Below are 54983 nucleotides of genomic sequence, written 5' to 3' on the forward strand. Positions count from 1 at the left end.
CGGAATCACAAATCCATTTTGCAAGGAATCCCCAGCCGAAGACTTATTTTCCGGCAAAATCGGCAGCTTCGACTGCCCCAAATTCCCACTGCAAATCAGCGACTTGGCAATTCTTCACGGCCGACCAATTACAGACGGAATTTCCGTTACCCCACCATCCTTGCCGGCGGCCGATCCTTGGCGAGCTTCTTGAACTTTCTCATCACCATGTCGCGCTTCAGCTTGGAGATGTGGTCGATGAACAGCACGCCGTTCAGATGATCGATCTCGTGCTGGAGGCAGGTGGCCAGCACGCCGTCGGCCTCGATCTCCTGCGGCTTGCTGTCGAGGTCTATATACTTCACGCGCACCCTCGCCGGCCGCTCGACCTCGGCATAGTAGTCGGGGATCGAAAGGCATCCCTCTTCGTACAGCGAGCGATCGTCGGACTTGGCGACAATCTCCGGATTTACGAAAACCAGGGGCTCCTTCGGCTCGCCTTCCTTGGCGAGGTCGATGACGAGCATGCGGATCGGCTCGCCGACCTGGATCGCAGCAAGGCCGATACCGGGGGCGTCGTACATCGTCTCCAGCATGTCGCCGGCGAATTTGCGAAGCTCGTCGTCGACCCGCTCGACGGGTTGAGACACCAGGCGCAGCTTCGGATCGGGAAGGATGATGAGGGGCTTGATCGACATGGCCTTGAGGTAATTGCTGTTTCCAAAAGCGTCAACCGGCACAGTTGCCGCTTGTTCACGTTTTGATCTGTTTTGCTGAAGCGAATCGGCTATGTTCTCGTCCATGCAAGACGTGACGAGCATCCTGTCGCAACCTGTCGCCCGGCTCGGCGCCACAAGCATAACGCTGGGCCACGCTCTGGCGTTCGCGCTGCTGCTGTTGCTAGGCTTGCTCATTGCCCTCGTCATGGCATTGTGGCGCGCATCGCGGGCACGGGTCGCTGCCGCGGCAGAAGCGGCCGAGCATGCACGCGAAGCCGAGGCGCGGATTGCCGGCATCGTCCAATCACAAGCAGAGATGCAAGGCCGTATGGCAGCGATCGCAGAAGTGTTCGGCAACCGGCAGGCCGAGCTGACGCGCTCGATCGGCGAACGGCTCGACGCGATGACCGGCCGCATCGGCCAGACGATCGGCGAGCAGACCCGCTCGACGCATGAGAGCCTCGCCAAGCTTCAGGAGCGGCTCGCAGTCATCGACACCGCGCAGGGCAACATCCAGTCCCTTGCAGGCCAGGTTGTGCAGTTGCAGGCGATCCTATCCAACAAGCAGACGCGCGGCGCCTTCGGCCAGTCAAGAATGGAGGCGATCGTGGCGGACGGTCTGCCGCATGGCGCCTATGAATTCCAGGCCACGCTTTCCAACAATAGCCGGCCCGACTGCATCATCAGGATGCCGAATGGCGCACCCTCGCTTGCCATCGACGCCAAATTCCCGCTGGAATCCTGGAATGCCATTCGCGCCGCCGAGGGCCCCGATGCTCAGCGCCTCTCCGCCCAGTCATTCAGGCGTGACGTCGAGGTCCATATCCGCGACATCGCCGAGAAGTATCTGATCCCGGGCGAAACGCAGGACACGGCCTTCATGTTCGTGCCGTCGGAATCGGTTTTCGCGGAGATCCACGAGAATTTCGAGCAGCTGGTGCAAAAGGCGCACCGGGCTCGCATCGTCATCGTTTCACCCTCGCTCCTGATGCTCTCGATCCAGGTTGTGCAGGCGATCCTCAGGGATGCCCGCATGCGCGAGCAGGCGCATCTCATCCAGGGTGAGGTCGCGCGGCTGATGCAGGATCTCACCCGGCTCGACGACAGAGTGCGCAAGCTTCAGGCGCATTTCCTGCAGGCCAACAAGGACATCGACGAGATCCTGGTTTCGTCCGGCAAGGTCAGCCGACGCGGCGCCAAGATCGAGGCGCTCGAGTTGGGTGCCTCGTCGGAGGATGGCGCCGTGGAGGACAATCCGGCTGAGACCGACGACAGAAGCCTCCGGTCGGCAAACTCGAAGACCGGTCAGCTCAGATTGCGCATCGTCGAGGGCGACGAAGCGTGAGCCGCCTGGCTTTGGGAAGTGCCGGTGACAGTTTACTTGTTTCGGCCTGTAGCTCCACCGCATAGGGCAGTTCGCTTACTGCCGAAATAAGTAAACCGTCCCCGGCACTTGTCTGCGGCCGTCCCACCGTTGAGCCGCATTCTTCTGCGTCTGCAGGCTACTCCCCAAGCAAGGTGTGCGTCAGCGGATGATCAGGATCGGCGAGCCCGTCTACTATGTTGAAGTGGTGACGATCGGCTTCCTCGACAGCTGCTGTCGCCGCACCTAGACCAGTCCAGATATTGGCAAGGAGCGCGTTCTGGCGGATGAACTCGCCGCGCTCGGCAGCGCCCACCCAGCAGGTCAGCCGGGCTCCTTCGAGCGGGCGCAGCAGCGCCGGGCTCTCAGCGGCAGCTTCCGCCTCATCGAGCCTCAGGTCGGCATTCATCGCGAGCCGCATCATCGGGCGCAGGTCATGGAGACCGGAGATAGAGACCGTATTACGGATACGCGAGCGGACGTCTTCGGCAAGCGGTGAGGTCTCCGATATCATCCTTGTCGCCAGGTGTCCGCCGGCTGAATGTCCGGTCAGCACGATCGGACCTTCGCTCATTGCCGCCGCCTTGGAGATCGCGGCGCCGACCTCCCTGGTTATGCTGGAAATGCTGTTTTCAGGGCAGAGCGTGTAGGACGGCATGGCGACGGCGTAGCCATGCTCGACGGCGCCATTTGCCAAGTGCGACCAGTACGACTTGTCGAAACGCACCCAGTAGCCGCCATGAACATAGACGACGAGGCCTTTCGGCGCTTGCTCGGGAAGGAACAGGTCGAAGCGGTTGCGCGGGCGCTCGCCATAGACGAGGTCGAGCTGAGCGCGGCCGCTGCTGGCCATGCTTTCGCGATAAGCCTTCGCCGGCTCGAGCCAGGCATTCGGCCAAGTCTCGCCCTTCGGAATATTGACGCCGTTGGCATAGGCGTTTTCCCAATCCGAAATCCGGCGATGATACATTGCAATCCTTCCCCTGCTTTCGGCTCGAGCTTGCATGAGGAAGGCAGCTGCAAGCAAGTGTGCCGACTGCTTGGCATCCAGCTGCAAAAGGCGGCAATTCGCAATGGATGCCGTCTGCAGCGGCGTGCGATCAATTGGATGGCCGCGCTGCTCCAGCCGTTTTATCTAGCATCGGATTCGTCCGAAAACCGCTAGCCACTTTTCGGTCAGCTGTGCGAATCAGCTCTTGCTGTTTGAGAATTATGTGATTCACTCAATGGTCGTGAGGAGGAGCGAATCATGGCCAAAGGTCAGATGAAGAGCATGAAGGAAGCTCGCAAGCCGAAGAAGGACGCAGCAAAGAAGCCGGCTGCAGCGGCCAAGGCTGCGCCGGTGGCAAAGTCCAACGCGAAAGCCAAGTAGCTTCCAGTCAGCGCCCGGTCGTCAGAACCCGCTTTTCGGAGCGGGGCGGTCGGGCATTGTTGTCTTCAAGCCGGCCGCCAGACATAAGTCGCGCTATCCGAACCTGCCCTTGCTCCGCGCCTTGCGCGCCGCATAGCGGGCATCACGCTTGGCCTTCTTCGCTGCCTCGTCGGCAAGCTCCCGAGTGATCCGCTCCAGCTCTTCCTGTTCGCGAATCTTGGCTTCTGCGCGCGCGCGCTCTTCGGCCACGGCGCGCTCCGCTGCCTCGCGAGCCTCGCGTTCTGCCCGTTCGGCAGCTTCGCGGGCGAGCTTTTCTTGACGCAGCCTTTCTTTCTCGGCCTCGCGCTTGGCGCGCGCATCGAGGATGGCCTTACGCTCTGCCTGGCGTGCCAGGACAGCCGGATCATCAGCAGCAGGTCTTGACTTGAATTTATCGAGAAGCGCTTTCTTGGCCTCGACCGCTGCAGTGCGGCGCTCGGCGAAGCTCTTTTCCCTATACATTAAACGAACGAATCCCTAATCAGTCACATCGCGCCGCTTACATACGCAGCATGAGCCGAAGTTCAAGCCGTTCTGGCGCGTACCAGCCTTGAAAAATTAGCATGCCAGAAGGCGGCGGCCCTGATCGTCGCCATTTCATGATGCATTGTTCACCGCACGGCGACTGGCGCGACTTGCTGCAACCCATTAGCTGTTCCGCACAATTCCATTTCGACAGGGAAGAACTCGATGGAGCTTGGCCTCTATACATTCGCGGATGTCGGCCTGGAGAAGGGCCACATCGCTCCTCACGAAAGATTGCGCAATCTGATCGAGGAGATCGAGCTTGCCGACCGGGTCGGGCTCGATGTGTTCGGTCTCGGCGAGCATCACCGCCCTGACTATGCGGCCTCCGCGCCCGCAGTCATCCTTGCCGCGGCGGCGGAGCGGACAAAGCGCATCCGTCTCACCAGTGCCGTCTCGGTGCTGTCCTCCGACGACCCGGTGCGCGTCTTCCAGCAGTTCTCGACTCTCGACCTCATCTCCGGTGGACGTGCCGAAATCATGGCGGGGCGGGGCTCCTTCATCGAATCCTTCCCGCTGTTCGGCTACGATCTCGGGGATTACGATGCGCTGTTCGCCGAAAAACTCGATCTGCTGCTCAAGATCAACGAGAGCGAGCGAGTCACGTGGTCGGGCACGCTGCGTGCGCCGATCAACGATCGCGGCGTCTACCCGCGACCGTATCAGCAGAAGCTGCCGATCTGGATCGCAGTCGGCGGCACGCCCCAGTCGGTCGTACGCGCTGCCACGCTCGGCCTGCCGCTGGCGCTCGCCATCATCGGCGGCGAACCGGCCCGCTTCGCGCCCTTCTTCGAGCTCTATCGCGAGGCTGCGCGCCGCGCCGGCCACGATCCCGAGAAGCTGGCCACCAGCCTGAACGTTCACGGCTTCATTGCGGAGACGACCGAAAGGGCAGCCGATGATTTCTACGGACCGCAGGCCGAGGTGATGAACCGTATAGGCCGCGAGCGCGGCTGGGGGCCGACCAACCGTGCCCAATTCGACCAAGCGCGCGGGCCACGCGGCGCGCTCTTCGTCGGCGATCCCGACGTGGTGGCAGAGAAGATCATTGCCCAGCACAGGATCTTCGGCAACGACCGATTCCTGCTGCAGATGGCGATCGGCGAGATGCAGCACGACAAGATCCTGAAGGCGATCGAGCTCTACGGCACCAAGGTCGCGCCGATCGTGCGACGCGAAACTGCAAAGAAGGAACCAGCCTGAGCGGGCGCAGGGAGGGTTTCATGAGCTTGTCCGCGAACGGCAGCTTTTGAAGGGCAGCCTTGCCCTTCTGCGAAAAAAGCAACGTGTCCATGGCTGCCGGCCTCGTTTGCGGCACGCGGTTCGGCGCCCTATATCCGGGCGGCGAATGCCGGGGGCCGCCCATGTCCGATATTGATCTCGTCGCGCACGAGACGCTTTTCGAGGTGAAGCAATGACAGCGGTCCTTTCCGTTCTCGATCTCTCGCCGGTGCCGGAAGGCAGCGCCGTTTCGCAATCGCTCAGGAACACGCTCGACCTGGCGCGCCATGCCGAGCGGCTTGGCTACGCCCGCTACTGGCTCGCCGAGCACCACAACATGCCCGGCATCGCCAGCGCGGCCACCTCGGTCGTGATCGGCCATGTGGCCGCCGGAACTTCGACGATCCGCGTCGGCGCGGGCGGCATCATGCTGCCCAACCATTCGCCGCTGGTGATCGCAGAGCAGTTCGGCACGCTCGCCGCGCTTCATCCCGGCCGCATCGACCTCGGGCTGGGCCGCGCGCCCGGCACCGACATGCTGACTGCGAGAGCGCTGAGGCGCAACCTCGATTCCGGCGCGGACAGCTTCCCCCAGGACGTCGTGGAGCTGCTCGGCTATTTCAAACCGGCACTGGAAGGCCAACGCGTACGCGCAGTGCCCGGCGAGGGCGAGGATGTGAAGGTCTGGATCCTTGGCTCCAGCACCTATGGGGCACAGCTCGCGGCAATTCTCGGCCTGCCCTATGCCTTCGCCTCGCATTTTGCGCCCGGCGAGCTCGATCACGCGCTGGCCGTCTATCGCGAGCGCTTCCAGCCATCCGAATATCTGGACAAGCCTTACGCCATGCTCGGCATCAACATCGTCGCAGCCCCGAGCGACGAGGAGGCGCGGCTGCTGTTCTCATCACTGCAGCAAGCCTTCGTAAACCTGCGCACCGGCCGGCCGGGACGGTTGCCCCCGCCGCTCGAAGGCTACGAGGAGACGCTCGACCCGGCAGCGCGTGCGATGCTCGCCCACAGCCTTTCGACGGCGGTTATCGGCTCGCCGGAAACGGTAAAGCGCGGCATCGAAGCTTTCCTGAAGCGCACCGGCGCCGACGAGCTGATCGTGACCGCGCAGATCTTCGACCACAATGCGCGCGTTCGCTCCTTCGAGATCCTGGCGCAAGTTCATCGGGAGCTGTTGCAGGCGGCGTAGGCGCCGGGGAGGTGCGGCGACAATTTACGTTTTGCCGCCTCGTGTGTGCTCTCCGTCTTGGCCGCCTTTCTGCGGCAAAAAGCAAACTGCCTGCAACGCTTGCCGTTCAGCGCACCGCTGAGACCAGCTCCGCGTCGGGGAAGCAGGTGGGCGCACGGCCGTTCCTGGCCTGCCAATCGCCGATCGAACGGCGCGTCTTGAAACCGGGCAGGCCGTCGGCGCTGCCGACGTCATAGCCTTTCTTCTCGAGCGCGTGCTGCAGCCCGGCGATATCGGAGCGGTAGAGCCCGTCGACCTTGCCCCATTTGCCGGCAAAGCTTCTGTCGCCCCGCACGATGCGGTCGGCGCCGTGGCCGATGAAGAGGGCGTAGAGGTCGCTTGTATTGTACTGTTTGAGGACGTAGAAATTCGGCGTCACGATGAAGGCCGGGCCGTTGCGACCGGCCGGCATCAGCAGATAGCCTTCGGCGCGAAGTTCACTCGATGGGAAGTCTTTGCCATCGACGCGCCTGATTCCCATCGCCACCCATTCGGAGATCCGCTTGCCCTGGTCGGGCCCTTCGAGAGCGCAGGAGATGCCGTCGGGCGCGTTGACCTCGAAGCCCCAGCCGCGGCCCTTCACCCAACCATAGTCGACAAGATAGTTGGCGATCGAAGCCATGGCGTCGGCGTCCGAATTCCAGATATCGGGATGGCCATCGCCGTCGAAATCGACCGCATGCTTGAGGTAGGAGGACGGCAGAAACTGCGGCTGGCCCATGGCGCCCGCCCAAGACGATTTCATCTGATCGCGGCGGACGAGCCCGCGCTCGACGATCTCGAGCGCCGCGAGCAACTCGTCGCGGAACATGTCCTTGCGCCTCGACATGAAGGCTTTCGTGCCCAGCACCTCAAAGGCGTCATAGGAGCCCTGCGCCTTTCCGAATCCGGACTCGCGCCCCCAGATGGCAAGCACCACCCCGCCCGGCACCCCGAACCTCTTCTCGATCGCGGCGAGGATCTTGCCGTATCTCGCCGCCTGCGCACGGCCGCCCGAAGTGACCGCACTCACCTTGTTTTCCGCGAAATAGTCGCCGGGCGCACCGAATTCCGCCTGGTGCTGCTTCTGCGGTGTCCTGGGTTTCTCGCCCGGCATGACGAGGTCGGGGAGCTTCAGATTCGGCGTTATCTTGGCAAAGGCCGCGTCGAAGGTTGCCTTGGAGATGCCGCGGGATTTGGCTTCGGGCCAGAGGTCGGATTGCAACCAGGCGCGGAAGAGGTCGTCGACCTTGGCGGCGGAGGCGGGCGGCGCGAAGGTGAGAAAGAGCGCGGCGAAGATCAGCCATATCTGGGTGAGCCGGCGGGACAGCGCCCCCCTCTGTCCTGCCGGACATCTTCCCCGCAAGGGGGGAGATTGGACGGCCGATTTGGTTTCGCCAGTCGCCATCGTCGGCGATTGGCGAAATCCTCGATGACGGCCAATCTCCCCCCTTGCGGGGGAGATGTCCGGCAGGACAGAGGGGGGCAACGTAGGGCGCATCGTTCCGTGTAGCTGGCTAATCCGCGGATTTGCCTTCACAGCGCAGAATTGCGTCAAAACGCGGTCCGAGATTTCAGCGCGGCGGCGAGCGTGCCCTCGTCGAGATAGTCGAGCTCGCCGCCGACGGGCACGCCATGCGCGAGCCGGGTCACCTTCACGTCGAAACCGGAGAGCTGGTCGGTGAGGTAATGCGCGGTCGTCTGCCCCTCGACCGTGGCGTTGACCGCCAGGATCACCTCCTTAACGCCGCCTTCGGCGATGCGGGTAATCAGTCCTTTGATGTTCAACTGATCGGGGCCAATGCCATCGAGCGGGGAGAGCGTGCCGCCGAGGACGTGATAGCGTGCATTCATTGCGCTGGCCCGTTCCAGCGCCCAGAGGTCGGCGACGTCCTCGACGACCATGATGACGGAGCCGTCGCGTCGCTGGTCCGAGCAGACCGAGCAAGGATCGACGGTGTCGACATTGCCGCAGGTCGAACAGACACGCACCTTCTGCACCGCTTCGGCCATGGCATCGGCGAGCGGCCCTAGAAGCTGCTCCTTCTTCTTGATGAGGTGGAGTGCGGCGCGGCGGGCCGAGCGCGGCCCGAGCCCCGGCACCTTGGCCAGGAGTTGGATCAGACGTTCGATCTCGGGGCCGGCGACTCGCTTGGACATGGGAACGGTATAGAGCGAACGGGGCGCAGGGAGTAGTGAATAGAGCGCCTTGGCATCCCTTCCCCGCAGTCATGGCGACAAGGATCAGAACGAATGAAAGCCGTCCTTTACGAAGATTTCCGTCAGCCGCCGCGCATAGAGAATGTGGCGGACCCCAGTCCCACCGCCGAAGGCGTTGTGATCAAGGTGGAGGCATCAGGGCTTTGCCGCAGTGACTGGCACGGCTGGATGGGCCACGATCCGGACATCCGCCTCCCGCATGTGCCCGGCCATGAGCTGGCCGGGACAGTGCAGGCGGTCGGACGGCAGGTCACGCGATGGCGTCGCGGCGATCGCGTCACGGTACCATTCGTCGCCGGCTGCGGGCACTGCTTCGAATGCCAGTCGGGCAACCATCAGGTCTGTGAGCATCAGTTCCAGCCCGGCTTCACGGCCTGGGGCTCGTTTGCAGAATACGTTGCCATCGACCGCGCCGACATCAACCTCGTCCGCCTGCCTGAAGAACTGGATTTCGCAGTCGCCGCAAGTCTCGGCTGCCGCTTCGTCACATCGTTCCGTGCAATCGTGGACCAGGGCCGCGTCCTGCCTGGAGAATGGGTGGCGATCCATGGCTGCGGTGGCGTCGGCCTCTCCGCCATCATGATCGCCAGTGCAATGGGGGCCAATGTGGTCGCGATAGACATTGCCGAAGACAAGCTGGACTTTGCCAGGGAAATGGGCGCGGTCGCCGTCATCAATGCAGCGAAGACGTCCGGTGTGGTCGAGGCGGTCAGCGAGATCACCAAGGGCGGCGCGCATGTCTCGATCGATGCGCTCGGACATCCCGTGACCTGCTTCAACTCCATCGCCAATCTCAGACGCCGGGGCCGCCACATCCAGGTCGGGCTGATGCTGGACGATCATGCCCGGCCGCAGATCCCGATGGACAAGGTGATCGCCTGGGAACTCGAAATCCGCGGCAGCCACGGCATGCAGGCCTTTCGCTATCAAGCGATGATGGAGATGATCGAGACAGGCAAGCTCAGCCCGCAAAAGCTCGTCGGCAGGAAGATCAGCCTCGACGAGGTGCCGGAATCCTTAATGAAGATGGACGATTTCGAGGGGAAAGGAATTACCGTGGTGACGAGGTTCTAGGGGAAATCACTTCCCGTCGATCGGCCGCAGGACGGCGACGGATACCGGTTCCTGGCTCACTCCGGATGGGGTGACCTTCATGGTTTCCGTCTTGATGCTGACATGCAGACCGCGTGATCGCGCCAGGCGGATCCGATCGTTGAGATCCGAAACCGCCAGCTCGATCTCGGCGACGAGAGGAGCGTCGTCCGTCAGGTCAGGGAGATTCCAGTCAACTGCCTTCATTGGTGCACCATCAGAACTAGGCAGCGCGGAACGATCCTCGGCCCATTCTAGGGAACCAAACACGAAGAGCCCCGAAATCGTTCCCTCTGCGCCTTTGCGGAGCTAGCCGCAGCGCTTGCTCCGTCTACCGCCCGTTGACCAGGCCAAGAATCAATTGATGGATATTGCCGCCCTCGCCCATTTCGACCCGGTCGAAGTCGCGATTGCGCTGCTGATGCGCCGTGAAAAGATCGGTGAGCCGCTCTTTCAGCTCGGCCCTGATCTTCACGCATTTGGGATCGCCGGGAACGGACATGCCCACGGTTGCGACCTCTATGTCCTTGACCAGCTTCTTGATCATCTCGCCATGGAGCCGCTCGTGGGCTTCCACGCCGCCGATGAAGGTCCCCCAGAGCCGGCGATTTGCGGCCGGAAGCTGCTCGCTGGGCCTCGGCAAGGTATAGGTGATCGTGAGCTTCGGCACCGCCGAGACCAGCGTGCATGCACCGTCTTGCGGTACATACTTCCTGGACCAGGTCAGCGTGAAGTTCGTGTGAGCGATGGTACGGCGATTGCCGCTAATGACAGGGCCTCGCTCACCGATCGACCGGTAGAGCTCGATGCCGGTCTTCCCTGCGATCGCATAGGTCTTGACCTTTTCGACGGCCTGCCATTCGGCATGGGCGAGCGAGGGCAAGACGGCGAGGAAAGCGGCCAGCAGCCACCACGGCCTACGTGATTCCACGCCAATCCCCCCTCAGGCAGCTCAGGCTTAGAAGAGTTCCTACGGCAACGTCATGCTGATCGCGTCAAGGCTTTCTGCAAATCGATCAATGCCGGCATTGTTCTCGGAAGTGCCGGGGACAGTTTGCTTTTTTCCGCAGAAGAGTCGTGGCGCTTCCAAGCTGGCACAAGCGGAAAAAAGCAAACTGTCCCCTGCGCTAAACCCTAGAATGGCAGCTTCATGCCGGGCGGCAGCGGCAGACCGGCTGTCAGCTCGCGCGTCTTCTCCTGCATCAAAGCCTCGACCTTGGCCTTGGCGTCATTGTGAGCAGCCATGATCAGGTCTTCGAGGATCTCGCCCTCGTCGGCGCGCATCAGGGTCGTGTCGATCTTCAGCGTCCGCATGTCGAACTTGCCGGACAGCGTCACCTGCACCAGCCCGCCCCCCGACTGGCCGGTCGCCTCGAGATTGGCGATTTCATCCTGAAGGGCCTGGAATTTCGCCTGCATTTCCTTGGCTTTGCCCATCAGGCCCATAAGATCTTTCATCGGCGGATCCCTTCTTCGGTTGGGGTGCTCTGGCTTCAGGCACTGCCGGCCTGACTTCAACTCAGGTTAGAGAGGTGTGCGTTCAACTCGACCGCCTCACCGCCCTATCTTTTTGTTTGCGCATCGGATTTGCCCGAAAACCGCTAAGCACTTTTCGGTCCGATGCGCTAGCTCTGCTCGTCGTCGTCCACCGCGTCGGGCGCTGGGGCAACATCGGCTGCCTCTGCATCCGGCGCATCCGGGATGCGAACATCAATGATACGCGCGCCGGGAAAGCGGCTTAGGATCGCAGCCACCGCCGGGTCATTTCTGGCATCCAGCAATGCGCTTTCACGCTTGCTCGCCTCGGCCTCGGCAAGCGTCTGACCGCCTTCCTCGCGCGACAGCGAAACGACCCAGCTCCGCTTGGTCCACGCCTCGAGCTTGACCTTGAGATCGCCGGCGAGGTTCTTCGGCGCCTCGCTGGTCAGCGATACTTCGAGCCGGCCGGGCTCCATGCGGACAAGCCGGACGCAGCGTTTCAACAGCACCTTGAAGGTAATGTCGCGATGCGTATCGGCAAGCGCCGCGATGTCGGCGAGCGACTTGACGGGAGCCGCTTCGACAGCAGGCTGCGGATCGGGAATCGGCTGGAGCGCAGGGCGCGCGGCCTGCGGCGCGGCCTCGACCAGCCGCATTGTCTGGCCTGAGCCGCTGCGCTCGATGACACGGGTCTCCGAGACGGCGGAAGTGCCACCTCCGCCCCCTCCATTTCCGAGCGAAGCAGGTGCTGCGCCAGGCGACGGCGCGGATGGCCGCGCGGCTTGCGACGACAGCACCATCGGACGAGCGGCACTGTCCTCGAGCGAGCGCAGCGCCTCGTCGAGCGTCGGCAGATTGGCCGCATGGGCAATGCGGATCAGCACCATCTCGCCGGCACTGACCGGCCGGTTGGCCTCCCGCACCTCCGGAATGCCCTTGAGCAGCATTTGCCAGGTGCGCGAAAGCACGCGCAGCGACAGAGACTGCGAGAAAGCCATGCCCCGAGTGCGCTCCTCCTCGGAGAGGGAAGCGTCGCTGGCGGCCTCGGGAACGAAACGCAGCCGCGTGACCAGATGCGTGAACTCGGCGAGATCCGTGAGAATGATCGCGGGATCTGCTCCGGCATCATATTGCGAGCGGAACTCGGCAAGGGCGGCCGCGGCATCGCCCTTCATCAGATGCTCGAAAAGATCGACGACGCGGCCTCGATCGCCGAGACCCAGCATCTGGCGCACCGCCTCGGCCGTCACCGTGCCGCTGCCATGGGCGATCGCCTGGTCGAATATCGACAACGCGTCGCGCGCAGAACCCTCGGCCGCCCGGGCGACCATGGCGAGCGAGGCGTCGTCAGCCTCGATACCCTCCAGCTTCGCGATGCTGGCGAGATGGCCGATCAGCAATTCGGCATCGATGCGGCGCAGGTCGAAGCGCTGGCAACGCGACAGAACCGTGATCGGCACCTTGCGGATCTCGGTCGTGGCAAAGATGAACTTCACATGCGGCGGCGGCTCTTCAAGCGTCTTCAGCAGGCCGTTGAAGGCCTGCGTCGAGAGCATGTGCACCTCGTCGATGATGTAGACCTTGTAGCGGGCCGAGACAGGCGCGTAGCGCACACGGTCGATTATGTCGCGGATGTCGTCGATGCCAGTATGCGAGGCTGCATCCATCTCGATCACGTCGACATGGCGGCCTTCCATGATGGCGCGGCAATGCTCGCCAAACTCGGTGAGATCGATCGAGGGCTGGTCGACAGTCGCGGTCTTGTAGTTCAGGGCGCGGGCGAGAATACGGGCGGTCGTCGTCTTGCCGACGCCGCGCACGCCGGTCAGCATCCAGGCCTGTGCGATGCGGCCGGTGGCGAAAGCATTGGTCAGAGTGCGCACCATCGGCTCCTGGCCGATGAGGCTCGAGAAATCCGCCGGCCGGTACTTGCGCGCCAGCACGCGGTAGCCGCTGTTCTCAGCCCTGTTTTGCGGGAATTCGGCTTCGCTCATCCGCCTGTTTTAGTCCGTTGGTAGAGCAAGATCGAGCCTAGTGTCCTGATCTCCAAGTTCGCCCCAGTTCGAATCGGGACATCAGAAGGGCCATCGTGGCACAAGCGTGAATTCTAGCGAAGAGGTGGGAGGCTGGCACGGTGACCCGTGCCGTGGCTCGTTAGGGCTGCTTCCTTCCGGACCTGACCCGGTTGGCGAGTGGCTCGTCCACCACCAACCTCCCGTTCCCCATATCGGCAATTCGGCCGGCAAATGCAAGGCCGTTGAGCAATCACTCGCTTTTTATACCGTGCTATCGAGTTTGCCGACGAATCGCTTGCAGGCGCGGGGTCGCCGCTCTAGCGTTGAGGAAAAATACGAGGAAACGGTCATGCACCCGGTTCTAAAGGCCGGCTTCGCGCTCGACCCGCGGATCGAAGCGGATACCCAACCAGTGATCTGGCTCGGCCTGTGCGAGCTTCGCGTGATGAACGACCGCCGCTGGCCCTGGCTGGTACTGGTGCCGCAACGGCTGGGCATCGAGGAAGTTCACGACCTGACGCCTCTCGACCAGGCAATGCTCACCTTCGAATCCAATATGGTGGCGCAGGCGCTGAAGCGGACCACCGGCTGCACAAAGATCAACACAGGCGCGCTCGGCAATATCGTGCGCCAGCTGCACGTCCATGTCATCGCGCGCAACGAAGGCGATCCTGCGTGGCCGGGCCCCGTCTGGGGGTACGGCGTGCGCGAATCCTACGCCCCAGCCGACCTCCATCAATTCTGCGCGCGCTTAAAAGCGGCTCTCTAGGCTGAGGCTCGCCAACCTTCTAAAATGGATAATCATGACATTCGCGCTCTTCGACACGGCCGCACGCGAGCCGAGCCAATTCGTCGGGTTTGCCGGCAACGTCATCGACCGGCAGTCGGAAAAGCGCAGTGATCATTCGGCCGTTACGGCACTCGGGGACCCGCGCGCGCGGCTGATGCTGATGCATGGCGGCCGCATCTTCCTGAAGCAGCCAAACGGGACCTTCAATCCCTATTTCAACTTGGACGAGGTTGCAGCGTTCGGTGCGGCTCTCACCGAGGCCGTGCTGCTCGGCCATTCGGAGGATGGCCCGGTGCTCGCCGTGCCTGCCGGCATCGAGCCGGAAGCGCTGCCCGAAGTGGTGAAGGCGATCGATTACCGGTCGGTGAATGTGCAGGGGCTGCTCGACGCGCCATCGCTCGGAGCGATGGCACAAGGCGCGGCCCTGCTTGCCTGGCATGCGAGCCACGGCTTCTGCTCCAAATGTGGCCACCGCAGCGAGATGCGGGCCGGCGGCTACAGGCGGCACTGCCCGAACTGCAACACGGACCATTTTCCGCGTACCGACCCGGTCGCAATCATGCTCGCGGTGACGCGCGAGCGCTGCCTGCTCGGCCGCAGCCCGCATTTTCAGCCGGGCATGTATTCCGCGCTCGCTGGCTTCATCGAACCGGGCGAGACGATCGAAGCCGCGGTCAGGCGCGAAGTGCTGGAGGAGTCGGGCATCAGGCTCGGCCGGGTTGTCTACCATGCGAGCCAGCCCTGGCCATTTCCCTATTCGCTGATGATCGGCTGCTTCGGAGAAGCGCTCCACGAGGACATCAGCTTCGACGGAGACGAGCTGGAGGACTGCCGCTGGTTCTCGCGCGCGGAAGTCCGCGCCATCCTGGGAGGCGACAAGTCGTCGGGCATCTTCGTGCCGCCGAGCGCGGCGATCGCCCATCACCTCATCCGGGCATGGGCCGAGAGCGACTAGCTCTCTGTTTTCCGTAATCCGGCTCGCCTGCTGGCGATTCCGACGACGGACTAATCCGCCACGTTCCATTCCTCACGTGAGTCCGATCGTGGGTAGACGCCAAGGATGCGCACCTCCTTGGAGAAGAAGCGCAATTCCTCAAGCGCGTTCCTTACGCCCAGATCGTCCGGGTGCCCCTCGATGTCGGCATAGAAGAGCGTGGCAGTGAAGGCGCCGAGCTGATAGCTCTCCAGCTTGGTCATATTGACGCCGTTCGTCGCAAAGCCGCCCAACGCCTTGTAGAGGGCGGCCGGAACGTTGCGGACCCGAAATATGAACGTCGTCATCATGCCCGCCTCCGGCGACGGGCGCTGGACCCACTGCTTGTCCCTGGTGAGCACGACGAAGCGGGTGACGTTGGATTCGATGTCCTCGACGTTCTCCTCGATTATGTCGAGGCCGTAGAGCTCCGCCGCCAGCCGCGGCGCCAGCGAGGCCATGCTTCGGTCGCCGGCTTCCGCGATCATCTTAGCCGAACCGGCCGTATCGCCGGCCACAACGGGCTTCCAGCCGTTCTTGCGGATGTATTTGCGACACTGGCCGAGCGCGTGGATATGGCTGTGAACCGTCTTGATCTCGTGCCGGCCGACGCCCTTCAGCACCATCAGCTGAAAATGGATCGGCAGGAAATATTCGCCGATGATGTGCAGGCGCGATTCGGGCAGAAGGTGATGGATGTCCGCGACGCGGCCGGCGATCGTATTCTCGATCGGAATCATGGCGAGATCTGCCTTGCCGGTCTCGACCGCGTTGAAGGCGTCCTCGAAGGTCGGACAGGGCAGCGGCTCCATATCCGGATACATGTTGCGGCAGGCGGTGTCGGAATTGGCGCCCGGTTCGCCCTGGAAGGCGATCCTGTTTGTCTTCGGAGGCATGGTCAGGTCCTGAGCATCATTTGGACAGTATCCGGCGAGCGCGCTCGAGGTCCTCGGGCGTGTCGACGCCAAGCGGCACCGATCGCACGACCTCAACGTCGATGCGCATGCCGGCTTCGAGGGCACGGAGCTGCTCCAGCCTCTCCCGCGTCTCCAGATAGGATGGCGGCAGCGAGACGAAGCGCTCGAGCGCGTGGCGGCGATAGGCGTAGAGTCCGACATGGTGATAAAGCGGCCCCTCACCCCAGGGCGCCGTGGCGCGCGTGAAATAGAGCGCGCGCAGCCGGCCGGGGGAAAGCACAGAGCCGACGAGCTTGACCACGTTGGGATTGGTCTTTTCCTCGTCACGAACGATCTCGACGGCAAGGGTGGCGATATCGACCGCGCCCTCCTCGAGCGGCGCGAGCGCAGCCCGGATCGAAGCAGGCTCCATCGTCGGCAGGTCGCCCTGGACGTTGACGACCGTGTCTGCCTTGCCGCCCGGATCAAGTGCCTGAAGCGCCTCGAAGATGCGATCGGAGCCGGACTGATGGTCCGGCCGCGTCATGACTGCCTCGAAGCCATGCGCCCTGACCGCGTCGGCCACGGCAATGGTGTCGGTGGCGACCACGACGCGGCCGAGGGAGCTCTCCGCCGCCCGTTCGGCGACGTGGACGATCATTGGGCGGCCTGCGATATCGGCCAGGGGCTTGCCCGGCAGGCGCGTCGAGGCCATGCGTGCGGGAATGAGAATCAGGACATTCATGAAGGCGGCTGGAAGATCAAGGGAAACAGGGGTGGAAAAGTGGCAAAACGTCTCACTGGAAGCGCCCTTATAGGTGTTGCAACGGCTTGGCAAAAGCCCTAGTCCTTGCGCGATTTGAGCGGCCCGACAGGGTGGCATTTGGCGGGCTGTTGGACGGGTGGACATCTTCCCAGGACGGTCGGTCGCATGAGGGAGCGTTTGGCGCATGGATTCTTTTGAGGTCAACAAGCTGTTGGGCGCCTTGCTTGGAACCTTGTTCGTGGTCATGACGCTCGGCATCGTTTCGGACAGCATCTTCTCGTCGCCGGCGCCGGAAAAGCCCGGCTTCGAGATCGTCGCGACCGAGGCGCCGGCAGGCGGCGGGCAGGCTGCGGGCGGCGAACAGGCCGCGGACCAGCCGATCGAACCTCTGTTGGCCAAGGCTGATCCGAAAGCCGGCGAAGCAATCTTCAAGAAGTGCCAGGCCTGCCATGACGGCACCAAAGGCGGACCCAACAAGATCGGCCCGAATCTCTGGGGCGTGGTCGATCGCCCGATCGCCTCACATGAGGGCTTCTCCTATTCGTCGGGCATGAAGGAGTTCTCGCAGAACGGCTCGGTGAAATGGGACTACGATCACCTGAGCAAGTTCCTGACCAACCCGAAGGCCGACGTCAAAGGCACGGCCATGACCTTCGCCGGCCTGAAGAAGCCCGAAGATCGCGCGGACATCATTGCCTATCTCAGGACGCTATCGGATAGCCCTCCGCCGCTGCCACAATGACCAATTTGTAATGCGACAAATCACGAAAAAGCCGGTTTCAGCCCGGCTTTTTTCTTGTGATCCGGCCAGTGGGCCCTAAAACGCGGTCTATGCGTTGTTGGAGCCTGAGGCTACGGTATACGCATTCGATACGGCGAGAAGGAATGGGATGAGCAAGGGACTGGCGCAATTGCGAACATGGACCGTCGCGGCCGCATTTCTGTTGGTCGGTCTTCCAGCTTCTGCCGACGAATGGCGCACCACCTCCTCCCTGATGGGCGCTTCGAAATATGGCGAGAACTTCCAGCACTATGACTACGTCAACCCCGACGCGCCCAAGGGCGGCACGCTGAATTCAACTGCCGTCGGCACGTTCGACAGCTTCAACCCCTATATCGTGCAGGGCACGCCGGCCGCCGGCTTCGCGGGATTTGGCGGCGGGCTGCTTTACGACACTCTGATGGAGGACGCGACCGACGAGCCAAGCGTGAGCCACCCGCTGATTGCGGAGGCCTTCAAATATCCGGACGACTACTCCTCGGCCACTTATCGGCTCAATCCACGCGCCAAATGGCATGACGGCCAGCCGATCACCGCGGACGACGTGGTGTGGTCCTTCAACGTGCTCAAGGCCAACAGTCCGCAATACAATCGCTACTATGCCAATGTGAAGGAGGCCGTGGCGATCTCCGATCGCGAGGTCGAGTTCCGCTTCGACCAGAAGGGCAATCGCGAGTTGCCGAAGATCATGGGCCAGCTCGCGGTGCTGCCGAAACATTGGTGGGAAGGGACCGACGCCAACGGCAAGAAGCGCGACCTCACCAGGCCGACGCTGGAGCCGCCGCTCGGCTCGGGCGCGTACAAGGTGAAGAGCTTCAAGCCTGGCTCAGAGATCGTGTGGGAGCGGGTGCCTGACTATTGGGCCGCAAAGCTTCCCGTGAAGATCGGGCGCGAGAATTTCGACACGCGCAGATACGTCTACTTCCAGGACGACAATGCGGCCTGGCAGGCCTTTACGAAAGGCGGGTACGAGGACATCCACGAGGAATATACGTCGCGCCGGTGGGCGACATACTACAATTTCCCGGCCGTCACTGCCGGCGACGTCGTCAAGAAGCAATTCGACAGCCAGCTGTTTGCGAGGTTCCAGGGCTATGTCATGAACATGCGGCGCCCGCAGTTCCAGGACAGGCGCGTGCGGGAGGCTTTGACCCTCGCCTTCGATTTCGAGACGCTCAATCGGACGGCTTTCTTCAACTCGTACGAGCGCACCAACAGCTATTTCATTGGCGGCGAGCTCGCTTCCAGCGGCCTGCCGCAAGGCAAGGAGCTGGAGATCCTCGACAAATACAAGGATCAGCTGCCGCCCGAGCTTTTCACCCAGGAATTCAAGCTGCCGGTCTACGATACCCCGCAGGCGCAACGGACCCATCTGCAGCAGGCCGTCAAGCTGTTCGCAGAGGCCGGCTGGAAGATCAGCAACGGCAGAATGGTCAACGCCAAGGGCGATCAGTTCACCGTCGAGATACTGGGCAACGACCCGCGCGACGAGATTGTCGCGTTGCCCTATATCAACACGCTGAAAAAGCTTGGGATCAACGCTTCGCTGCGCATCGTCGACACCGGCCAATACGTCAATCGCGTGAATAATTTCGACTTCGACATGGTCGGCACCGTGCTCGCGCAGTCCGAATCGCCGGGTAACGAGCAGCGCGATTTCTGGTCGAGCAAAGCCGCCGATGCGCCCGGCTCGCGCAACCTCGCCGGAATCAGGAATCCGGTCGTCGATGCGTTGGTCGACCGGGTGATTTTTGCGACCGACCGCGAGGACCTGGTAGCCGCCACCCATGCGCTCGACCGGGTGCTGCTGTGGAACTATTACGTGGTCCCGCAATATTACCGCGCCGTTCGATGGGTCGCCTATTGGAACAAGTTCGGCATGCCCGAGAAGCAGCCGAGCTATCTCGGCGCCGACACCGACTCGTGGTGGATCGACCAGGCGAAGGAGGCCGCGCTCCAGGCCAAGTACAAGGGCGTCAATTGAACGAAGGCTTGATCTTCTCTCGGCGCAACTTCCTGGCGCTCGGCGCCGCGGCGGCGACGGCGCCGCTGTTCAGAAACCTCGCTTTCGCAGCGGTCCCAACGGGGCAGCCGCTCCACGGACTCTCCGCTTTCGGCGACCTCAAATATGGCCCCGATTTCAAGAATTTCGACTATGTGAATGTCGACGCACCGAAGGGCGGCACCTTCAACTACGGCCCCTCGCAGTGGGTCTACAATCAGAACCCTTATACGTTCAACACGCTGAACAGCTTCGTTATCAAAGGGGACGCGCCGCCGCGGATCGAAATATGCTTCGATTCGCTGCTGACGAGCGCGCTGGACGAGCCCGACGCTATCTACGGATTGCTGGCCAGCACGGTGACGGTCTCGGCGGACCGCAACAGCTTCGAGTTCGCGCTGAGGCCGGAGGCGCGGTTCCATGACGGGTCTCATCTGACGGCTCACGATGCGGCTTTCACCTTCAACCTCTTCAAGGAGAAGGGCCATCCGGATCTGCTGCTGCCGCTCAGAGAACTCACCGAAGCCGTCGCCCTCGACGACGGGGTTTTGCGCCTGACCTTCTCGGGCAAGCAGTCGGACCGGACCATCCTCGATGTCGCGACGTTCCCGATCCTCTCCAAGGCCTATTTCGACAAGGTTTCGTTCGACAGCTCGCGCATGGACCCGCCACTGGGTTCAGGACCCTACAGAGTGGGACTGGTCCGTGCCGGCCAGACTATCGAATATGAGCGCGTCCCCGACTATTGGGGCCGCGACCTGCCCGTCAATCGCGGCATGTACAATTTCGATCGTCTGAGAATCGAGTTTTACGGGGACCGACAGGCTGCCTTCGAGGCCTTCAAGAAAGGGGAAGTGCATTTTCGCGAGGAAGCGACGTCGCGAATGTGGGCGACAAGCTATGATTTCCCAGCGATAAAGGCCGGAAAAGTGGTGAAGCGCGAGTTCCCCGCAGAGAAGCGGCCGAGCATGCAGGCGACGGCTGTGAATCTCAGGCGCGAGCGGTTCCGCGATGTGCGCGTCAGGCGGGCCATCGCGATGTGCTTCGATTTCGAATGGACGAACCGGACATTGTTCTACGGGCTCTACAACCGCTCGCAATCGTGCTTCGAGCGCTCGGACTTCAAGGCCAGCGGAAAGCCCGGGCCCGACGAGCTCGCCTTGCTCGAGCCGATGCGCGACAAGCTGCCCCCTGAGGTGTTCGACGACGCGTTTCAACTGCCGGCATCCGACGGCAGCGGCCGCGACAGAAAGCTGCTCGGAGAGGCGCGCAAGCTGATGATCGCGGCCGGGTGGAAGCCGTCCGGCCGTCTCCTCCAGAACGAAGCCGGCCAGAGCTTTGGGGTGGAAGTGCTGGTCGATGACGAGAGCTTCGTGCGCGTCTACTCGCCCTGGGTCGAGAACATGAAAGCGATCGGCATCGATGCATCGCTGCGTGTGGTCGAGTCGGCGCAGCATCAGCAGCGGCAGGCCAATTTCGATTTCGACATGATCGGCATGGCTCTCCTGTTCTCGCCGACGCCGACGCGCGAAGGAATGGACGGCATCTTCCACTCGAGATCCGCCAACCTCAACGGCTCGCGCAACCTGCCGGGAACGGCGGACCCGGCGATCGACGCTCTGGTGGAGGCGATCGATCGTGTCACCAACCGCCACCAGCTCACGACGGTCATGTGCTGTCTCGACCGTTTGTTGCGCGCCCGCATGGATTGGATCCCGAGCTGGTACTCGCCGAGCCATCGCAATGCCTTCTGGGATATGTTCGGCTTCAAAGAGCCGAAGCCTGATTATGGCTTCTCCCCGGAGAGCCTGTGGTGGTTCGACGAGGCTAAGGCGAAGGCGATCGGAAAGGGGTAGTTGCGCATTGATGACCTATGTGAGCGCCCTTTCGCGCAACGTAGAGCGCCAGCCTAGGGCAATCTATTTCATGCCAGAGGTAAGTGTCTGATGGGCGCCTACATCCTTCGCCGCATTCTCTTGATGATCCCGACCATCCTCGGGATCATGGCGATCTCCTTCGCTGTGGTCCAGTTCGCGCCGGGCGGGCCGGTCGAGCAGGTTGTCGCCAAGCTGACTGGCCAAGGCGGCGATGCCGGCGAGCGCATCGGCGGCGGAGGCGGCGGCGATATAGGTCGGGGGGGACAGGAAAGCAGCGAACTCTCCTCGAAATACCGCGGTGCTCAAGGGCTCGATCCGCAATTCATCGCCAAGCTCGAGAAGCAGTTCGGTTTCGACAAGCCGCCGCTCGAGCGCTTCGGCAAGATGCTCTGGGACTATGCCCGCTTCGACTTCGGCGACAGCTATTTTCGCGATATCTCGGTGCTCAACCTGATCCTTGAGAAGATGCCGGTGTCGATCTCGCTGGGACTCTGGATCACGCTGCTCTCCTACCTGATCTCGATCCCGCTCGGCATTCGCAAGGCGGTGAATGACGGGTCGACCTTCGATGTCTGGACAAGCGGCGTGGTCATCATCGGCTATGCGATCCCGGGCTTCCTGTTCGCCATTCTGCTGATGGTTCTGTTCGCCGGCGGCTCCTTCTTCGACTGGTTCCCGTTGCGCGGCCTGATCTCGGAAAACTGGTGGCAGCTCTCCTGGCCGGAGCGGATCCTCGACTATCTCTGGCATCTCGTACTGCCGCTGACGTCGATGGTGCTTGCGGCTTTCGCGACGACGACGCTTTTGACGAAGAACTCGTTCCTCGACGAAATCCGCAAGCAGTATGTGATCACCGCGCGAGCCAAGGGGCTGTCGGAGCGGCAGGTGCTCTATGGCCATGTCTTCCGCAATGCCATGCTTCTGGTGATCGCCGGCTTTCCTGGCGCGTTCATCTCGGCCTTCTTCACCGGCTCGCTGCTCATCGAGAACATCTTCTCGCTCGACGGGCTCGGCCTGCTCGGCTTCCGCTCGGTGCTCGACCGCGATTATCCGGTGGTATTCGCGAACCTCTACATCTTCTCGCTGCTCGGGCTGTTCGTGAACCTGATCTCCGACCTCACCTACACCTTGATCGATCCGCGCATCGATTTCGAAAGGCGGGAGGTTTGAGCGTGGCAGAGATCGTCGCAAAGACAGAAGCCGAGGAAGCGAAGGCGGCGCCGCGACCTTGGCTCTCGCCGCTCAACCAGCGGCGCTGGCAGAATTTCAAGGCGCACCGGCGGGGCTTCTGGTCGCTCTGGATCTTCCTGGTACTGTTCGTGTTGTCGCTGGGTTCCGAGTTCATCGCCAACGACAGGCCGCTGATCGCCTCATACAAGGGCGAGATCCTGTTTCCCGTGCTGATCGACTATCCCGAGGAGAAGTTCGGCGGATTCCTTGCGCAGACGGACTATCGCGACCCGGTCATCCAGGATGAGATCAAGGCCAATGGATGGCTGATCTGGCCCCCGATCCGCTATTCCTACCGGACCGTGAACGACGACATTCCGGAGGCCGCGCCCGCCAAGCCCTCCTGGCTCTACACCAAGGAGCAGCGCTGCAGCCGCTATCCTCAGGGCGTGAACGACCCGAACTGCACGATCGGCAACTGGAACTGGCTCGGGACGGACGACCAGGCGCGCGACGTGCTTGCCCGCGTCATCTACGGCTTCCGCATCTCCGTGCTGTTCGGCCTGATCCTGACCGGCTGCTCCTCGGTGATCGGCGTGGCGGCCGGGGCGGTGCAGGGCTATTTCGGCGGGCTGACAGACCTGCTGTTCCAGCGCTTCATCGAGATATGGTCGGCCATCCCGGTGCTCTATCTCCTGCTGATCGTGGCAGCCGTGCTGCCGCCGGGCTTCTTCATCCTGCTCGGACTGATGCTGCTCTTCTCCTGGGTGAGCCTCGTCGGTCTGGTGCGGGCCGAGTTCCTGCGCGCCCGCAACTTCGAATATGTAAATGCGGCCCGCGCCCTCGGCGTGCCGAACGTGAAGATCATCTTCCGCCACATGCTGCCCAATGCCATGGTGGCCACGATCACCTTCATGCCGTTCATCCTCAACGGCTCGATCTCGACGCTGACCTCGCTCGACTTCCTCGGCTTCGGGCTGCCGCCCGGTTCGGCCTCGCTGGGCGAGCTGCTGCGGCAAGGCCAGCGCAACCTCAATGCGCCGTGGCTCGGCATATCCGGCTTTGTGGTGATCTCGCTGATGCTGTCGCTGCTGATTTTCGTCGGCGAGGCGACGCGGGACGCGTTCGATCCGCGCAAGACGTTCAGGTGATCCAGGTTTGACCTCCTCCCTCCTCTCCGTCCGTGACCTTTCCGTCGCCTTCGCGCAAGGCGAGAAAAAATCGACCGCCGTCGACCATATCTCGTTCGACATCGCCAAGGGCGAGACTGTCGCGCTGGTCGGCGAGTCCGGCTCGGGCAAGTCGGTCACGGCCCTTTCGGTGCTCAAGCTGCTGCCCTATCCGTCGGCAAGCCACCCGTCGGGCGAGATCTGGTTCGGCGGCAAGGACCTGCTTTCGCTCTCCGAGAAAGAGCTCCGGCGGGTGCGCGGCAACAAGGTCACCATGATCTTCCAGGAGCCTATGACCTCGCTGAACCCGCTGCACACGATCGAGCGCCAGGTCGGCGAAATCCTCAGCATCCATCAGGGCATGGGCGAGCGGCAGGCGCGGACAAGGACGCTGGAGCTGCTCAACGAAGTCGGCATAAGAGAGCCGGAAAAGCGGCTCGACGCCTTCCCTCACCAGCTGTCGGGCGGCCAACGCCAGCGCGTGATGATCGCCATGGCGCTCGCCAACGAGCCGGAGCTGCTGATCGCGGACGAACCCACGACAGCGCTCGACGTGACGGTACAGGCTCAGATCCTCGAATTGCTCGCCAAGCTCAAGGCAAGGAAGGGCATGTCGATGCTGTTCATCACGCATGATCTCGGGATCGTGCGGAGGATAGCCGACCGGGTTTGCGTCATGACGCGCGGCAAGATCGTGGAGACGGGACCAACCGCGGAGATTTTCGCCAACCCGAAGCATGAGTACACACGCCACCTGCTCGCCGCCGAGCCGAAAGGCGCGCCTCCATCCTCCGATTCCACCGCGAAGGTCGTGATGGAGGGCGAGAAGGTCCGTGTGTGGTTCCCCATCAAGCGTGGCTTCTTCCGGAAGACGGTAGGACATGTAAAGGCGGTCGACGGCATCGACGTGACAGTGCGCGCCGGCCAGACGCTCGGCGTGGTCGGGGAGTCCGGCTCGGGCAAGACGACGCTTGGGCTGGCGCTGTCGCGGCTCATCTCCTCCGAGGGCCGCATCAATTTCGAGGGCCGCGACATCAACAAGCTCACCTTCAACGAGATGCGACCGCTGAGGCGCGAGCTGCAGATCGTCTTCCAGGACCCGTACGGCTCCCTTTCGCCGCGACTTTCGGTAAGCGAGATCGTCGAGGAAGGTCTCAGGATCCACGAGCCGGCGCTCTCGCCGCAAGAGCGCGACCGCCGCGTCGTCACTGCTCTGAAGGAGGTCGGCCTCGACCCGGAGACCCGCTTCCGCTACCCGCATGAGTTCTCGGGCGGCCAGCGCCAGCGCATCGCGATCGCGCGCGCCATGGTGCTGAATCCTCGCTTCGTGATGCTTGACGAGCCGACCTCGGCGCTGGATATGAGCGTGCAGGCGCAAGTGGTCGATCTGCTGCGCGACCTGCAGGCCAGAAACAATCTCGCCTATCTGTTCATCAGCCACGACCTCAAGGTCGTGCGCGCGCTCGCAAACGACGTGATCGTCATGCGCAACGGCGAGATCGTCGAGCACGGACCGACTGAGCAGATATTCCATCGCCCGCAAACTGCGTATACCAAGGCACTGATCTCGGCAGCGTTCCGGATCGAAACCGCGCCCGAGGGTGTGGTCAGCCAATAATCAAGACGGGCGAGCGCATGACTGCCATTCATGAGGGGCGTATCCTTCTTGCCGTGACGGCTTTCAACCCGCAGCGCTGGTATGAGCTGTTGTCGGCGAGCCGCAGGGTGACACTGGAGCCGGACGGGCCGGCGGACCCTTCCATCACTTACGCCGTGGTCTGGAAGCAGCGGCCGAATCTGCTCGCCAAACTGCCGAATCTCAGAGCGATTTTTTCGATCGGCGCCGGCGTCGACCACATCTTCACCGACCCTGGCCTGCCCGACGTGCCGGTGGTGCGGGTGGTCGCCGACAATCTCACCCAGTATATGACCGAATATGTCGCCTGGCGCGTGCTCGACCATCACCGCCAGGGCTTTCTCTATCGCGCGCAGCAGGCACGCAAGATCTGGCACGAACCGCCGCAACGGACTGCAAACGATATTTCCGTGGGCATCATGGGGCTGGGCACTCTCGGACGCGCCGCTGCCAATGCGCTGAAATCTCTCGGTTTCGAGGTCAATGGCTGGAGCCGCAGAGAGCAGACGGTGGACGGGGTTGCGACCTTCAGCGGCGACAAGGGGCTCGTGCCCTTCCTCAATGCCACCGACATACTTGTGGTGCTCCTGCCCCTCACGCCTGCGACGCGCAGCATCATCACCTACAACCTTTTGCGCGAGCTGCGCCGGCGCAACGGGCTCGGCGGTGCGGTGCTGATCAATGTCGGCCGCGGCAAGCTGCAGAGCGACGCCGATATCTTCCGCGCGCTCGAGGACGGGACACTGAAGGAAGCAAGCCTCGACGTATTCGAGACCGAGCCGTTGCCGCAAGCGAGTCCTCTGTGGGGCCACCCGCGCGTGTTCATCACCCCGCATGCGGCGGCGACCTCCGACCCCAACCATCTCGTCAAGCCGATGCTCGATCAGATGGAGGCGTTCGAGCGCGGCGAGCCGCTCAAGAACGTGGTCGATGTCGAGGCGGGGTATTAGTTCGCCGGACCAATCACCCCAGCCGGCGGAAACCCGTTGGGCCACCATAGAGATAGCCGATCCGCTCGATGGCTTCCTTGAGCGGCTCGCGAGAGACCGTCATGGTGTGGCCGTTGGCGTGGACCATGTTTTGCGCGTCGGTCATTATTGCGACGTGGCCCTTCCAGAAGACGAGGTCGCCGCGGCGCAGGCGGGAGAAGTTCTCGCCCGGCTCGATTGCCGAGCCGATCGTCTCCGCCTGCATGTCCGAATCGCGCAGCACGTCGGTTCCCGCCATGCGCAGCGAAAGCTGAACAAGGCCCGAGCAGTCGATGCCGAAGGCGCTCGTACCCCCCCAGAGATAGGGCGTGTCGATCAATGTCTCGGCGAGCGTCACATAGTCGGGCGAGCGCCAGCCGATGGGCGCGATGTGCTTCTCGATCACCGCCTCGCCCGAGCCGAGCAGCGCGTATCTTGTGCCGCGCGTCTCGGCGCTCCCCGTGATCGTGAGGCGCGAGCCGATCGACAGGGCTTTGGTCACCGGCAGCTTTAGATCCGGGCCGGAATAGAGGAAAGTACGCGTTGCGGCGACCACATGGGTCGAAGCCTGGCCGCGCTCGGCCAGCACGGTTTCCGTGACATAGCCGACATAGCCATCGCGCTCTGCCTGTATCCAGGCCCAGCCCCCGGCGATATCGAAGACGCGCACGTCGTCGCCGTGGAGCGCCTGCGTGTTCAAGCCGCTGTCAGGCCGCGGAGCCTTGCGGATGTCGGCCGCCGCGACGACGATCCGCGCCGGACGGCCCTCGACGAAACGCGCGGCATCCACCTCACCGCGCAGACGGGTATCGGCGAGATCGGGCCTGTAGGCGTGAAGGCGGGGGTCGCGTGCGGTCAAACCGGCAATTCCTGTGCCCTGGCGATGATGACGTCGCCGAAACGTTCGACGAACAATGCACCGTCCACGGTGCGCTTTACAAGCACGTTGCGCTTGTCCGCCTCGTCGCGATGACGCGAGAGCAGCCTTAGCTCACCCATCGTGTCGAGCGCGCGGGTGATCACGGGCTTGGTCACGCCGAGGCGGGCGGCGAGCCCGCGCACCGTATGGGGCGGCGGCTCCAGATAGACGGTGAGCAGGATTGCCGCCTGACGCATCGTGAGGTCGGGGTTTTTGCCGCAGACCTCCGACAGCGTGACCTGCTGCCACAGGCGCAACGCCTGACTCGGACGCATTTGGATCGACATCGTGCAACGATCGCCGAAATTTGTTTCGGTTCCGTTTCATTCAAACGACAAAAATGCGTTTGGCAAGCGATCAGGCTGGATATCGCCTGAGAAGCAGTTCCTCGAGCGCGCGGATGGCCTGTGCCTCGCCGCCGACCGGGCAATGCGGCCGCTCGCTCGGGTTCCAGGCGAAGATGTCGAAATGCGCCCAGGAGCGGGTGTTCTCGACGAAACGCTGCAGGAAGAGCGCGGCGGTAATGGAACCTGCAAAGCCGTCGGTAGTCACGTTGTTGACGTCCGCCACCTTCGAGGAGAGCTTGGAATCGTAAGGCTTCCAGAGCGGCATGCGCCAGAGGGGATCGGCAGTGGTGCGGGCCGCTTCGGCAATGCCGGCGGCGAGAGAATCGTCGGGCGTGTAGAAGGGCGGCAGGTCGGGGCCGAGCGCGACGCGCGCCGCACCCGTCAGCGTCGCCATATCGATCAGAAGCTCGGGCTTCTCCTGATCGGCCAATGCCAGCGCGTCGGCAAGGATCAGCCGGCCCTCGGCATCCGTGTTGCCGATCTCGACGGTAATGCCCTTGCGGCTCGCCAGGATGTCGCCCGGTCGGAAAGCGTTGCCGGAAATCGCATTTTCGACTGCAGGGATCAGCACGCGCAGCCTGACCCGCAGGCCGGCGGACATGACCATAGAGGCGAGGCCGAGCACGTTGGCGGCTCCGCCCATGTCCTTTTTCATGAGCAGCATGCCCGAAGACGGCTTGATGTCGAGGCCGCCGGTGTCGAAGCAGACACCTTTGCCGACCAGCGTCACCTTGGGCGCATTCTTGTCGCCCCAGACCATGTCGATCAGCCGCGGCGCGATCGTCGAGGCGCGGCCGACGGCATGGATCATCGGGAAATTCGCTTTCAGCAGCGCGTCGCCTGTCGTTACGGACACCCGCGCCTTGTGCCTCGCCGCAAGATCTCGGGCGGCCTTTTCGAGCATGTCCGGCCCCATGTCGTTGGTCGGCGTGTTGACGAGATCGCGGGTGAGGAACACGGCTTGCGAAACACGCTCGGCACGTGCGGCGTCCACGCCTTTCGGCAACGCGAAGGTGAGCTCGCGGCCGGGCTTCTTGCCGTAGCGCGTGAAGACATAGCTGCCGAGCTTCAGGCCGATGGCGGCGAGCGTCGGATCGGCCGGCGCCGAGGCGAAATGCCACTGTCCCTCGGGCAGCGATTTCGCCAAGGCCCCGAAGGCAAGCGCAGCGAGCCCGTCGTCGTTCTTACCGAGGCCGAAGAGCGCTCCGCCGGGAGCGCCATTCGCGCCGGGGAGAACAAGCACCCTGCCAGCCTCTCCCGAGAAATCATGCGCCTTCGCCCAGGCAAGTGCCACCGCGTCGAGACCGGCTTCCGCCACCCCGTCCTTATGCACGAGGTGGACCGGAAGCGAGCGGCGAGCGGCTTTCGCCGTGAATTCGACGGGCATGGTTGAGTGACCTTTCCTGAGCGAGGCGTGCTACCGCAGGATGAATTGGACCGGGATCATTTCATCCTGCTCCAGCTCTTGTTTTTGCAACATGATCCTATCCGAAAAGTCTGCAACCCATTGCTGCGCGGACCTTCGATTCGGGATCATGTTAAACAATGACCCTTAACTATCCGTTAGGGTTAACAGAATACTTCTGCCGATGTGAAGACGGCCGCCGGGGGGCCGCGGGAAGATGGAGCTGCCGTTCCGATGTCGATGCCGAGTGACGCGAGCCGCAGAGCCAGCCGCCTCCTGAAGATTTCGGCGGCGGCGATCGTTGCTATGAGCCTCGCCGGCTGCGCCAAGGACAGGCTTACGACCGGTTCGATCACGCGCAGCAGCGGCAAGCCGGTGGAACAGATGTCGGCCGGCGAGGTTCAATCGGCCGCACGCTCCCTGGGCTCCCTTTACGCCTCCAACCCGAACGACAAGTCGACTGCAATGCGCTATGCGAGCGTGCTGCAGATGGGCGGCGATGCCGATCAGTCGCTGGCGGTGATGCGCAAGCTCGCCATCGCCTATCCGAAGGATCGCGACGTGCTTGCCGCCTACGGCAAGGCGCTTGCCGCTGCGGGCCAATTGGAGCCGGCGCTCGATGCCGTGCGCCGCGCACAGACGCCGGAGTATCCGGACTGGAAGCTGGTCTCGGCCGAAGGCGCGATCCTCGACCAGATGGGCAATGCCAACCAGGCGCGCGAGCTCTATCGCAAAGCGCTTGAGCTGAAGCCCGACGAGCCCTCGGTGCTCTCCAATCTCGGCATGTCCTATGTGCTCGAAGGCGACCTGCGCATGGCGGAGACCTACCTACGCACCGCCTCGCAGCAGCCGGGCTCCGACAGCCGCGTCAGGCAAAACCTTGCGCTGGTCGTCGGTCTGCAAGGACGCTTCGACGAGGCGGAGCAGATCGCCAGCCAGGAACTCTCGCCCGACCAGGCAAAAGCCAACGTCGCCTATCTGCGCCAGATGCTTTCACAACAGAATTCGTGGAAGCAGCTCAAGGACGGCGACAAAATGGCCAAGAACAACACCAATTAGTGGGACAGTCTGACGCTCGACCAATTCTGGCAAACGGGCGCGAACTTCCATTGCTTGTGGCTGGCGCAACGACGTCGTTGCGCCACAAGCTGACGTCGATCGATCTAAGCTGAAAGCGACAATTGCCGCTAAGGCGGACCTATTTGGTGTCGCTCGCGTGTAAGGTTCCGGGTATTTTGACCTTCTGGCAAGCGAGCGCCTCTTCGACTGCGCGGCCCGAGTCCTTCAAGCTTAAGTTGGCGATGATCTTGCCCTTGTGCGTGATTTGCATCCAGTTGCTGTCCATCAAGACGGTGATCAGGTCGGGGTCCGGTGTTATGACCTCGAAGGAGTTGTTCTTGGTGAATTCCCTCTTCAGTTCGGACCACGAGGTGCCTCTGGCGCGGCCGAAGGTGAACTTGAGTTCGTATTCTTGACCTGCGTCGAAACGTGTGGCCCATGTGGGGTTGGTCAAGGTGAACAGCATCATTTTGGGGTGCCGCACGTCGTCCTTGGTCCAGATGGCCGTGAATTCCAACGTAGTTTGCCCGCCGGTGCCCTCGTCGAACCACGAACGCATGACGCATGTATTGTCCGGTGTTTTGAAGTCGATCTCCCACCAGCCGACGTCGGCCCATTTCTCGTACTGGGGCTGTGTCGCTTTCTGTAGTGACTGCTGCAGTATTATTGCGTTCAAGTTGATGTCCCCTTCGGGGGTGTTAACGGTGACCGTGAGCGCGTCGGGGTGGGTCTTGACGAGGGTCAGGCAAGCGGTGTCGGGGTGATCCTTCTTGTCCTGCTTCCATGCGGCGGCTCCTGCCGCTTCGGGGCTGTTGGAGTCGTCCTCCATCTCCGTCACCATAAAGTTGAGTGTGTTGCCCGCGTTGGGGACGCTCCACCGGACCCCCTCCGCTTCGCAATCGTCCTCACCGGCCACGAGATAACCGTCGTCCTTCCTATCCTGCTCGGAGCGCGGCTGGTCCGCGGGTTTGGCGCCTTGGAGTACCTCGTTTGATTGGGTGAACTGTGGAGTGATGTTGTTGAAATCCGGGGTGCCAGGCGGGTCCGGGCAGGCTGGGTTGGCGGAATTGAGACCGTTGCAGTTCGAGGTTTTGCCACCTGCCGGAACAGGGGCTCCTGTGGCGAGAATCAACGTTAGCGTGAATACGGCGGTGGCTACGTGGTGGGTGACTCTCATTTACACACTCCCGACTTCGGTTATGGGCTGTCGCGGCTGTAAAAAGTTCCACATGTGGCCAGGCAAGCACCCCCTTCAAATCGTGGTCGACGCGCGGGCAGTTGCGTCCTCGGGCCGCAGCCGCGGCCACGAGTACCGGCTGTCGGGCTCGACAAAGTTGGCGAGTTCGGCCTCCGCCACCTCCTTCAGCCCTTCATAGAAGTGAAACGTGTTGGCGCTGACGGTGTTGAACCGAACGCTTGGCATGTTCACGAATTCGGCCCGCTGGGGCTCCTCGGCCCTCGAGGTGGCGTAGAGCGGATACATATTGGCGCCTTCCTTTCACGTGCCGACGGCAGCGCCTATGTCACCATCCTCGCATTGCATGAAAGCATAGGCCCTCCATTTGCTCCACCGAGAACTGACGACCAAGCCTGCGACAACCAGAATTGTATCAGTGCCATCCCCCGGTGTCAGATGAAATTGCCCTTTCCGGAGTTGAGCTGACGCTCCTTTAAGAAGGTCACCTGCAATGTCCTCGTTCGGGCAATGGCAAAAGCCGCCTCAGCCCCATTGCTGACGCCTGCGACGCGCATGTCTCCCATCAACTGCTGAAGGTGGCCCATTCGCAGTTGATGGCCTTCAAAGCGACGCCCGCCATCCGGAGACGTCGCCGGCCGCGGCAAGATTGGCGAGCCTGATCAATGCGGCATCGCGGGACTAGTCAGCGGGTTTCGTCTCTCCCGTCAGGTCGAGCCGCATTTCCGGACCTATCTGGAAGCCAAGCCGCTGGTAAAGAGACTTCCCCGCATCCGATGAATGAAGCACTGCCGTTGTGCAGCCTATTGACCTAAGATGTTCAATTGCGCGCAGGACGAGAGCGGCGGCTATCCCTTGGCGACGAAGCGCCGGCTCTACGAAAACATGCCAGATGTAACCGTGTTGCCTGAATGAAGGGACGGTGATGGCCGGATACGGGACCCGATGCAGTTGACATATGGTCGAGCCGACAACCGCGCCCCTTAGCTCAGCCAAGAACGCCTCCATCCTGAAATGCCTGCGCCCATCTTCAATAAACTCGCTGACGATCTGTTCAGCATCGGGTTCGATGTTCTCGACCCCTACACCATAGCTTTCCCAAATCGCGCGGTAGTGTCTGACGAGGATTTGGTCATCGCCCTCCCCGGCCTTTCGGATCAACATGGAAACAGAGCCCTCTTCACAGCCGGAAGATCGGATACCGACTATTCGCCAGAATGCGTGGCCCCGAAGGCGGTTCCACCGCGCCCTCAGGCAACAGCCCTACCGCGCATGGTCCCCAGCCTCCGGCCGACAAGAATGTCATCTGCATGAGCATACCGTGAGCGCGGTGCATGCTGCCTAGGACAGCCGGAGACCGCGGCCATAGAGGTCCTCCAGGAACCGCCCGCCGGCAAGCGCGTTGGCCTCTCTCAGCCGGAGATCGAGACCATGGTCGACGTGACCGCCGTTCCGAACCTTGATTTCAGCCGCTATCTGGGCCGCTGGTATGAAATCTGGCGCCTGCCGCTGAAGCAGGAGGATGAAAATGCGACTGACATCACGGCCACCTACTCGCTGAACGACGGCAAAATCCGGGTCGACAATCGTTGCTTCGATAAAGACGGGAAGCCTATACGGGCCATTGGAGAGGCGACTGCAGTTGGGGATTCCACTTCGCGTTTGAAGGTGAGTTTCTTGCCCGCACATCTCCGGTGGATACCTTTCACCCATGGCGACTACTGGGTTCTGAAGATCGACCCCGACTACAAAACCGCGCTGGTTGGAACGCCTGATCGCAAGCACATCTGGCTCTTGTCTCGCCAGCCGGCACTGCCGGATGCCACGCGCGAGGATTACCTTGCCGAAGCGCGTCGTCAGGGCTTTGACCTCAGCGGCCTGATCACCCCTCGCCATGCGGGCCGCGAGGTAACCAACGCGATGGTGGAAAAGAGCTGACGGCACAGCTGGGAAGGACGAGGCATGCACAGTGACATATGGCTTCTGGAACGCCGCTTCTGGTTGGAAGGAGTGTCAGTTTACGAGGAGCGCTTGCACGAGCAGGCGCTGCTGATCTTCCCAGGCCTCGGTGTGATGGACCGAAAAGCTGTCATCGAGAGCCTGCGCGATGCCCCTCGTTGGGACGACGTCATCATCTCCGACGAACGCTTGTCGCTGGCCAACGATAGCTTGGCACTTGCGTATGCGGCTGAGGCTCGACGCAATGACCAACACCCTTATCGAGTGTTCTGCGGCTCCTGCTATGTCCTAAGTGCTGAGGGCTGGCTGATGCTCAGCCATCAGCAGACGCTACAGCCATAGCCGGGCTAAGCGGCGTCAGCCCGCCAGGTCGCCCATTGCGGGATAGATGACCGAATGGTCATCGCGCACGACGGCTCCCTTCGTCAATACGGCAGGCTCCGTCCGGTTCTTGTCCATCAGGTGAATGACCTGCTCGCCGCGTGCCAGAAGATAGTCGGCGATAATCCGACGATGGCAGCGCCACCAGACGGCTTCCGAGCACATGATCACGCACGGTCGTTCCCGGCCAAGCCCGATCAGTCGCTCAAACCCGCCGCGGAACTCCAGTGAAAGGGCGTAGTCCGCGTAATTGTGGAAGCTGCGGTTGTGCCACCCCGCGTTCAGCTCTGGCGGAATTTCCATTGCCCTCCCGCGCCGGCCACCAAGCGCTGCAATGTACTCATACCCGATCTGAAATTCGGCGAGCGATCGACACAGCACGTCGCCGTTGAACTGCGGGTGCGCCCCTGAGCCTGGCATCCGGCGGACGTCGACGACCACCTCGATCCCTGCCGCCTGCAATATCTCCACCAAGCCGGAAAGGCTCCGGTTCGAATGGCCGACGGTGTAGAACGAGTATGGCAGCTTCTTCATGAGGAATCCCACCGCCAGGCGGAGCGGCAGCCGCGGCTCGCGTATCGCAGTGGATTGCATCTCCCACAACCAGATGGTTTGCGCACCGTAACGTCGAGCTTTGGCAAGGAGCGCTCAGCCAATCTTGCCCAGGATGAAGCTCTAGCCTACACCCCCGTCCGGCGAACTCCATCAATCAAGCGCGATTGCCGGGGCCGGCGGTAGCCGCGAAATTTGCCCTCTTGGTACGTGTGCAGTTCTATAGGCAAGCCCTGATGCGCGCATTCTTTCGATTGGTTGCCGCGACGATCCTGGCTTTCGGCGTGGCCGGTTGCACCAGTGTGTCCTACTACGCACAAGCCCTGGAGGGTCATGTGAAGATCATGGCAGCGCGCCGGGACGTCGGAAAACTGATCAACGATCCTTCGACCTCCGAAGCCTTGCGCGCCCGAATGGAATCGGCGCGTGAGATACGACAGTTTGCCGTTGATGAACTGGCGCTGCCCGACAACAGAAGCTACCGCAGCTATGTCGACGTCGGTCCGGAGGCGGTCACATGGGCCGTTTTCGCCGCGCCGGAATTCTCGCTGACTCCGCACGCATGGTGCTTTCCGGTCTACGGCTGTGTTCCCTACAAGGGATATTTCTCCAAGAAGTCAGCCACTGAATTCGCTGCCGGACTGCAAAGGCAGGGGCTGGACGTGCATGTGACTGGCATCACTGCATATTCGACGCTGGGATGGTCGAAGGACCCGCTTCTGAGCACGATGCTCACCCAGGGTGACACCCATCTCGCGGAGGTGGTTTTCCATGAGCTGGCCCACCAGCGCGTCTATATCCACGGCGATTCCGAGTTCAACGAGGCGTTCGCCGTCGCAGTCGAAACAACCGGCGTGAGGAAATGGCTACGCGCGGCCGGCGATACTGCCGGCCTGCGCCGTTACGAAGCCGACAGAAGGCGCCGCGCTGATTTTCTGGCGCTGGTCTCGCAAACACGGGAAGAGCTGAGGCATATCTATGAGAGTTCCGGCACCGTAAGCGAGAAGCGGGCCGCAAAGGCGGCAGCGTTCGAAAGACTGCGCACGCGCTACCGTCGGCTGCGCGACGACCGTTGGCACGGGTACCGCGCTTTCGATGCCTGGTTCGATGCTCCGATAAACAACGCAAAGCTCGCCGTGGTTTCCGTCTACGACGCTCAGGTGAAGTCGTTCCTCCGCTTGTTCGATCTGTGTTCGGGCGACTACCCACGATTCTATGCGTCGGTTGAGCAGCTCGGCAAATTGAACAAAGCGGATCGGGCCAGAGCGCTTGAGTCAGCACAAGCGTGTTATGATGCCGGTCACAGCTGAGGACGCGAGGCGGCGCGGATCAGGGATGGTGTTTGCTACGAAGTAGCTGATGCACTCGGCAGCCGAAGCAGGCGTTTGAATGTATCATTGGTTGGCCGGGCTCTGAGACTTCTACGGCTTGATTGGGCGGATAGCTGACCGACAGCTTTCGGGTTCGCTAAGCGAGAAAGCGGACAGACGCCTCTTTGAGGCGACTAAGCCCAGCAGCAGGTCGAAGCGGATGCGCCTCTCCAGCATCAGAAGGACCTCCATCCCGGCGTGACGGAAGCGGGGCAGTTGCGCATCCTCGATGCAGGGCAAGGTCAGGAAGAAGATTTCGGGGCGCGGATTGTCTTGTTGAAGGAGGCCACCTCGTAGATATAGCCGAGCGCTGCGGTTGCGGTTGATGAGCATGGGCTCGTCGGCGCGCATCACGCAAATCGATCCCTTCTCGCCGGGCTAGATGAAGACGTCCGACAAATAGTCACCATCGAACATCTCGGCATGCACCCTCGGTCACCCTGACATCCGTGCCGAAAAGCTTCATCCTGAGATCGGCGCTCATATTGTGGATCGCGGCCTAAGAGGCACTTTAGACCGGCTGGCCTATCGATAGACACGGCCCGGCGAGCGAGCCGGCATTGACGAGGTGGCCGCGAGACGATGCGGCCGCCTCGGTGCCACCGTGGGCATGTCGTCAAAGGCGGATGGCCGGTCGTGGAGAGCGATGCCACAAACCGCCAATCCTCCTCCAAGCGAATGCCCCGTCGAAAGGCGGCGGCTGACGCAATGCTGACCTACCCTCGATGTCGCGATGGACGTGCGATCGATGTTCCGTCAGCACATATCTGACCGTGCCCCCATAGGCGATGTCGATCTTGGGCGTTCTTAGCCCATCCACTTGGATGCTAGCTCGGCAAAGGCGGGCGCGTTGCCGTCGCGACAATGAAGTTAATACCGGACCATGCCTGCATCGACGTTGATTGTCTGGCCGGTCATCCAGCGCGCATCGTCCGAGGCAAGAAATGATACGACGTCGGCGATATGCTCGGGCTGTCCTTTACCCTTGATGGCCTGCAGCATCTCGACGAAACCGAACGCCTCGTTGTGCGGACTCACCTTGACGCCGTCGCTCTCGATCAGGCCCGGCGTCACCGCATTGGCGGTGATATTGTGCTTGCCAAGCTCCGTGGCTAGCGCGCGGGTGAAGCCTATGACGCCGCCCTTGGCAGCGACATAGGCAGCCATGTTCGGCGTGCCGGCGAAGAATGTGTTGGAGGCGATGCTTATGACGCGGCCCGCCTTGCCTGCGGCTCGCATCTGGTCGGTCGCCGCACGGGTGACGATGAAGGTGCCCGTCAGGTTGACGTCGATGATCTTGCGCCAGTGTTCGAGGTCGACGTCGTCCCAGGCGATGAACGGAACGATGCTGGCATTGTTGACCAGTATGTCCACGCCGCCGGTCAGCGCCTGGATCTTGCCGAACAGCGCCTTGACCGACGCCGGATCGGAAATATCGGCGGCGACGGCCTTCGCCTTGCCGCCGATTGACGCTGCGGCCCCCTTGGCGCCCTCGGCGTTGATGTCGCTCACGATGACGGTCGCGCCGTCGGCGGCAAGCCGTGCCGCGATCGCTTTGCCGATGCCTTGTGCGGCGCCAGTCACCAGCGCCGTCTTTCCCCCAAGCCGTTCAGTCATGAAATTACTCCCTCAACCCGTGATCCGATGATGTGTTCAGGCATCGGCGTCGATGACGGCCAGCGCCGCCTCAATGCCCTTAGCAACCGCAAGCTTCTGGCCGGCCGCGTTCATGGCGCCGCCGAGCGCCGTCAGCGCCGCGATCGCATAGATAGGTTGCGCGGTAGGCCCCATGTGGCCGATACGCGTCAGCCTGCCCAGGGTCTCGCCGCGGCCGGACGAAAACACCACGCCGTAACGGGCTCGGGCGGCTGCCCGAAGCGCCTTCTCATCGACGCCGTCCGGCGTGCGCACGGCCGTGGTGCTGGGCGAGGCGATTGCATCGCTGGCGGCCCAGATCGACAGGCCCATGGCGACGACGCCGGCACGCATCGCTTTGGCCGTAAGCGCATGGCGCGCCCATACAGCATCAGGACCCTCGTTGAGATAGAGGTCCAGCGCCACATCGAGGCCGTTCACCTCGGCGACCGAAGGCGTGAAGGGAAACGGCTTCTCGCGCGACCAGGCATCTTCCCAATCGACGATGCTCAGCATCGAGGCGCGCGGTGCCGCCTTGTTGGCCTTCATCTTGGCCCAGCCCCGTTTGCTGATGCCCATGAGCGTCAGCGCCGGCGGCGCGCCCAGGCATTTGCCGGGGCCGGTCACGTAGATATCGGCTTTGCAGTCCTCGGGATGTGTCTTCATGCCGCCGAAGGAGGAAACCGCATCGACGATCAGGTAGCCGCCGTGCGCCGAAACCAGCGCGCCGATTTCGTCGATCGGATTGATGGTGCCCGACGGTGTATCGTGATGGCAGACGGAGACGACTGTGATTTCAGGGTGCGCCTTCAGCATGTCGGCGACGGCCTGCGGATCGATCGCTTCGTTGTAGGGCACTTCGATTTCGAGCAGATTCGGCGAATAGCGTTTCGCCCAGTAGCCGAACCCCTTGCCGTAGACACCCGAGGCAAGGTTGAGCACGACATCGTCGGACGTGATCAGCGATGCCGCCGCCGCCTCGAGGCCGAGCACCGGCTCGCCATGCAGGATGAGCGGCTTGTTGGGAAGCCGCATCGCCTTCTGCGCTTTGTCGACGACCTTTTCGTAGACGAGCTGGAATGCCGGGTCGTAGTCGTAGAGCACGGTGCGGCCGAGGCCGCGCAGCACTTCGGCATAGGCGTTGACCGGCCCCGCAGTCAGGGTGAGGACCGGATCGGCATGTTCGGAATAGCGCATGGGAGTGGTCTCCGGATTGGCGGCGTTCAGCCGTAAAACTGGGTGCCGGTCTTGTAGGTCTTGAAGTTTTCCATGTCGTGCGAGTACATCAGCTCGGCGCCGTGATCCTCGGCCAGCTTCTTCACCTTGCGCATCGAATTGACGCCCGCGACCGGGTCGATATGGAAGGCCGCCTGGCAGAGCGTTTCCAGGCTCTTCTGCGTGTAGGCGGCGTCAATGGTGAACATGATCGGCTTGCGCTTGGGAAACTCGACCAGCAGGCTGTAATGGCCGATCGAGTGGCCAGGCGTCGAGATCAGCTTCACACCCTTGGCCAAATCGACATCGTCCTCGATGCCCTCGAAGGTCGAATTCGCCCGCGTCGTGCCCTCCAGTAGCTGTGCGGTGGCGCCACGGGCTTCCGCTGCCTCAGCCGAGAAGCTGAGGTCCGAATAGCCGAGATGTTCGAAAGGCTGCGGATTGCAGGCCTGCGGCACCTCGGAGCGGTGGCAGATCTTCTTGGCGTGCGGAAAATACTTATTGCCGCCGCAATGGTCGAAATGGAAGTGCGAGTTGACGACGACGTCGATGTCCTTCGGTTCGAGCCCGAGGAGGCCAAGCGCGCCGGGAATGGTCTGATGCTTCGCCTGGATCGGCTTCTCGAAGGGCAACACCTTCATGACGTGGTCGTAGTCGTAGCCGGTGTCGATGAGGAACCGGCCCTCGGCATGCTCGATCAGGATCGAATAGACGGGAAAGCGCACTTCTCCACCGGGGCCGCGATTCCAGAACACATGATAGCCGTCGAGAACGAGCGAGCCGCCGTCGAGCAGGTAGACCTTGGTATCCGACACTGTTGCCTCCTATTTTTGCGCGGCTCCCGTCCGCGCGTCCGGTTTTCAGCGCGCGCCGCGCTCGTATGGAATGCCGAGTGCGGCGGGCAGGCTGGCGCGCCTCCCGAACAGCACCAGCATGATCATCACCGCCAGGAACGGCAGCATCTGGATGATGTCGGTCGGAATGTTGATGCCCGCCACCTGCATGGCCGTAGTCAGCGACAGGCACACGCCGAACAGAAGGGCACCAAATAGCACCCAGATTGGCTGTCCCCGCGCCAGCATGGCCAGCACGATGCCGAGGAAGCCGGCGCCGTTGGTGATGAAGGGAATGAAAAGGCCCGCTCCGACATTGGCGAGGTAGGCGCCGCCTAGCCCGGCCAGCGCGCCGGTCGACAGCACCGCGATGGTGCGTGTCCTGATGACGTCGATACCCGCGACATCAAGCGCGGCCGGCTTGTCGCCGGCGGCCTGCAGGTTGAGGCCGAGCTGCGTGCGCCGGTAGAGATAGCTCATGGCGAAAACCAGTGCGACCGCCAGATAGACGATCAGGTGATGCTTGAAGAAGGCCGGCCCGATGACGGGAATGTCCGATAGCAACGGAATGATGGTCGCGTCCGCCGCCGGCAGGCGGGGATAGCTGCGCGAAAACTGGAAATGATGGAGCAGCGCCGTCAGGCCTTCCAGCCCGAGCGTCAGCGCGATGCCGATGACGATCTGGTTCAGCCCGATGCGCACGCAAAGCAGCGCCATGATCAGCGCCACCGCCATGCCGCCCGCGGCGCCGGTGAGGAAGCCGAGCCAAAGCGACCCCGAATAAAAGGAGCCGACGAAACCGAGATAGGCGCCGGCCAGCATCATGCCTTCGATGCCGATGTTGAGCACGCCAGCCTTTTCCGACATCTGCTCGCCGAGCCCGGCAAGCAGCAGCGGGATGGCCGCGGTGACCGCACCGAACAGCAGCGCGCTAAGAAAAACCTCGCTGAAGAGCCCGGTCATGTCTCAGGCCTTTCTCGACTGGTTGTAGCGGTGGTCGACATATTCGGCCAGAGCGAGCACGATCAGCACGATGGAGACCAGCACCAGCGTGAAATGATTGGGCACGCCAAGTCTGCGCGCAGCGCTTTCCCCGCCGATCGACAGTACTGAAAGCAGGAACACGAAGCCTATCGCGGCAAAGCCGTTCAGGCGGGCAAGGAACACCGCGGGAATGACCGCCAGCCCATAGGCGGGGTTCCAGTCGGCGCGGACATTGCCCTGCACGCCGATGATGTCGACGGCTCCGGCAAGGCCCGCGAGGCCTGCCGAAATGGCGAAGACGGCTATGGTCAGGCCGGGCACACCCAGCCCGGCATGGACCGCCGCGCGCGGATTGGCGCCGACAATCCTCAGCTTCAGCCCGAACGCCGTGCGCGTCATCACCAGATGAACGATGATGATCGCGGCCAGGCCGAGCAGCAGGCCGCTGGTGATGGTCGTGTCGAACAGCCGCGGCAACCTGTCTTCCACGGGCAAGGTGCGGGTCTGCGGCACGGTCGTGCCGGGATCGCGGAACACCAGCTTGACCAGCACATTGGCGAGCGAAGTGCCGAGGAACGTCATCATCAAGGTGGTGATGATCTCGTTGACGCCCTGATAGGCGCGCAGCAGCGCCGGCACCAGCGACCAGATCATGGCCACCGCCATCGCGATCAGGAACGAGCAGACCAGCGCCAGCGAGGCGGGCATGATCTGCACCAGCACGGGCGCGCTGGCGGCGGCTGTCACCGCCCCAAGCAGGAACTGGCCATCGCCGCCCAGATTCCACATGCCTGCGCGGAAGGCCACGATCAGCCCTGCCGCGAGGAACAGCAGCGGCGCCATGCGCGTCAGCGTCTGCTGTATGCCGAGCGGCGAGAACAGCCCTTTCTCCAGCACGTAGCCGTAATAGGCGAGCGGGTCGACGCCAACCGCAAGCAGGATGCAGCCGGCGATGACGAGGGCGACGAGGATCGGGCCAAGGGTCATCAGCAGCCGGCGCAGTATGTCACGTCGCGTCGCGGCGCTGCTCGTGGCGTCGAGAGAGGTTGCGCTGACGGTGGGTGCGGTATCGATGCTCATGCGGCAAGTCCGATCATCAGGCGACCGACCTTGGTGCGGGCGTCGTCTGCATTCGCGACGGTTCCGACAAGCGATCCGTTGGCGATGACGGCAATGCGGTGGCACATGCTGAGCAACTCCTCGAGGTCGGTGGAGATCAGCAGCACGGCCAGCCCGCGCGCCGCCGTGTCGCGGATGCGCTGGCGTGAGGCAAGCGTGTTGGCGAGGTCGAGCCCATAGGTCGGCTTGTTGAAGATCACCACCCTGGCGCCTTCGGCCAGCTCGCGCGCCAGAAGCACCTTCTGGATGTTGCCTCCCGAAAGACGCGCGACGGGCGTCTTCAGGCTTGGCGTGCGCACATCGTATTCGCGCACGAGCTCGCTTGCGCGCCTGTCGATTTCGGCGCGCTGCTCGACGCCGCCGCGCCAGAAGGGCGCGGCGCCGACCTGCTTGAGGAAGAAGTTGATGGAAACGGGGAACGTGCCGACCGTGCCTTCGCCGAGCCGGTCGTCGGTCAGGTAGCGAAGGCCGCGTTGGCGGCGTTCGCCGACGCTCAAGGCTTCGATCGCGGTGTCTTCCAGCCGCACCGAGCCGCGGGTTGCCGTGCGTTGGCCCGCCAAGGCCTCGGCCAGCTGCTTCTGGCCGTTGCCGTCAATGCCCGCAATGCCGAGTATCTCGCCCGGACGAATGTCGAACGAGATCGACGACAGGCCAGGCGCGTTGTCGGTCGGCGCCACCGCCAGGTCGACAACCCTGAGCAGCGGCGCTGCTTCGGCATGGACCGCGCGGATGGGACGTTCGACCGCTTCGGGATCGCCCTTCTGCCGACCGAACATCAGTTCCACGATCTCCGAGATGATCTCCTGCTCGCCGAGCCCGCGAAACCGTTCTGGTGGAATTTCACCCACCTTGCGGCCGAGCTTGAGCACCGAGATGCGGTCTCCGAAGGCCGCGGCTTCCTTGAGCTTGTGGGTGATGAAAACGATCGCCAGTCCCTGCTCGACGAGGCGGCGCATCAGCGCGCCAAGCTCCTCGATGCCCTTCGGCGTCAGCATCGACGTGGACTCGTCAAGGATCAGCAAGCGGCTGTTGCGCACCATGGCGCGCAGGATCTCGACCTGCTGCTGCTCGCCGAGCGAAAGTTCCGAAACCTTGGCATGCAGCTTCACCGTGATGCCGAGGCTGCTGGTGATGCTGGCGACGCGGGCCTCGAGTTCCTCGGTCTTGGGCCGCTGCCACCAAGGCCCGCCCAGGAGCAGGTTCTCGGCTACCGTCAGGGTAGGCACCAGCATCATATGCTGGAACACGGTCCCGATGCCGAGCGCCAGCGCATGACCGGGCGATGTGATCTGCGTCGGCTTGCCGTCGACCAGTATACGTCCCTCATCCGGCTGCTGCAGGCCTGACAGCATGCCGATCAAAGTGGATTTTCCCGCGCCGTTTTCGCCGAGCAGCACATGCACCTCGCCAGGGCGGATCGACAGGTCGATGCTGTCGTTGGCGACGATGCCGGGAAAGCGTTTGGTCACGCCTTCAAGCGCGACGATGTCGCGCCTGTCGGCGGGCGATGAAGAAAGATTGCTCATGACAGCCCAGCACTGGAACACAGATATCGTCCGGAAGGGCGAACAGATCGCCCTTCCTTCAGTCGACTTTGGGTCGCCTTACTGGGCGACACTCGTCATCAGCGCCCTGACGGCGGCCGCGTCATAGACCGGATCGACCTTGATCTTGCCGGAAATGATGTCTTCGCGCACTGCCTGGATTTCGGACCAGACCTTGTCCGGAATGGCGGCAGTCTTCAGCAGCTTCACCGAATCGTCCTTGAGACCGATCGCATAGTGCTTGGTGCCGAAGGTATCGGCCTTCAGGTCGGCGATCATCGCCGCGTAGACCGGCTCGATGTTCCACACCACCGACGACAGCAGGAAGCCCTTATCGATCGGCGACTTATCGCCGATGACGTCGATGAAATAGACCTTGCCGCCATCCGCGGCCTTGGTCGTTTCGACCGCCTGCAGCATGCCGAAACTGGAACCGTTGCCCTGGCCGAAGATGATGTCGGCGCCTGAGGCGATCACGCTTTCGGTGACGCGCTTGCCGCCGGCCGCATCGCTATAAGCGGCCGGGCCGATCACCGCGTAGGTGATCTTGACGTCCGGGTTCTCAGCCTTCACGCCCTGAGCGAATGCCGCCGACTGCGAGTTCCATGACGGAGGTTCGCCCGACACGACGATGCCCACCGACTTCGAGCGCGACATCTTGGCGGCAAGATGGCCGGCAAGATAGGCGCCCTGGTGACCGCTCAGCGTGTAGTCGGCGACGAGACCCTTCTCCAGGCCGTTCGGCGTATCGACGATCGCCACCGGAACCTTCAGCTCCTTGGCGATTTCAGGCGCCGAGGTGTTATAGCCGCTGGCATGCGCGATCAGCAGGCTGGCGCCGTCGGAGGCGAGTTCCCGCAGGGTGGGGCGAACGTCGCCATAGCCGAGGCCCTGGGCCACGACCACTTCGACGCCGGCGGCCTTGCTGGCCGCCTTGGCGGCGTCGATACCTTGCTGGTTCCAGCCGTAGTCTGTGCCTTCCTCTGGCGTCAGGATGGCGATCGACTTGACTTCGCCAGCAAGCGCGCTGCCGAGCAAGACGCCGCTCAAGATAACTGTACTTACACTGCTCTTCAGAAGCTTTAACATGTCACCCTCACTGGTTGAACTTCCAAGTAATATTCTTGTTGTTATTGCGCAAAAGCGGGATAGACTGCCTGATCAAAATAAGCATGGAGTTCAGGCAAAGTGAAAATCCGTTATGCCCTCCCGGTGGTTGTGGCGTTCACGTCCCTCGCCAATGCGGTTGAGTTGCACCATGTGATTGTCCGGAAGGGCACTGATGGGCTCGACATGGTGCCGCTGACGATTTCGAATGCGGGCAAGGAAGGCGTCTCCTGCAACGCCGACTTCGCCCACTGGTATTCGGCCGGGATCGCGGCGGTGGAGCCGGGCAAGAGCGCCCGCGTCGAATTGTGGTTCGACCCCAAGACCGGCACCTTCACTATTCTCAACGACAAGCGAGAGAACCTGCCGATCGAGCGGCTATGGTGCGGCCTTTCGGGCCATTCATACGCGACCCGCGTGCAGATCACCCTCGACCGCGCCGACGCGGCCAAGGGAGCGCGCGCCGTGTCCTGCGGCGTGGAGCATGACAAGCTCGCGTGCCGGTAGGCGCCCATCGGTCCGTCAGCCCGCGGCATGGCGCGCCCTATTCCTTCGCCAGGAACTTGTCGGTGAAGACGTCGTCCGCCGGCAGGGCCGTTTTGAGCACGCCCTGATCGGCGAGCGTCTTCAGCGTTTCCTCCCACTGCGTCTTCGTCATCCAGCCGAGACCGTGCTCCTTGGTGTCGGAGCTGGTGAAGGTCGAGCCGATATCGGCGTTGATCTGCGCCAGCAGAACGTCCTTCTTGTCCGCATAGCCCGGAGCCGCCTTGGCCGTGATCTCGGCCGCCTCTTCCGGATGGGCGACGACATAGTCGAAGGCTTCCCGGTAGGCTTTGACGAAGCGGGCGACGACATCCGGCTTGTCCTTGATCATCTTCTCCGAGGTGAACAGGCCGGAGCCGTAGGCCTTCCAGCCATGGTCCGCGCCCATCATGATGCTGAGCGAGCCGGGACCGCCCGCCTTGGCCTCCAGTTCGGGAACCTCGGCGTCGACATAGCCGACAACCGTCTGCACCCGCCCCAGAAGCAGATAGCTCTCATAGGGGGGTGAGACGCTGTTCAGCGTCATGTCCTTCTCGGTCAGGCCATTGGCCGCCAGGAAACCCTTGAAGAAGATGTAGGTCGAACCGGCCGGATGAATGCCGATGGTGAGGCCCTTGAGGTCGGCCGGCTTGGTGAGCTTCACAGTCTTGGCCAGCGAGATGATGGCCAGCGGCGAGTGCTGATTGACTGCGGCGACCGCGACGACCGGTACATTCTGCGACCGGGCAACGGCGAGCGTGGGCAGATCGCCGAAGCCGAAATCCGCGTTCTCATTGCCGACCAGGCGCATAGCATCGGGTGAGCCCGAGCCCTTGCGGATCTCCGCGACATCGATGTCGTTCTTGGCGAAGAAGCCTTTTTCCTTACCAACGAAGAACATGGCGTGGTTGCCACGCACCACCCAGTCGAGCTGGATGTTGACCTTGTCCGCCGCCAGCGCCCCGCCGGAGAAGCCAAGCGTGCCGGCAAACGCCGCAAGCGTGGCCACCTTGATGAATGAGCGTCTCAGCATTGATTGATCCTTCCTGACGTTGGCTGACCCAGGGAACCTAGGCGTGGCTGAATTTCGGTGCCCATGGCACGACGATGCGTTCGAGAATCTCGGCTGCGTAGTAGAAGGCGATGCCCAGCACCGAAACGAGGAGCAGCGCCGCGAATACAAGCGCGGTGTCTAGCTGGGTCGAGGCGAACTGAATGACGTAGCCCAATCCGTCCGAAGCGCCGGCGAATTCGCCGACGATGGCGCCGATCACGCTCAGCGTGGCGGCTATCTTGGTCCCGGCCATCAGGTTCGGTAGCGAATGCGGAACGCGGATCCTGAACAGGATCTGCGTCGGGCTGGCGCCGACCGAATTCATGAGCGATAGCAGCGAGCGGTCGACCGCCTGCATTCCCGCCAGCATCGACAATGTCACCGGAAAGAAGGCGATGACCAGGATCAGACCGATCTTGGGCGCGAGCCCGTAGCCGAACCAAAGGATGAAGATCGGCGCCAGCGCCACCTTGGGCACGTTCTGGAACAGGACCACCAGAGGATAGAGCGCGCGTCCCAGCCAGTCGAAGCGCACGATGACCAGCGCGATGACGACGCCGACCACGACAGAGACGAGGAAGCCGAACAGGATCTCGCCGGCCGTCACCAGCGTGGCCTGCATGAGGGTCCCCCATTGCGCGACAAGCGATTGCGCGATCTGGGATGGAGCAGGGATGATGAAAGCCGATATGGCGAAAATCCGCACCACGGCTTCCCACACCACGATCGTGGCCAGCAGGAGGATGACCGCGGGCAGCCAACTGCTGGTCGCCGCGCCCCAACTCGAGGCAAGCCGCGACTCGGAGAGATTGGCGAGGGGTTGATCGCTCATGACGCGTCTCCCGGTTGATGGCTGGCGCGCAGCATCGTGCGAAGCTGGACGACCAGCCTGACGAATTCCGGATCTTCCGTTACCGACAGGTCGCGCGGGTAGGGCAGGCCGATGTCGAGGCTCTCGGTGATCCGCCCCGGCTTGATGCCCAGGACATGGACATGCCGCGACAGGTGTATGGCCTCATCGATGGAGTGGGTGACAAGGACGATGGTCTTGCCGGTGCGCTGCCAGATCTCGAGCAGCGACTGGCCCATCGAGTCGCGGGTGATGGCGTCGAGCGCGCCGAACGGCTCGTCCATCAGCAGCACCGCCGGATCGAGCGCGAGCGCCCGCGCGATGGCGACGCGTTGGCGCATGCCGCCGGACAATTCATGGGGGAGCTTGTGGGCGCTGTCGCCCAATCCCACCAGTTCCAGCATTTCCTGCCCCCGCGCCCGCAGATCCGCGCGCGAGAGCGACTTGTCGGCAATGCTGAGCAGCATCGACGCGTTGTCGACGGCATTCTTCCAGGGCAGCAGGTTGGCGTCCTGGAAGACGAGGCCGATCATGCGCTTGCGCGCGGCCTCGACCGGCGAAAGCCCGGCGATCGAAACGCTGCCGCTTGTCGGATTCACGAGCCCGGCCAGCACCTTGAGCAAGGTGCTCTTGCCGCAGCCGGAAGGGCCAATGAGGGAGACGAACGATCCTTTCGGTATCGACAGATCGATATTCTGCAGAACCAGTTGCCGGTCCAGGGTCACCGAAACGCCCTTGGCCAGGATCAGGTCGTCGTCGTGACGGATATGGGCCGGCCGGCCGCCGGCCGCTCGAACGGGTTCAATGCGCATGGCTTGCCGCTCCATGAACTGCCGTCAGAGGTAGCCGTGCCCGCCGGTGCCCAAAGGTGTGCCCGGCACAAACGACCGCCGTTACCAGCTCTCCAACCCAGCCCGCCCTGTCAGCACGATGCGCCATCAGCTACTCCCGGCCTTCCAGGATGCGCCGCACCGCAACGAGCTTGCGCGCACGGTCGGCCTGCAGCGCCTTGGTCTGCTCGGGCGTATAGGAGAACATGCCTTCGCCCGACTTGATGCCGAACTTCGAGGCGTTCGTCCTCTCCAGCACCATCGGCGCGACATCGTCACGATTGGAAAGATCGGCGTTGAGGAAGGACGAGACGGATTTGTAGATATCCAGCCCCGCCATATCGAGCAGCGCCATCGGACCGACGACGGCGATCTTGTAGCCGATGCCCCAGGACACGCAGGTGTCGAGATCTTCCGGCTCGATGACGCCGCGTTCGACGAGATCGACCGCCTCGCGCAGCAGCGCATAGAGCACGCGGTTCTCGACAAAGCCGGGAACATCCTTCTTCACCACCACCGGCAACAGGCCGATCGAGCGGATGAGGTCGCGGATGCTCGTCACGGTCTGCGGCGCCGTCTTCTCGCCGCCGATCACCTCGATCATCGGGATGATGTGCGGCGGGTTCGACCAGTGCATGCCCACCATCCGTTCGGGATGCGAGATATGCGCCTGCAACTGAGTGATCGGAATGCCCGACGTATCAGATGCCACGATCGTGTCCGATGCGATCAGGCCGTCGATGCTGCGATAGACCTCGGCCTTGATCGAGATGTTTTCGGGAACGTTCTCGACGACCAGGTCGGCGCCCGACACCGCCTCGCCGATATCGTCGGTGAAGCGAACGGTTCCGGCACCGGCGGACGGTGCCGCGATGCCGAGGGCATCGAGAACGCCCTCTGCCGTGCCCAGCGTGGCGCGCGCGCGCTCGAGCGCCGCCGGGGCGACATCGTAGGCGGTCACATGCAAGCCGCCCCTGGCGAGCCTGGCGGCCATGCCCGGACCCATCGTGCCCAGACCGATGATGGCGATACGTTGGATCATCACGCTGCCCTGCTTTCTATTGTTGCTTTCGATGCCGCGATGAGGTCGGCGGCCTTCTCGGCGATCATGATCACCGCCGCATTGATGTTTCCGCAGACCAGGTCGGGCATAACCGAAGCGTCCACCACGCGCAGGCCGTCGACGCCGCGGATGCGCAGTTCCGGATCGACGACCGAGGCCGCATCGGCGCCCATCCGGCAGGTTCCAGCCGGATGATGCACGGTGATGGAGGTCTTGCGGATATGCTCGTCGATCTCGTCGTCGCTCTGGCACTTCGGACCGGGAAAGAATTCGGCTTGGATGAAGGGCTGCATGGAGGGCTGAGCGGCCAGGTTCCTTGCCACCCGGAAACCGGCCCGCAGCGATTGCCAGTCCTTCGGCGAGGCGAGGAAATTCTGGTGGATAAGCGGTGCCGCGGCGGGATCGGCCGAGGCCAGTTTCACCGCTCCCCGGCTCTCGGGCTGCGTCGCCACGATCCGTGTCGCGAACCCGTCCGTAAAGGGCGCCTTGAACGGCTGAAGATATGGCCATGCGGCGAGTGGAGCCGCAGTGAACAGCAGCTGCACATCCGGCAGCGGCCGCTCCGGAGCGCTTTTCAGGAATGCTACGACCCCGCCCGGCACATCCCCCGAAAAACCGCTTCCCGTGAGATAAGTCTTGAGGAAATCCAGCCCGATCCGGTCCGCGCGCATATTGTGCAGAAACGGGCCCGGGGTCCGGCGCCGGTACATGAGGATGACCGAGACGTGATCCTGCAGGTTCTTGCCGACCGAAGGTAAATCGACCCGCGTCTGGACGCCGTGCGCCGCAAGCTCGTCGGGAGCCCCGATGCCGGAAAGCATCAGGAGCTGCGGGGTGTTGATCACGCCGCCCGAGAGCAGGACTTCCCTGCAGGCGATGACCGTCCGTTCGGCGCCGCGATGCTTTATCGTCACCCCTTTGGCGCGCGTGCCTTCCAGTACGATCTTCGTCGCCATCGCTTCGGTCAGCACGGTCAGATTGGGGCGCTTCAAGGCCGGCCGCAGATAGGCGGACGCAGCCGAGCTGCGCCGGCCTTTGGCGATCGTCATCTGGAGGCGGCCGAAACCTTCCTGCTGTTCGCCATTGTAGTCGTTCGTCTGCGCATAGCCCGCCTGCAAGCTGGCCTGCGCAAAGGCATCGATCAGCGTGTCCTTGTAGCGGCAGAACTGCGTGTTGAGCGGGCCGCTTCCGCCACGGAAGCGGTTCTCGCCGCCTTCCCAGCTTTCCTGCTTGCGGAAATAGGGTAGGACCTTCTCATACGACCAGTCGCTGAGCCCACTGGCGGCCCAGCGGTCGTAGTCGCCGCGGTTTCCCCGCACATAGGCCATGGCGTTGGTCGACGATGATCCGCCGATGACCTTGCCGCGCGCGCATTCGACGCGGCGGCCGCCAACGTTGTCTTCCGGCTCGCAGAAATACATCCAGTCATGGCGGCGCTCGGTCAGGATCTTGCCCCATCCAAGCGGGATATGGATCATGGGGTCGCGATCCCAGCCGCCGGCCTCGATGAGCAGCACGGAACATTGCGGGTCGGCGCTCAGCCGGTTGGCGAGCACGCAACCGGCCGATCCGGCCCCAACGATGATGTAGTCGTAGCTTTGTGCGTGCGGCATGGTTCTACTGCTTTCGCCTGACGCTCTGGCCTCGGAGAATTTTCGAGATCGGGGCTGGGATACCCTGGCAGGGATCAGGCCCTGCCAGGGGTGTTCAAAGACCCGCTGGCGCTAGGCCAGGCCCGCTTCCCTGAGGCGCTGCGACCAGTGATCCCATCCCCGGTCGATCTGGGCCCCGACGAGGTTTCCCGCGGCCTTGATTTCGCCCGGCGACAGATACTTGATCTTGCCGATCTGCAGGCCGGCGGTCTGCGCTGCCGCTTCCTGTTCAAGATAGAAAGCCCGGAACACCACCTGCCGGACAGAACTGCCGACATTGACGACACCGTGCCGCGCCATGAGGACTACGGTCTGGTCGCCGAGGCTTTCGGCTATATCCCGGCAGACGCTCGGGCTGCCCCCGAAGAGGTCCGTAGCATCACCCTGCTTGTCGCGTATTTCATAGACGGGAACCGACTCGCCAAGAAACGCGCCCATATGGGTCACGGGCCGCAACGGCTGGTCGGTAAAGCAATAGGGCAGGACGGCTGGAGAGTGGCTGTGGAGCACGCAGTTGACGTCCGGCCGTGCCTTGTAGATCTCGCTGTGGATGTAACGTTCCAGGTAGGACGGCCGGTTGTCCGAGGTCTCGCCATCGAGATTGAAACGCAGGATATCGTCGGCCGTTATCAGGCTTGGCGCAAGCTTCTGGGCGAGGAAGAAGCTTTGGGGATCCTCGGGGTCACGGGCGCTGATGTGCCCGAACGTGTCCAGGATGCCTTCGTTCAGAAGTATCTTCGTCGCTGTGACCAGCTCTTCGAAGACCTTGGGGTGCGCTGGGCTTTTGTCTTTCATTCCAATTCTCCCATTGCGCGGCGATGACGACCATTTTTATTGTTGTTATCGGCCGCCGGCACCGCGGGTTTCACTTGTTTTCGTAGATGCCGACGATCCGATTCTGTTCGATGATGTTTCCGGCATATTTCTGCAGGAACTCTTCCCTGGTGGGTGTCCCTTCGACCTTCGTGTCCAGCGCATAGACCCAGAAGTAGTAGTGATGCTCGCCATGGCCGGCGGGAGGCTGGGGGCCGTAGTATTGCTTGTCGCCCGCGCCATTGGGTCCGACGCGGAACTTCTGCTGCGCGTCTGAAAGATCGGTGGTCGACGGATCGATGCCGTAGACGACCCAATGCGTGAAACCGTTGGCCAAGGGCGCGTCGGGGTCATGACAGATGACCGCGAGCTCTTTCGCGCCTGCCGGGACGCCGCTGACGGTCAGCCTGGGCAACACGTTGCCTTTGTCGCCGGCATGCTCGTCGCGCAGTTTCCCGAGCGGCTGGAAATCCGCGGAGGTGATCTTGAGGTCCTTGATGTTCAGGGGCATGGAATTGGTCCTTTTTCGATCGAACTAGACGGCGGCCTCGAGGTCGGCGACGGTTTTGCCCCCGACGCGCTGATGCACGCGCGGACCCGATGCAACGGCGACGCAGATCAGAAGCTCATCCGGGCGCGGGCCATCCGGCACAGAGAAGGTGACGGCGTCGTAATGGGAACGGATGTAGAGCTCGTCCTTGTGGGCGAGCGGAATATCGATCGCTGTACCGGCAGCGGCGACCTTGCTAACCGACGAGATCCAGGCCTTGCCGCCTCCCACCTGCTGCCGCAGCGGATCGCCGAACAGCGTGGTGATGCAGGCGACGACATGCTCCTGTTCGCCGGCCGTTCCGGCAATGCCGCCCTTGCCGTAGCTGTTGACCGGCCGGTTGCCGAGCAGCGCCGCCGCCCGTTCGCCGAGCGCATGGCCGATGGCGGGGCTGGGATTCACGATATCGGACAGATCGGCAACAAACTTGCCGGCAAAAGGATTGCGGATGACAACCCCTACCGCGACTTTGATGAGCGTATCGCCGGGTTCCCCGCCGTCATGCCGGATCTCATGGACAGTCGAATACCAGCCCCGAACGTCGTAGTTTTTTTCAACTTCCAATGAATGGTCCATCTTAATCTCCCGAGGAGAGCACAGCTTCTGCCGCACCAATTGATCTGTAGACCGGCCGGGTCGGAATTATTGCGGCCATGAGAAGACGCGGCGCAGCGGGTCGAAGCGCGCTGCTTCCAGGGCTGCGGGTGTGAACATGTTCCCCTTCGAGAGCGAACGGTTGGCCGCATAGTCGCCGGACAGTGCCTGGCAGCGATCGGTGATCGGGCGAATGCGCTTCTCCCAATCGACGAGTGCGTCTTCGATGGAAGAGCCGGTCTCGAGGTCCTGCGACAGACTGAAGGCATTGACCATCGCGCAGCCGGCGCCCTGGGCAAGAGCCGGGCACATCGCGTGCGCGGCATCGCCGACAAGGGCGACCTTGCCTCTCGTCCAGCTATCCAGCTTGGTCGTCTCGTATTTGTCGTATCGGGCGGTCTTCAGCTTCGCCGCCTCGACCAAGCACGGCTCCAAGAAGGGGAACATCTCGACCCAGACTTCGAGATCGATCGGCACTGCCGATCCACGCGGATCGGCGGCTGGAGCCATCAGGCCGAGATAGAGTTCGTTCTCGTTGCAGGGCGAATAGAGGATGCGCTGGACACGCGGCCAGAAGTTCCACATGTCGATGGTGTTGTCCCACTCGCCATGGCCGAGCTCCTTCTTCTGGCGCGGGACGATCAACCGGATGAGGCCGTCCTTCGAGATCCATCGATCCTGTTTGAAGCCAATAGAGTCCCTCACCTTGGAGCCGACGCCGTCGGCGCCGACGATCAGGTCGGCTTCGAGGACCTCTCCGGTCTGCAGGGTGAGGCGACCTTCCGGATCGGCGGCGACCGCCTCGGAATTGACGCGGATGTCGACACCGACCGCGCGGGCGCGGTTGACCAGCGCATCATGCAGATGGCTCCGGGTCATGATGCGCCAGGGCAAGCCCTTGAACGTCTCCTTGGAGACGGACTTGTTGTGCATCCAGGTCTCATAGGTCGGAGGTGTATGCGAGCCCTGGAGAACCTCGTCCAGCGCGCCCAATCCTTCGAGGACGCGAAGGCCGTTGTGCCAGAGATAGATGCCTGCGCCGAAGGCCCTGAGTTCGGAGCTCTTTTCGTGCAGCCCGACATCCCAACCGTTCTGCCGCAGAGCGATCGCGGCCGTCAGGCCGGCAAAGCCGCCACCGGCGACCTCGGCACGCCGCGTCTTGCCCGGAGTGTTGTTTACATTGGCCATTTTCTGTCCTGATCCTGCATGCAAGAAGACGCTTGTTCGACCGTCAGGCGTCGATGAAATTGGTGATGGCTCTCAGCGTGATCTCGGGCGAGACCTCGTTGACGTAGTGGTCGGCGTCCGGGACGACGACCACGGGCAGGTCGGGCCGCAGCCGGCTCGTCTTTGCCAGCGCTGCCGCCGAGACCAGCTTGCTTTGTTCACCGCGGACGATGAGAACGGGTCTGGTCACGTCCCGATAGGCCTGCGTCAGGTCTGCCCGCAGACCCTTGGCGGTCTGCGCCATGGCCGCAGGCGATGCCAAGGGGCGGAAGCCTCCCTCGACCTGCAGATAGCCGCTTTCGGCCCTGATCTTGATGGCGCCGGCGGGAATGTTTGGATAGCGGCCGGCAAGATATGCTTCGACGGCATCGAGATCCTTGAAAAGCTTGCTTCCCGCATTCACCCGGGCTTCCAGCGCATCCAATGCCTCGGTCTCGATGTATGGCGTGAAGTCAATCGCGACGACCGAGCGCACCAGGTCTGGATATCTCACGGCGGCCGTGACTGAGTTTCTCGCGCCGAGCGAATGTCCGACGAGGATGGCAGGACCCCGGCCGAGCGTGCGTATCAGGCTAGCGATGTCGTCCGCGTAGTCATTCGCCGCATAGTCGCTTTCAGGCTTGTCACTGAGGCCATGCCCTCTCTGATCGACAGCCACAGTCGTGAAGCGATCCGAGAGCTGAGTCATCAACGGCGCGAAGACCGCGGAGTTGGAGGTTATGCCGTGAAAAAACAGCATCAACGGGCCGGTACCGCTCTCTCGCACATTCAAGATGATGCGATCGATATCTACACGTCGCGAACCAATCTGCCTGGAAAGTATGTCTGCCACGACGTTTATGATCCCCGGCGCCCCTGCTTTCTCGCATAAAAGGATCATACAAGCACTGGGGCGTCAACCCAGATTGTCTGACATTCTTGCAATCTTAAGAATTGACAATCTGGCCATTCCCGCTGTCCAATGCACCCGGCCTCGCATATGATGCGTCAGATTCTGACCCTGAGCCCGTGAGACGTAACCGATGCCGCCCGAACTGAATTTGCGGATTTCGCCACGAACAGTGCAGCAGGAGACTGTCGACAAGTTGCGGCTCGCTATCCTTTCGGGCCTGTTTCAGCCGGGAAGCCGGCTTATTGAAAGCCAGTTGTGCGCACAGCTCGGCGTAAGCCGCCCCTCGCTAAGGGAGGCATTGCGCAGCCTTGAGGCCGAACGCCTGATCGAGATCGTTCCCAATCGCGGGCCGTCGATACCGGCGCTTTCGTGGAGCGAAGCAACCGCCATCTACGAGGTTCGAGAGCTGTTGGAAGTGGAGGCGGCCGGACGATGCGCTACAAGAATCCCCACGGAACAGTTGCATGAACTTGAGAAATCGCTTGCCGCATTCGAAGAAGCCGCCTCAAGTAATGACAGCTTGGCCCAGGTCATGACCGCAGCCGACTTCTATTCAATAATACTCGCGAATTGCGGCAACCCCATCCTTGAGGAAGTCCATCGCGGTCTGGTGGCTAGGATCAGCTTTTTTCGAGGACGATCGATGTCTTTGGAGGGCAGAGCACAAAGCAGCCTAGCGGAGATGCGGGAGATATTCGAATCCATTGCCGCCGGCGACGAGAAAGCCGCCCGCAAGGCCTCGAAACGGCACCTTTTGAAGGCCAAAGCGGCGGCAAAGATGTCCATGAATAGCGAGAGTTAAGGTCTCGGAGGCGGCGGCGTCCGGCTTAAGTCTCGAAATCCTTCCCTGTGTTTCGGATCGCGCGTCCGCCCGGCCGAGATTAGCGCGCTGGGTTGGCTGCGGCACCGCCGGGCAGGCAACGGCCTAAGCTTGCATGTTAATACGGAAACATGGAGTGGAGATGACCAAGGCGATTGGTGGGCACAACCCGAGTGCCGATGTCGTCATCGTCGGCGGTGGCTCGGCAGGCTCGTTGCTCGCGG

At 62.6% G+C, this 54983-nt stretch carries 57 protein-coding genes and 1 other RNA gene (1 of these 58 running past the window's edge); 21 read left to right on the plus strand and 37 right to left on the minus strand.

Translation table 11 applies throughout. The features are described from left to right. Positions 1–146: 146 nt before the first annotated feature. Positions 147–677 carry a peptide deformylase gene (gene def, locus SAZ10_RS29835; RefSeq protein ID WP_318613183.1) on the minus strand — a complete coding sequence of 177 codons (531 nt, stop codon included), beginning with the start codon at positions 675–677 and terminating at the stop codon, positions 147–149. Positions 678–780: 103 nt separating this feature from the next. On the opposite strand from def, the gene SAZ10_RS29840 reads away from it, so the two are divergent. Further along, positions 781–2043: a DNA recombination protein RmuC gene (locus SAZ10_RS29840; protein ID WP_318613184.1), complete on the plus strand. Its 1263-nt coding sequence runs from the start codon at positions 781–783 to the stop codon at positions 2041–2043. Between the two features lie 157 nt (positions 2044–2200). Here the strand turns inward: SAZ10_RS29840 and SAZ10_RS29845 are convergent, their stop codons facing one another. Further along, positions 2201–3031, minus strand: a complete 831-nt coding sequence (locus SAZ10_RS29845; RefSeq protein ID WP_318613097.1) for an alpha/beta hydrolase — start codon at positions 3029–3031, stop codon at positions 2201–2203. A 279-nt stretch (positions 3032–3310) separates the two neighbouring features. On the opposite strand from SAZ10_RS29845, the gene SAZ10_RS29850 reads away from it, so the two are divergent. After that, positions 3311–3433 carry a hypothetical protein gene (locus SAZ10_RS29850; RefSeq protein WP_318613098.1) on the plus strand — a complete coding sequence of 41 codons (123 nt, stop codon included), beginning with the start codon at positions 3311–3313 and terminating at the stop codon, positions 3431–3433. Between the two features lie 93 nt (positions 3434–3526). On the opposite strand, the gene SAZ10_RS29855 is transcribed toward SAZ10_RS29850, so the two are convergent. After that, a complete protein-coding gene (locus SAZ10_RS29855) occupies positions 3527–3934 on the minus strand; it encodes a DUF6481 family protein (RefSeq protein WP_318613099.1) in 408 nt (135 codons plus the stop codon). A gap of 228 nt (positions 3935–4162) precedes the next feature. Between SAZ10_RS29855 and SAZ10_RS29860 the strand changes: the two genes are divergently transcribed. Next, positions 4163–5200 carry an LLM class flavin-dependent oxidoreductase gene (locus SAZ10_RS29860; protein WP_318613100.1) on the plus strand — a complete coding sequence of 346 codons (1038 nt, stop codon included), beginning with the start codon at positions 4163–4165 and terminating at the stop codon, positions 5198–5200. Positions 5201–5411: 211 nt separating this feature from the next. Next, positions 5412–6416 carry an LLM class flavin-dependent oxidoreductase gene (locus SAZ10_RS29865; RefSeq protein ID WP_318613101.1) on the plus strand — a complete coding sequence of 335 codons (1005 nt, stop codon included), beginning with the start codon at positions 5412–5414 and terminating at the stop codon, positions 6414–6416. Positions 6417–6522: 106 nt separating this feature from the next. On the opposite strand, the gene SAZ10_RS29870 is transcribed toward SAZ10_RS29865, so the two are convergent. Continuing rightward, positions 6523–7842 carry a lytic murein transglycosylase gene (locus SAZ10_RS29870; protein WP_318613102.1) on the minus strand — a complete coding sequence of 440 codons (1320 nt, stop codon included), beginning with the start codon at positions 7840–7842 and terminating at the stop codon, positions 6523–6525. Between the two features lie 146 nt (positions 7843–7988). After that, complete coding sequence (gene recR, locus SAZ10_RS29875) at positions 7989–8594, minus strand: recombination mediator RecR (RefSeq protein ID WP_318613103.1); 606 nt, start codon at positions 8592–8594, stop codon at positions 7989–7991. Between the two features lie 93 nt (positions 8595–8687). Between recR and SAZ10_RS29880 the strand changes: the two genes are divergently transcribed. Next, complete coding sequence (locus SAZ10_RS29880) at positions 8688–9728, plus strand: zinc-dependent alcohol dehydrogenase family protein (protein WP_318613104.1); 1041 nt, start codon at positions 8688–8690, stop codon at positions 9726–9728. Between the two features lie 6 nt (positions 9729–9734). Here the strand turns inward: SAZ10_RS29880 and SAZ10_RS29885 are convergent, their stop codons facing one another. The 5 genes from SAZ10_RS29885 to ffs form a co-directional block, all read right to left on the minus strand. Further along, positions 9735–9953: a hypothetical protein gene (locus SAZ10_RS29885; RefSeq protein WP_318613105.1), complete on the minus strand. Its 219-nt coding sequence runs from the start codon at positions 9951–9953 to the stop codon at positions 9735–9737. Positions 9954–10077: 124 nt separating this feature from the next. Beyond that, positions 10078–10677: a DUF922 domain-containing Zn-dependent protease gene (locus SAZ10_RS29890; protein WP_318613106.1), complete on the minus strand. Its 600-nt coding sequence runs from the start codon at positions 10675–10677 to the stop codon at positions 10078–10080. Between the two features lie 203 nt (positions 10678–10880). After that, on the minus strand, positions 10881–11204 hold the full coding sequence (locus SAZ10_RS29895) for a YbaB/EbfC family nucleoid-associated protein (protein ID WP_318613108.1): 324 nt from the start codon (positions 11202–11204) through the stop codon (positions 10881–10883). 167 nt (positions 11205–11371) lie between these two features. After that, a complete protein-coding gene (locus tag SAZ10_RS29900; protein WP_318613109.1) occupies positions 11372–13219 on the minus strand; it encodes a DNA polymerase III subunit gamma/tau in 1848 nt (615 codons plus the stop codon). Positions 13220–13343: 124 nt separating this feature from the next. Beyond that, an RNA gene (gene ffs / locus SAZ10_RS29905) (signal recognition particle sRNA small type) lies at positions 13344–13441 on the minus strand. 148 nt (positions 13442–13589) lie between these two features. On the opposite strand from ffs, the gene SAZ10_RS29910 reads away from it, so the two are divergent. Next, on the plus strand, positions 13590–14009 hold the full coding sequence (locus SAZ10_RS29910; RefSeq protein WP_318613110.1) for an HIT family protein: 420 nt from the start codon (positions 13590–13592) through the stop codon (positions 14007–14009). 34 nt (positions 14010–14043) lie between these two features. Next, the gene (gene nudC, locus SAZ10_RS29915; protein WP_318613111.1) at positions 14044–14985 is read left to right on the plus strand and encodes an NAD(+) diphosphatase; all 942 of its coding nucleotides are present in this window, start codon (positions 14044–14046) and stop codon (positions 14983–14985) included. Between the two features lie 50 nt (positions 14986–15035). Here the strand turns inward: nudC and SAZ10_RS29920 are convergent, their stop codons facing one another. Continuing rightward, entirely contained in the window at positions 15036–15899 is an 864-nt protein-coding gene (locus SAZ10_RS29920; RefSeq protein ID WP_318613112.1) for a prephenate dehydratase, read from the minus strand. A gap of 16 nt (positions 15900–15915) precedes the next feature. After that, positions 15916–16644, minus strand: coding sequence for a 3-deoxy-manno-octulosonate cytidylyltransferase (locus SAZ10_RS29925; protein WP_318613113.1), 729 nt, complete (start codon positions 16642–16644; stop codon positions 15916–15918). 205 nt (positions 16645–16849) lie between these two features. Between SAZ10_RS29925 and SAZ10_RS29930 the strand changes: the two genes are divergently transcribed. The 7 genes from SAZ10_RS29930 (at position 16850) to SAZ10_RS29960 (ending at position 26250) form a co-directional block, all read left to right on the plus strand. After that, entirely contained in the window at positions 16850–17407 is a 558-nt protein-coding gene (locus tag SAZ10_RS29930) for a cytochrome c family protein (RefSeq protein WP_318613114.1), read from the plus strand. A 148-nt stretch (positions 17408–17555) separates the two neighbouring features. Further along, positions 17556–19430 (plus strand): extracellular solute-binding protein, encoded by a 1875-nt coding sequence (locus SAZ10_RS29935; protein WP_318613115.1) that lies wholly within the window; start codon positions 17556–17558, stop codon positions 19428–19430. Then, complete coding sequence (locus SAZ10_RS29940; RefSeq protein ID WP_318613116.1) at positions 19427–21304, plus strand: extracellular solute-binding protein; 1878 nt, start codon at positions 19427–19429, stop codon at positions 21302–21304. The genes SAZ10_RS29935 and SAZ10_RS29940 overlap by 4 nt, the downstream gene beginning before the upstream one ends. A 90-nt stretch (positions 21305–21394) precedes the next feature. Beyond that, positions 21395–22495: a microcin C ABC transporter permease YejB gene (locus SAZ10_RS29945; RefSeq protein ID WP_318613117.1), complete on the plus strand. Its 1101-nt coding sequence runs from the start codon at positions 21395–21397 to the stop codon at positions 22493–22495. A 2-nt stretch (positions 22496–22497) separates the two neighbouring features. Beyond that, positions 22498–23646: an ABC transporter permease gene (locus SAZ10_RS29950; protein ID WP_318613118.1), complete on the plus strand. Its 1149-nt coding sequence runs from the start codon at positions 22498–22500 to the stop codon at positions 23644–23646. 7 nt (positions 23647–23653) lie between these two features. Further along, the gene (locus SAZ10_RS29955) at positions 23654–25282 is read left to right on the plus strand and encodes an ABC transporter ATP-binding protein (RefSeq protein WP_318613119.1); all 1629 of its coding nucleotides are present in this window, start codon (positions 23654–23656) and stop codon (positions 25280–25282) included. 26 nt (positions 25283–25308) lie between these two features. Further along, complete coding sequence (locus tag SAZ10_RS29960; RefSeq protein ID WP_318613185.1) at positions 25309–26250, plus strand: glyoxylate/hydroxypyruvate reductase A; 942 nt, start codon at positions 25309–25311, stop codon at positions 26248–26250. Positions 26251–26263: 13 nt separating this feature from the next. Here the strand turns inward: SAZ10_RS29960 and SAZ10_RS29965 are convergent, their stop codons facing one another. From SAZ10_RS29965 to SAZ10_RS29975, 3 genes are all read right to left on the minus strand, one after another. Continuing rightward, positions 26264–27127: an NlpC/P60 family protein gene (locus SAZ10_RS29965; protein WP_318613120.1), complete on the minus strand. Its 864-nt coding sequence runs from the start codon at positions 27125–27127 to the stop codon at positions 26264–26266. Next, positions 27124–27474 carry a MarR family transcriptional regulator gene (locus SAZ10_RS29970; RefSeq protein WP_318613121.1) on the minus strand — a complete coding sequence of 117 codons (351 nt, stop codon included), beginning with the start codon at positions 27472–27474 and terminating at the stop codon, positions 27124–27126. Before SAZ10_RS29970 ends, SAZ10_RS29965 begins: the two co-directional genes overlap by 4 nt. Before the next feature lie 70 nt (positions 27475–27544). Further along, positions 27545–28921, minus strand: coding sequence for a M17 family metallopeptidase (locus SAZ10_RS29975; protein ID WP_318613122.1), 1377 nt, complete (start codon positions 28919–28921; stop codon positions 27545–27547). Between the two features lie 252 nt (positions 28922–29173). Here SAZ10_RS29975 and SAZ10_RS29980 point away from each other — a divergent pair, with 252 nt between their 5' ends. After that, the gene (locus SAZ10_RS29980) at positions 29174–29998 is read left to right on the plus strand and encodes a tetratricopeptide repeat protein (protein WP_412535325.1); all 825 of its coding nucleotides are present in this window, start codon (positions 29174–29176) and stop codon (positions 29996–29998) included. Positions 29999–30137: 139 nt separating this feature from the next. Here the strand turns inward: SAZ10_RS29980 and SAZ10_RS29985 are convergent, their stop codons facing one another. The 3 genes from SAZ10_RS29985 to SAZ10_RS29995 all read right to left on the minus strand — a co-directional run bounded on the left by SAZ10_RS29985 (position 30138) and on the right by SAZ10_RS29995 (position 32357). Further along, the gene (locus SAZ10_RS29985; RefSeq protein WP_318613123.1) at positions 30138–31175 is read right to left on the minus strand and encodes a hypothetical protein; all 1038 of its coding nucleotides are present in this window, start codon (positions 31173–31175) and stop codon (positions 30138–30140) included. 75 nt (positions 31176–31250) lie between these two features. Continuing rightward, on the minus strand, positions 31251–31481 hold the full coding sequence (locus SAZ10_RS29990; protein ID WP_318613124.1) for a hypothetical protein: 231 nt from the start codon (positions 31479–31481) through the stop codon (positions 31251–31253). Between the two features lie 393 nt (positions 31482–31874). After that, a complete protein-coding gene (locus tag SAZ10_RS29995) occupies positions 31875–32357 on the minus strand; it encodes a GNAT family N-acetyltransferase (RefSeq protein WP_318613125.1) in 483 nt (160 codons plus the stop codon). 267 nt (positions 32358–32624) lie between these two features. On the opposite strand from SAZ10_RS29995, the gene SAZ10_RS30000 reads away from it, so the two are divergent. Further along, the gene (locus SAZ10_RS30000) at positions 32625–33131 is read left to right on the plus strand and encodes a lipocalin family protein (protein WP_318613126.1); all 507 of its coding nucleotides are present in this window, start codon (positions 32625–32627) and stop codon (positions 33129–33131) included. A gap of 24 nt (positions 33132–33155) precedes the next feature. Further along, positions 33156–33494, plus strand: a complete 339-nt coding sequence (locus SAZ10_RS30005) for a DUF4440 domain-containing protein (RefSeq protein WP_318613127.1) — start codon at positions 33156–33158, stop codon at positions 33492–33494. Between the two features lie 15 nt (positions 33495–33509). Here SAZ10_RS30005 and SAZ10_RS30010 read toward each other — a convergent pair whose 3' ends face one another. Then, entirely contained in the window at positions 33510–34067 is a 558-nt protein-coding gene (locus SAZ10_RS30010; RefSeq protein ID WP_412535326.1) for a DUF488 family protein, read from the minus strand. 254 nt (positions 34068–34321) lie between these two features. Between SAZ10_RS30010 and SAZ10_RS30015 the strand changes: the two genes are divergently transcribed. Next, complete coding sequence (locus tag SAZ10_RS30015; RefSeq protein ID WP_318613128.1) at positions 34322–35395, plus strand: aminopeptidase; 1074 nt, start codon at positions 34322–34324, stop codon at positions 35393–35395. Between the two features lie 111 nt (positions 35396–35506). Here SAZ10_RS30015 and SAZ10_RS30020 read toward each other — a convergent pair whose 3' ends face one another. The 8 genes from SAZ10_RS30020 to SAZ10_RS30055 all read right to left on the minus strand — a co-directional run bounded on the left by SAZ10_RS30020 (position 35507) and on the right by SAZ10_RS30055 (position 43835). Beyond that, positions 35507–35806, minus strand: a complete 300-nt coding sequence (locus tag SAZ10_RS30020) for a hypothetical protein (RefSeq protein WP_318613129.1) — start codon at positions 35804–35806, stop codon at positions 35507–35509. 519 nt (positions 35807–36325) lie between these two features. After that, positions 36326–37072 carry a pyridoxal 4-dehydrogenase, SDR-type gene (gene pldH / locus SAZ10_RS30025; protein WP_318613130.1) on the minus strand — a complete coding sequence of 249 codons (747 nt, stop codon included), beginning with the start codon at positions 37070–37072 and terminating at the stop codon, positions 36326–36328. Between the two features lie 36 nt (positions 37073–37108). After that, positions 37109–38287, minus strand: coding sequence for a pyridoxamine--pyruvate transaminase (ppaT, locus tag SAZ10_RS30030; protein WP_318613131.1), 1179 nt, complete (start codon positions 38285–38287; stop codon positions 37109–37111). 26 nt (positions 38288–38313) lie between these two features. Next, a complete protein-coding gene (gene pldA / locus SAZ10_RS30035) occupies positions 38314–39120 on the minus strand; it encodes a 4-pyridoxolactonase (RefSeq protein ID WP_318613132.1) in 807 nt (268 codons plus the stop codon). Between the two features lie 45 nt (positions 39121–39165). Next, positions 39166–40101, minus strand: a complete 936-nt coding sequence (locus SAZ10_RS30040; protein ID WP_318613133.1) for a putative B6 ABC transporter permease subunit 1 — start codon at positions 40099–40101, stop codon at positions 39166–39168. A gap of 3 nt (positions 40102–40104) precedes the next feature. Next, on the minus strand, positions 40105–41202 hold the full coding sequence (locus SAZ10_RS30045; protein ID WP_318613134.1) for a putative B6 ABC transporter permease subunit 2: 1098 nt from the start codon (positions 41200–41202) through the stop codon (positions 40105–40107). Continuing rightward, a complete protein-coding gene (locus SAZ10_RS30050) occupies positions 41199–42767 on the minus strand; it encodes a putative B6 ABC transporter ATP-binding protein (protein WP_318613136.1) in 1569 nt (522 codons plus the stop codon). The genes SAZ10_RS30045 and SAZ10_RS30050 overlap by 4 nt, the downstream gene beginning before the upstream one ends. Positions 42768–42845: 78 nt before the next feature. After that, complete coding sequence (locus tag SAZ10_RS30055; RefSeq protein WP_318613137.1) at positions 42846–43835, minus strand: putative B6 ABC transporter substrate-binding protein; 990 nt, start codon at positions 43833–43835, stop codon at positions 42846–42848. Between the two features lie 138 nt (positions 43836–43973). Here SAZ10_RS30055 and SAZ10_RS30060 point away from each other — a divergent pair, with 138 nt between their 5' ends. Further along, complete coding sequence (locus SAZ10_RS30060; RefSeq protein WP_318613138.1) at positions 43974–44399, plus strand: hypothetical protein; 426 nt, start codon at positions 43974–43976, stop codon at positions 44397–44399. Positions 44400–44436: 37 nt separating this feature from the next. Here SAZ10_RS30060 and SAZ10_RS30065 read toward each other — a convergent pair whose 3' ends face one another. From SAZ10_RS30065 to SAZ10_RS30110, 10 genes are all read right to left on the minus strand, one after another. Then, complete coding sequence (locus SAZ10_RS30065) at positions 44437–45447, minus strand: ABC transporter substrate-binding protein (RefSeq protein ID WP_318613139.1); 1011 nt, start codon at positions 45445–45447, stop codon at positions 44437–44439. Between the two features lie 37 nt (positions 45448–45484). Continuing rightward, positions 45485–46300 (minus strand): ABC transporter permease, encoded by an 816-nt coding sequence (locus SAZ10_RS30070; protein ID WP_318613140.1) that lies wholly within the window; start codon positions 46298–46300, stop codon positions 45485–45487. Further along, positions 46297–47130: an ABC transporter ATP-binding protein gene (locus SAZ10_RS30075; RefSeq protein ID WP_318613141.1), complete on the minus strand. Its 834-nt coding sequence runs from the start codon at positions 47128–47130 to the stop codon at positions 46297–46299. Before SAZ10_RS30075 ends, SAZ10_RS30070 begins: the two co-directional genes overlap by 4 nt. Positions 47131–47260: 130 nt before the next feature. Then, a complete protein-coding gene (gene fhmpcd1 / locus SAZ10_RS30080; RefSeq protein WP_318613142.1) occupies positions 47261–48190 on the minus strand; it encodes a 5-formyl-3-hydroxy-2-methylpyridine 4-carboxylate 5-dehydrogenase in 930 nt (309 codons plus the stop codon). Further along, complete coding sequence (locus tag SAZ10_RS30085; RefSeq protein ID WP_318613144.1) at positions 48190–49824, minus strand: choline dehydrogenase; 1635 nt, start codon at positions 49822–49824, stop codon at positions 48190–48192. Before SAZ10_RS30085 ends, fhmpcd1 begins: the two co-directional genes overlap by 1 nt. A gap of 111 nt (positions 49825–49935) precedes the next feature. Then, on the minus strand, positions 49936–50658 hold the full coding sequence (locus tag SAZ10_RS30090; RefSeq protein WP_318613146.1) for a class II aldolase/adducin family protein: 723 nt from the start codon (positions 50656–50658) through the stop codon (positions 49936–49938). A gap of 70 nt (positions 50659–50728) precedes the next feature. Next, positions 50729–51187, minus strand: a complete 459-nt coding sequence (locus SAZ10_RS30095) for a YbhB/YbcL family Raf kinase inhibitor-like protein (protein WP_318613148.1) — start codon at positions 51185–51187, stop codon at positions 50729–50731. Between the two features lie 24 nt (positions 51188–51211). After that, positions 51212–51802 carry an amino acid synthesis family protein gene (locus SAZ10_RS30100; protein WP_318613149.1) on the minus strand — a complete coding sequence of 197 codons (591 nt, stop codon included), beginning with the start codon at positions 51800–51802 and terminating at the stop codon, positions 51212–51214. 66 nt (positions 51803–51868) lie between these two features. Beyond that, complete coding sequence (locus SAZ10_RS30105; protein ID WP_318613151.1) at positions 51869–53008, minus strand: NAD(P)/FAD-dependent oxidoreductase; 1140 nt, start codon at positions 53006–53008, stop codon at positions 51869–51871. Positions 53009–53051: 43 nt separating this feature from the next. Further along, positions 53052–53879 (minus strand): alpha/beta hydrolase, encoded by an 828-nt coding sequence (locus tag SAZ10_RS30110; RefSeq protein ID WP_318613152.1) that lies wholly within the window; start codon positions 53877–53879, stop codon positions 53052–53054. 190 nt (positions 53880–54069) lie between these two features. On the opposite strand from SAZ10_RS30110, the gene SAZ10_RS30115 reads away from it, so the two are divergent. Continuing rightward, complete coding sequence (locus SAZ10_RS30115; RefSeq protein WP_318613153.1) at positions 54070–54741, plus strand: GntR family transcriptional regulator; 672 nt, start codon at positions 54070–54072, stop codon at positions 54739–54741. Positions 54742–54901: 160 nt separating this feature from the next. Beyond that, positions 54902–54983, plus strand: the 5' end (the start) of a protein-coding gene (locus SAZ10_RS30120) for a GMC family oxidoreductase (RefSeq protein ID WP_318613154.1). Its footprint extends 1484 nt past the window's final position; the window shows 82 of its 1566 coding nt (coding positions 1–82); the start codon lies at positions 54902–54904; the stop codon falls past the right edge of the window.

Source organism: Mesorhizobium sp. BAC0120 (assembly GCF_033542235.1).
In the GTDB taxonomy this organism is placed as follows: Bacteria; Pseudomonadota; Alphaproteobacteria; order Rhizobiales; family Rhizobiaceae; genus JAWRCU01.

What these genes read in the sequence shown, in the direction of transcription:
- def (WP_318613183.1), bottom strand. Translation starts at nt 677, where the DNA reads ATGTCGATCAAGCCCCTCATCATCCTTCCCGATCCGAAGCTGCGCCTG.
- SAZ10_RS29840 (WP_318613184.1), top strand. Translation starts at nt 781, where the DNA reads ATGCAAGACGTGACGAGCATCCTGTCGCAACCTGTCGCCCGGCTCGGC.
- SAZ10_RS29845 (WP_318613097.1), bottom strand. Translation starts at nt 3,031, where the DNA reads ATGTATCATCGCCGGATTTCGGATTGGGAAAACGCCTATGCCAACGGC.
- SAZ10_RS29850 (WP_318613098.1), top strand. Translation starts at nt 3,311, where the DNA reads ATGGCCAAAGGTCAGATGAAGAGCATGAAGGAAGCTCGCAAGCCGAAG.
- SAZ10_RS29855 (WP_318613099.1), bottom strand. Translation starts at nt 3,934, where the DNA reads ATGTATAGGGAAAAGAGCTTCGCCGAGCGCCGCACTGCAGCGGTCGAG.
- SAZ10_RS29860 (WP_318613100.1), top strand. Translation starts at nt 4,163, where the DNA reads ATGGAGCTTGGCCTCTATACATTCGCGGATGTCGGCCTGGAGAAGGGC.
- SAZ10_RS29865 (WP_318613101.1), top strand. Translation starts at nt 5,412, where the DNA reads ATGACAGCGGTCCTTTCCGTTCTCGATCTCTCGCCGGTGCCGGAAGGC.
- SAZ10_RS29870 (WP_318613102.1), bottom strand. Translation starts at nt 7,842, where the DNA reads ATGGCGACTGGCGAAACCAAATCGGCCGTCCAATCTCCCCCCTTGCGG.
- recR (WP_318613103.1), bottom strand. Translation starts at nt 8,594, where the DNA reads ATGTCCAAGCGAGTCGCCGGCCCCGAGATCGAACGTCTGATCCAACTC.
- SAZ10_RS29880 (WP_318613104.1), top strand. Translation starts at nt 8,688, where the DNA reads ATGAAAGCCGTCCTTTACGAAGATTTCCGTCAGCCGCCGCGCATAGAG.
- SAZ10_RS29885 (WP_318613105.1), bottom strand. Translation starts at nt 9,953, where the DNA reads ATGAAGGCAGTTGACTGGAATCTCCCTGACCTGACGGACGACGCTCCT.
- SAZ10_RS29895 (WP_318613108.1), bottom strand. Translation starts at nt 11,204, where the DNA reads ATGAAAGATCTTATGGGCCTGATGGGCAAAGCCAAGGAAATGCAGGCG.
- SAZ10_RS29900 (WP_318613109.1), bottom strand. Translation starts at nt 13,219, where the DNA reads ATGAGCGAAGCCGAATTCCCGCAAAACAGGGCTGAGAACAGCGGCTAC.
- SAZ10_RS29910 (WP_318613110.1), top strand. Translation starts at nt 13,590, where the DNA reads ATGCACCCGGTTCTAAAGGCCGGCTTCGCGCTCGACCCGCGGATCGAA.
- nudC (WP_318613111.1), top strand. Translation starts at nt 14,044, where the DNA reads ATGACATTCGCGCTCTTCGACACGGCCGCACGCGAGCCGAGCCAATTC.
- SAZ10_RS29920 (WP_318613112.1), bottom strand. Translation starts at nt 15,899, where the DNA reads ATGCCTCCGAAGACAAACAGGATCGCCTTCCAGGGCGAACCGGGCGCC.
- SAZ10_RS29925 (WP_318613113.1), bottom strand. Translation starts at nt 16,644, where the DNA reads ATGAATGTCCTGATTCTCATTCCCGCACGCATGGCCTCGACGCGCCTG.
- SAZ10_RS29930 (WP_318613114.1), top strand. Translation starts at nt 16,850, where the DNA reads ATGGATTCTTTTGAGGTCAACAAGCTGTTGGGCGCCTTGCTTGGAACC.
- SAZ10_RS29935 (WP_318613115.1), top strand. Translation starts at nt 17,556, where the DNA reads ATGAGCAAGGGACTGGCGCAATTGCGAACATGGACCGTCGCGGCCGCA.
- SAZ10_RS29945 (WP_318613117.1), top strand. Translation starts at nt 21,395, where the DNA reads ATGGGCGCCTACATCCTTCGCCGCATTCTCTTGATGATCCCGACCATC.
- SAZ10_RS29970 (WP_318613121.1), bottom strand. Translation starts at nt 27,474, where the DNA reads ATGTCGATCCAAATGCGTCCGAGTCAGGCGTTGCGCCTGTGGCAGCAG.
- SAZ10_RS29975 (WP_318613122.1), bottom strand. Translation starts at nt 28,921, where the DNA reads ATGCCCGTCGAATTCACGGCGAAAGCCGCTCGCCGCTCGCTTCCGGTC.
- SAZ10_RS29980 (WP_412535325.1), top strand. Translation starts at nt 29,174, where the DNA reads ATGTCGATGCCGAGTGACGCGAGCCGCAGAGCCAGCCGCCTCCTGAAG.
- SAZ10_RS29985 (WP_318613123.1), bottom strand. Translation starts at nt 31,175, where the DNA reads ATGAGAGTCACCCACCACGTAGCCACCGCCGTATTCACGCTAACGTTG.
- SAZ10_RS29990 (WP_318613124.1), bottom strand. Translation starts at nt 31,481, where the DNA reads ATGTATCCGCTCTACGCCACCTCGAGGGCCGAGGAGCCCCAGCGGGCC.
- SAZ10_RS29995 (WP_318613125.1), bottom strand. Translation starts at nt 32,357, where the DNA reads ATGTTGATCCGAAAGGCCGGGGAGGGCGATGACCAAATCCTCGTCAGA.
- SAZ10_RS30000 (WP_318613126.1), top strand. Translation starts at nt 32,625, where the DNA reads ATGGTCGACGTGACCGCCGTTCCGAACCTTGATTTCAGCCGCTATCTG.
- SAZ10_RS30005 (WP_318613127.1), top strand. Translation starts at nt 33,156, where the DNA reads ATGCACAGTGACATATGGCTTCTGGAACGCCGCTTCTGGTTGGAAGGA.
- SAZ10_RS30010 (WP_412535326.1), bottom strand. Translation starts at nt 34,067, where the DNA reads ATGAAGAAGCTGCCATACTCGTTCTACACCGTCGGCCATTCGAACCGG.
- SAZ10_RS30015 (WP_318613128.1), top strand. Translation starts at nt 34,322, where the DNA reads ATGCGCGCATTCTTTCGATTGGTTGCCGCGACGATCCTGGCTTTCGGC.
- SAZ10_RS30020 (WP_318613129.1), bottom strand. Translation starts at nt 35,806, where the DNA reads ATGCGCGCCGACGAGCCCATGCTCATCAACCGCAACCGCAGCGCTCGG.
- pldH (WP_318613130.1), bottom strand. Translation starts at nt 37,072, where the DNA reads ATGACTGAACGGCTTGGGGGAAAGACGGCGCTGGTGACTGGCGCCGCA.
- ppaT (WP_318613131.1), bottom strand. Translation starts at nt 38,287, where the DNA reads ATGCGCTATTCCGAACATGCCGATCCGGTCCTCACCCTGACTGCGGGG.
- SAZ10_RS30040 (WP_318613133.1), bottom strand. Translation starts at nt 40,101, where the DNA reads ATGACCGGGCTCTTCAGCGAGGTTTTTCTTAGCGCGCTGCTGTTCGGT.
- SAZ10_RS30045 (WP_318613134.1), bottom strand. Translation starts at nt 41,202, where the DNA reads ATGAGCATCGATACCGCACCCACCGTCAGCGCAACCTCTCTCGACGCC.
- SAZ10_RS30050 (WP_318613136.1), bottom strand. Translation starts at nt 42,767, where the DNA reads ATGAGCAATCTTTCTTCATCGCCCGCCGACAGGCGCGACATCGTCGCG.
- SAZ10_RS30065 (WP_318613139.1), bottom strand. Translation starts at nt 45,447, where the DNA reads ATGCTGAGACGCTCATTCATCAAGGTGGCCACGCTTGCGGCGTTTGCC.
- SAZ10_RS30070 (WP_318613140.1), bottom strand. Translation starts at nt 46,300, where the DNA reads ATGAGCGATCAACCCCTCGCCAATCTCTCCGAGTCGCGGCTTGCCTCG.
- SAZ10_RS30075 (WP_318613141.1), bottom strand. Translation starts at nt 47,130, where the DNA reads ATGCGCATTGAACCCGTTCGAGCGGCCGGCGGCCGGCCGGCCCATATC.
- fhmpcd1 (WP_318613142.1), bottom strand. Translation starts at nt 48,190, where the DNA reads ATGATCCAACGTATCGCCATCATCGGTCTGGGCACGATGGGTCCGGGC.
- SAZ10_RS30085 (WP_318613144.1), bottom strand. Translation starts at nt 49,824, where the DNA reads ATGCCGCACGCACAAAGCTACGACTACATCATCGTTGGGGCCGGATCG.
- SAZ10_RS30090 (WP_318613146.1), bottom strand. Translation starts at nt 50,658, where the DNA reads ATGAAAGACAAAAGCCCAGCGCACCCCAAGGTCTTCGAAGAGCTGGTC.
- SAZ10_RS30095 (WP_318613148.1), bottom strand. Translation starts at nt 51,187, where the DNA reads ATGCCCCTGAACATCAAGGACCTCAAGATCACCTCCGCGGATTTCCAG.
- SAZ10_RS30100 (WP_318613149.1), bottom strand. Translation starts at nt 51,802, where the DNA reads ATGGACCATTCATTGGAAGTTGAAAAAAACTACGACGTTCGGGGCTGG.
- SAZ10_RS30105 (WP_318613151.1), bottom strand. Translation starts at nt 53,008, where the DNA reads ATGGCCAATGTAAACAACACTCCGGGCAAGACGCGGCGTGCCGAGGTC.
- SAZ10_RS30115 (WP_318613153.1), top strand. Translation starts at nt 54,070, where the DNA reads ATGCCGCCCGAACTGAATTTGCGGATTTCGCCACGAACAGTGCAGCAG.